The sequence below is a fragment of the Avibacterium gallinarum genome (assembly GCF_002921135.1).
Lineage (GTDB): Bacteria > Pseudomonadota > Gammaproteobacteria > Enterobacterales > Pasteurellaceae > Avibacterium > Avibacterium gallinarum.
Map to the genome: position 1 here is coordinate 1 of NZ_PQVJ01000002.1, position 57,671 is coordinate 57,671.

The 57,671-nt window shown below is 40.5% G+C and carries 46 protein-coding genes and 4 pseudogenes (1 of these 50 running past the window's edge); 29 read left to right on the plus strand and 21 right to left on the minus strand.

Annotation, left to right across the window (positions count from 1 at the left end):
* Window positions 1-32: 32 nt before the first annotated feature.
* The 6 genes from C3007_RS00790 to metF all read right to left on the minus strand — a co-directional run bounded on the left by C3007_RS00790 (window position 33) and on the right by metF (window position 6,153).
* Entirely contained in the window at window positions 33-1,217 is a 1,185-nt protein-coding gene (locus C3007_RS00790; RefSeq protein WP_103852625.1) for an NRAMP family divalent metal transporter, read from the minus strand.
* A 42-nt stretch (window positions 1,218-1,259) separates the two neighbouring features.
* Window positions 1,260-2,000, minus strand: coding sequence for a 5-oxoprolinase subunit PxpA (pxpA, locus tag C3007_RS00795; RefSeq protein WP_103852626.1), 741 nt, complete (start codon window positions 1,998-2,000; stop codon window positions 1,260-1,262).
* Window positions 1,987-2,919 (minus strand): 5-oxoprolinase subunit C family protein, encoded by a 933-nt coding sequence (locus C3007_RS00800; protein WP_103852627.1) that lies wholly within the window; start codon window positions 2,917-2,919, stop codon window positions 1,987-1,989. Before C3007_RS00800 ends, pxpA begins: the two co-directional genes overlap by 14 nt.
* Window positions 2,916-3,566, minus strand: a complete 651-nt coding sequence (gene pxpB / locus C3007_RS00805) for a 5-oxoprolinase subunit PxpB (RefSeq protein ID WP_103852628.1) — start codon at window positions 3,564-3,566, stop codon at window positions 2,916-2,918. The genes C3007_RS00800 and pxpB overlap by 4 nt, the downstream gene beginning before the upstream one ends.
* Before the next feature lie 179 nt (window positions 3,567-3,745).
* Entirely contained in the window at window positions 3,746-5,122 is a 1,377-nt protein-coding gene (locus C3007_RS00810) for a DUF945 family protein (RefSeq protein ID WP_165779934.1), read from the minus strand.
* A gap of 149 nt (window positions 5,123-5,271) precedes the next feature.
* Complete coding sequence (metF, locus tag C3007_RS00815) at window positions 5,272-6,153, minus strand: methylenetetrahydrofolate reductase (RefSeq protein ID WP_103852630.1); 882 nt, start codon at window positions 6,151-6,153, stop codon at window positions 5,272-5,274.
* A gap of 188 nt (window positions 6,154-6,341) precedes the next feature.
* Between metF and C3007_RS00820 the strand changes: the two genes are divergently transcribed.
* The 14 genes from C3007_RS00820 (at window position 6,342) to C3007_RS00885 (ending at window position 25,806) form a co-directional block, all read left to right on the plus strand.
* Window positions 6,342-8,372 (plus strand): hypothetical protein, encoded by a 2,031-nt coding sequence (locus tag C3007_RS00820; RefSeq protein ID WP_103852631.1) that lies wholly within the window; start codon window positions 6,342-6,344, stop codon window positions 8,370-8,372.
* 155 nt (window positions 8,373-8,527) lie between these two features.
* The gene (gene trhP, locus C3007_RS00825; RefSeq protein WP_103852632.1) at window positions 8,528-9,898 is read left to right on the plus strand and encodes a prephenate-dependent tRNA uridine(34) hydroxylase TrhP; all 1,371 of its coding nucleotides are present in this window, start codon (window positions 8,528-8,530) and stop codon (window positions 9,896-9,898) included.
* A gap of 383 nt (window positions 9,899-10,281) precedes the next feature.
* Window positions 10,282-13,722, plus strand: a complete 3,441-nt coding sequence (putA, locus tag C3007_RS00830; RefSeq protein ID WP_103852633.1) for a bifunctional proline dehydrogenase/L-glutamate gamma-semialdehyde dehydrogenase PutA — start codon at window positions 10,282-10,284, stop codon at window positions 13,720-13,722.
* Between the two features lie 17 nt (window positions 13,723-13,739).
* Window positions 13,740-15,239 (plus strand): sodium/proline symporter PutP, encoded by a 1,500-nt coding sequence (gene putP, locus C3007_RS00835; protein WP_103852634.1) that lies wholly within the window; start codon window positions 13,740-13,742, stop codon window positions 15,237-15,239.
* Window positions 15,240-15,380: 141 nt separating this feature from the next.
* Window positions 15,381-16,472 (plus strand): tRNA preQ1(34) S-adenosylmethionine ribosyltransferase-isomerase QueA, encoded by a 1,092-nt coding sequence (gene queA, locus C3007_RS00840; RefSeq protein ID WP_103852635.1) that lies wholly within the window; start codon window positions 15,381-15,383, stop codon window positions 16,470-16,472.
* Between the two features lie 59 nt (window positions 16,473-16,531).
* Entirely contained in the window at window positions 16,532-17,734 is a 1,203-nt protein-coding gene (gene tgt, locus C3007_RS00845; protein ID WP_103852690.1) for a tRNA guanosine(34) transglycosylase Tgt, read from the plus strand.
* On the plus strand, window positions 17,727-18,239 hold the full coding sequence (locus tag C3007_RS00850; RefSeq protein WP_103852636.1) for a hemerythrin domain-containing protein: 513 nt from the start codon (window positions 17,727-17,729) through the stop codon (window positions 18,237-18,239). Before tgt ends, C3007_RS00850 begins: the two co-directional genes overlap by 8 nt.
* Window positions 18,240-18,440: 201 nt before the next feature.
* Entirely contained in the window at window positions 18,441-18,740 is a 300-nt protein-coding gene (yajC, locus tag C3007_RS00855) for a preprotein translocase subunit YajC (protein WP_103852637.1), read from the plus strand.
* A gap of 34 nt (window positions 18,741-18,774) precedes the next feature.
* Window positions 18,775-20,625 (plus strand): protein translocase subunit SecD, encoded by a 1,851-nt coding sequence (gene secD, locus C3007_RS00860; protein ID WP_103852638.1) that lies wholly within the window; start codon window positions 18,775-18,777, stop codon window positions 20,623-20,625.
* A 10-nt stretch (window positions 20,626-20,635) separates the two neighbouring features.
* Window positions 20,636-21,604: a protein translocase subunit SecF gene (gene secF, locus C3007_RS00865; RefSeq protein ID WP_103852639.1), complete on the plus strand. Its 969-nt coding sequence runs from the start codon at window positions 20,636-20,638 to the stop codon at window positions 21,602-21,604.
* Between the two features lie 189 nt (window positions 21,605-21,793).
* A complete protein-coding gene (locus tag C3007_RS00870; protein ID WP_103852640.1) occupies window positions 21,794-23,986 on the plus strand; it encodes a transglycosylase SLT domain-containing protein in 2,193 nt (730 codons plus the stop codon).
* Window positions 23,987-24,035: 49 nt separating this feature from the next.
* Window positions 24,036-24,338, plus strand: coding sequence for a trp operon repressor (gene trpR / locus C3007_RS00875; RefSeq protein ID WP_103852641.1), 303 nt, complete (start codon window positions 24,036-24,038; stop codon window positions 24,336-24,338).
* Window positions 24,322-25,041, plus strand: a complete 720-nt coding sequence (gene mtgA / locus C3007_RS00880) for a monofunctional biosynthetic peptidoglycan transglycosylase (RefSeq protein ID WP_103852642.1) — start codon at window positions 24,322-24,324, stop codon at window positions 25,039-25,041. The genes trpR and mtgA overlap by 17 nt, the downstream gene beginning before the upstream one ends.
* Window positions 25,042-25,053: 12 nt before the next feature.
* The gene (locus tag C3007_RS00885) at window positions 25,054-25,806 is read left to right on the plus strand and encodes an SDR family oxidoreductase (protein WP_103852643.1); all 753 of its coding nucleotides are present in this window, start codon (window positions 25,054-25,056) and stop codon (window positions 25,804-25,806) included.
* A 54-nt stretch (window positions 25,807-25,860) separates the two neighbouring features.
* On the opposite strand, the pseudogene C3007_RS00890 reads toward C3007_RS00885, so the two are convergent.
* Both C3007_RS00890 and C3007_RS00895 read right to left on the minus strand, forming a co-directional pair.
* Window positions 25,861-27,023: pseudogene (locus C3007_RS00890) on the minus strand (3-phenylpropionate MFS transporter).
* A gap of 786 nt (window positions 27,024-27,809) precedes the next feature.
* Window positions 27,810-28,337 carry an Hcp family type VI secretion system effector gene (locus C3007_RS00895; protein ID WP_103852644.1) on the minus strand — a complete coding sequence of 176 codons (528 nt, stop codon included), beginning with the start codon at window positions 28,335-28,337 and terminating at the stop codon, window positions 27,810-27,812.
* A 44-nt stretch (window positions 28,338-28,381) separates the two neighbouring features.
* On the opposite strand from C3007_RS00895, the gene tssB reads away from it, so the two are divergent.
* From tssB to C3007_RS00965, 13 genes and pseudogenes are all read left to right on the plus strand, one after another.
* Window positions 28,382-28,882, plus strand: coding sequence for a type VI secretion system contractile sheath small subunit (gene tssB / locus C3007_RS00900; protein ID WP_103852645.1), 501 nt, complete (start codon window positions 28,382-28,384; stop codon window positions 28,880-28,882).
* Between the two features lie 25 nt (window positions 28,883-28,907).
* Window positions 28,908-30,389, plus strand: coding sequence for a type VI secretion system contractile sheath large subunit (tssC, locus tag C3007_RS00905; protein WP_103852646.1), 1,482 nt, complete (start codon window positions 28,908-28,910; stop codon window positions 30,387-30,389).
* 4 nt (window positions 30,390-30,393) lie between these two features.
* Window positions 30,394-30,843: a type VI secretion system baseplate subunit TssE gene (gene tssE, locus C3007_RS00910; protein ID WP_103852647.1), complete on the plus strand. Its 450-nt coding sequence runs from the start codon at window positions 30,394-30,396 to the stop codon at window positions 30,841-30,843.
* Window positions 30,844-30,852: 9 nt separating this feature from the next.
* Window positions 30,853-32,616, plus strand: coding sequence for a type VI secretion system baseplate subunit TssF (gene tssF, locus C3007_RS00915; RefSeq protein ID WP_103852648.1), 1,764 nt, complete (start codon window positions 30,853-30,855; stop codon window positions 32,614-32,616).
* Entirely contained in the window at window positions 32,580-33,617 is a 1,038-nt protein-coding gene (tssG, locus tag C3007_RS00920; protein WP_103852649.1) for a type VI secretion system baseplate subunit TssG, read from the plus strand. The genes tssF and tssG overlap by 37 nt, the downstream gene beginning before the upstream one ends.
* A 30-nt stretch (window positions 33,618-33,647) precedes the next feature.
* A pseudogene (locus tag C3007_RS11830) lies at window positions 33,648-35,325 on the plus strand (type VI secretion system Vgr family protein); the annotation flags it as partial.
* A gap of 426 nt (window positions 35,326-35,751) precedes the next feature.
* Window positions 35,752-37,167, plus strand: coding sequence for a hypothetical protein (locus C3007_RS00935; RefSeq protein WP_103852652.1), 1,416 nt, complete (start codon window positions 35,752-35,754; stop codon window positions 37,165-37,167).
* A gap of 826 nt (window positions 37,168-37,993) precedes the next feature.
* Complete coding sequence (locus C3007_RS00945; RefSeq protein WP_103852654.1) at window positions 37,994-38,578, plus strand: tyrosine-protein phosphatase; 585 nt, start codon at window positions 37,994-37,996, stop codon at window positions 38,576-38,578.
* Between the two features lie 171 nt (window positions 38,579-38,749).
* Entirely contained in the window at window positions 38,750-39,094 is a 345-nt protein-coding gene (locus C3007_RS11770) for an iron chelate uptake ABC transporter family permease subunit (protein ID WP_279325016.1), read from the plus strand.
* Window positions 39,063-39,299, plus strand: coding sequence for an iron chelate uptake ABC transporter family permease subunit (locus C3007_RS11775; RefSeq protein ID WP_279325017.1), 237 nt, complete (start codon window positions 39,063-39,065; stop codon window positions 39,297-39,299). Before C3007_RS11770 ends, C3007_RS11775 begins: the two co-directional genes overlap by 32 nt.
* Window positions 39,292-40,260 carry an iron chelate uptake ABC transporter family permease subunit gene (locus tag C3007_RS00955; RefSeq protein ID WP_103852655.1) on the plus strand — a complete coding sequence of 323 codons (969 nt, stop codon included), beginning with the start codon at window positions 39,292-39,294 and terminating at the stop codon, window positions 40,258-40,260. Before C3007_RS11775 ends, C3007_RS00955 begins: the two co-directional genes overlap by 8 nt.
* On the plus strand, window positions 40,251-41,024 hold the full coding sequence (locus tag C3007_RS00960; RefSeq protein WP_103852656.1) for an iron ABC transporter ATP-binding protein: 774 nt from the start codon (window positions 40,251-40,253) through the stop codon (window positions 41,022-41,024). Before C3007_RS00955 ends, C3007_RS00960 begins: the two co-directional genes overlap by 10 nt.
* Before the next feature lie 14 nt (window positions 41,025-41,038).
* A pseudogene (locus C3007_RS00965) lies at window positions 41,039-41,954 on the plus strand (siderophore ABC transporter substrate-binding protein).
* Between the two features lie 67 nt (window positions 41,955-42,021).
* Here the strand turns inward: C3007_RS00965 and C3007_RS00970 are convergent.
* The 5 genes from C3007_RS00970 to C3007_RS00990 form a co-directional block, all read right to left on the minus strand.
* Window positions 42,022-43,122 (minus strand): Gfo/Idh/MocA family protein, encoded by a 1,101-nt coding sequence (locus C3007_RS00970; protein WP_103852657.1) that lies wholly within the window; start codon window positions 43,120-43,122, stop codon window positions 42,022-42,024.
* A gap of 30 nt (window positions 43,123-43,152) precedes the next feature.
* Entirely contained in the window at window positions 43,153-43,986 is an 834-nt protein-coding gene (locus C3007_RS00975; protein WP_103852658.1) for a carbohydrate ABC transporter permease, read from the minus strand.
* Between the two features lies 1 nt (window position 43,987).
* On the minus strand, window positions 43,988-44,866 hold the full coding sequence (locus C3007_RS00980; protein ID WP_103852659.1) for a carbohydrate ABC transporter permease: 879 nt from the start codon (window positions 44,864-44,866) through the stop codon (window positions 43,988-43,990).
* 73 nt (window positions 44,867-44,939) lie between these two features.
* Entirely contained in the window at window positions 44,940-46,289 is a 1,350-nt protein-coding gene (locus C3007_RS00985) for an ABC transporter substrate-binding protein (RefSeq protein ID WP_103852660.1), read from the minus strand.
* Window positions 46,290-46,314: 25 nt separating this feature from the next.
* The gene (locus tag C3007_RS00990) at window positions 46,315-47,415 is read right to left on the minus strand and encodes an ABC transporter ATP-binding protein (protein WP_103852661.1); all 1,101 of its coding nucleotides are present in this window, start codon (window positions 47,413-47,415) and stop codon (window positions 46,315-46,317) included.
* A gap of 156 nt (window positions 47,416-47,571) precedes the next feature.
* On the opposite strand from C3007_RS00990, the gene C3007_RS00995 reads away from it, so the two are divergent.
* Together C3007_RS00995 and C3007_RS01000 are read left to right on the plus strand one after the other, a co-directional pair.
* Window positions 47,572-48,288 carry a FadR/GntR family transcriptional regulator gene (locus C3007_RS00995; RefSeq protein WP_103852662.1) on the plus strand — a complete coding sequence of 239 codons (717 nt, stop codon included), beginning with the start codon at window positions 47,572-47,574 and terminating at the stop codon, window positions 48,286-48,288.
* Window positions 48,275-49,342 carry a Gfo/Idh/MocA family protein gene (locus C3007_RS01000; protein ID WP_103852663.1) on the plus strand — a complete coding sequence of 356 codons (1,068 nt, stop codon included), beginning with the start codon at window positions 48,275-48,277 and terminating at the stop codon, window positions 49,340-49,342. Before C3007_RS00995 ends, C3007_RS01000 begins: the two co-directional genes overlap by 14 nt.
* Before the next feature lie 64 nt (window positions 49,343-49,406).
* Here the strand turns inward: C3007_RS01000 and C3007_RS01005 are convergent, their stop codons facing one another.
* The 8 genes and pseudogenes from C3007_RS01005 to mscK form a co-directional block, all read right to left on the minus strand.
* Entirely contained in the window at window positions 49,407-50,894 is a 1,488-nt protein-coding gene (locus C3007_RS01005) for a carbon starvation CstA family protein (RefSeq protein WP_103852664.1), read from the minus strand.
* Window positions 50,895-51,166: 272 nt separating this feature from the next.
* A pseudogene (gene dnaX / locus C3007_RS11815) lies at window positions 51,167-53,318 on the minus strand (DNA polymerase III subunit gamma/tau).
* A 21-nt stretch (window positions 53,319-53,339) separates the two neighbouring features.
* Window positions 53,340-53,882: an adenine phosphoribosyltransferase gene (apt, locus tag C3007_RS01020; protein ID WP_103852691.1), complete on the minus strand. Its 543-nt coding sequence runs from the start codon at window positions 53,880-53,882 to the stop codon at window positions 53,340-53,342.
* 81 nt (window positions 53,883-53,963) lie between these two features.
* On the minus strand, window positions 53,964-54,920 hold the full coding sequence (lpxM, locus tag C3007_RS01025) for a lauroyl-Kdo(2)-lipid IV(A) myristoyltransferase (protein ID WP_103852667.1): 957 nt from the start codon (window positions 54,918-54,920) through the stop codon (window positions 53,964-53,966).
* A gap of 10 nt (window positions 54,921-54,930) precedes the next feature.
* The gene (locus tag C3007_RS01030) at window positions 54,931-55,695 is read right to left on the minus strand and encodes a TSUP family transporter (RefSeq protein ID WP_103852668.1); all 765 of its coding nucleotides are present in this window, start codon (window positions 55,693-55,695) and stop codon (window positions 54,931-54,933) included.
* A 15-nt stretch (window positions 55,696-55,710) separates the two neighbouring features.
* On the minus strand, window positions 55,711-56,568 hold the full coding sequence (gene mepA, locus C3007_RS01035) for a penicillin-insensitive murein endopeptidase (RefSeq protein WP_103852669.1): 858 nt from the start codon (window positions 56,566-56,568) through the stop codon (window positions 55,711-55,713).
* Window positions 56,565-57,647 carry a chorismate synthase gene (aroC, locus tag C3007_RS01040; protein WP_103852670.1) on the minus strand — a complete coding sequence of 361 codons (1,083 nt, stop codon included), beginning with the start codon at window positions 57,645-57,647 and terminating at the stop codon, window positions 56,565-56,567. Before aroC ends, mepA begins: the two co-directional genes overlap by 4 nt.
* A 21-nt stretch (window positions 57,648-57,668) precedes the next feature.
* Window positions 57,669-57,671: the final stretch of a mechanosensitive channel MscK gene (gene mscK / locus C3007_RS01045; protein ID WP_103852671.1), read on the minus strand. The gene runs 3,309 nt beyond the window's last position; 3 of the gene's 3,312 nt are visible here — the last part of the coding sequence; its start codon lies off the right edge, out of view — the gene reads right to left on this strand; it ends in the stop codon at window positions 57,669-57,671.

The following is a 57,671-nucleotide window of genomic DNA, read 5'->3' on the forward strand; positions in this document are numbered from 1 at the left end:
AATCACCGCACTTTTTCTATGGATAAAAATAATTAAGCCATTAAATTACCAATATATTTTGATAAAGTCATAATGCTTAACACCGCCATTAAAATGACCACCAATGCCCCCGCCGCAGTCATCCAAACAGGGTGTTTGTAGTCCCCAACAATTTTACTACGATGCGCTGCAAGTAAAATTAATCCTAATGAAATTGGAAGAATTAATCCATTTAATGTTCCAACAAAAACAAGCACTTGTGCAGGTTTTCCAATGGTTGCAAGCACGGCGGTGGAAATCACAATAAAGACAATAATCCAGCAATTTCTATGCTTAGCAATAAATGGTGAGAAAGTGGTTAAGAAAGACACAGAGGTGTAAGCTGCGCCGATCACTGAAGTAATTGATGCTGCCCAAATCACAATTCCAAAAATAATCAACCCGATATTTCCTGCAACGTGAGAAAATGGCGTTGCTGCTGGGTTGGCAGGATCAAGTTTTACCCCTTGAGAAACCACGCCAAGCACCGCAAGGAACAGCACGACACGCATAATTGAGGCGATAAGAATGGCTGAAATAGAGCTTTTACTCACCTCTTTCAACGAATCTTTGCCCGTAATTCCTGCATCTAATAGACGATGTGCCCCTGCAAAGGTGATGTAACCCCCAACGGTTCCACCAACAAGGGTAACAATCGCAATCACATCTAATTTTTCTGGCACAAAAGTATGTACCACGGCATCAGCAACGGGCGGATTCGCATTCACGGCCACATAAATGGTCAGTGCGATCATCACAAAGCCCATCACTTGTGCAAAGCGATCCATTATTTTGCCTGCTTCTTTAAACAAGAAAATACCAACGGCAATCGCACCACTGATAATCGCCCCCGTTTCTGCTGGCAAGCCGGTTAGGATATTTAGCCCTAACCCCGCACCGCCAACATTACCGATATTAAAGGCGAGCCCGCCCATAACAATCAATACGGCAAGAAAATAGCCCGCTCCGGGTAAAACCGCATTCGCAATGTCTTGTGCCTTTTTCTCTGACACGGCGACAATTCGCCAAATATTTAGCTGTGCGCCAATATCCAACAAAATGGAAAGTAAAATCACAAAGCCAAAGCTGGCGAATAAGGTTTGGGTAAACGTGGCGGTTTGCGTTAAAAAGCCCGGGCCAATGGCTGAGGTTGCCATTAAGAACGCTGCCCCCAGTAATGCACTGCGGTTTTTAATCATAAAATACTCCTGTATATTTTTTGTTATTAATTGATGTTATGTTTAATTTGATTTCAGTTGAATGTTGTGTTCCGTCAAAGCCTGACGAATTTTTTCAGCAAAAGAAATCGCGTGTTCACCATCGCCGTGCAAACAAATGCTATCGGCTTTAATTGGCACTTCTACGCCATCAACGCTTGGCACAGTGCCTTGTAGCACCATTTGCAGCACTTGGCTGATGGCTTCGTCATCATTTTCTACCATTGCATCAGGGCGAGTACGCGGCACTAATGAGCCGTCCGCAAGATAATGGCGATCGGCGAAGACTTCTGAAATCACCCCTAAGCCTTGTTGTTCCGCCACTTGCAACATTAAACTGCCCGATAAGCCCATTAATTTCATTTTAGGATCAAAGGCTTTTAGGGTTTGTGCGATCAGGGTGGCAAGTGCTTCGTCTTTTGCCGCTTGGTTATATAACGCACCGTGCGGTTTCACATAAGCCAGTGGTACAGCTTCCGCTTCACAAAGGGCTTTGATTGCACCGAGCTGATAAAGCAGGCAGGCTTTCAATTCTTCATCAGGCAGTTGCATATTGGTGCGGCCAAAATTTTCGCGATCAGGAAAACTTGGGTGTGCGCCCACTTGCACTTGGTTTTCTTTTGCCCAACGAATGGCTTTTCGCATTTCGTTGAAATCTCCTGCGTGTAAACCGCAAGCGACATTTGCTGAAGTGACAAGTTGCAATAAGCGTTGATCATTACCGCAGCCCTCTGCTAAATCCACATTTAAATCAACGTGTTTCATTTACTTTTCTCCTTATGCGAGCTAAATAATCTTGGTTTTGTTGATAACGTTCACGTGCTTCCTGATGAGAAATCACGGAAAAATGTACCGCACTTTCTAACGCATTTTGTGCTAAACGCCCGAGATCCGCTTCGATCACACAAGCTATTTTGGGATAACCGCCCGTAGTTTGCGTGTCCGCCATTAAAATAATCGGCATTCCGTCTGGTGGCACTTGCACCGTTCCCATTGGTGCGGCGTAAGAAAGCATTTCCAATGGTTGAGTGAGATTAAGTTTTTGTTCTCCGCTAAAACGATAGCCCATTCGACTGCTATTTTTTTCTAATCGCCAAGGCTGGTTTTGGAAAACTTGCTGACTTTGTGCGGTGAAATGGTCAAATTCGGAGGACGGCACGAGATGAATTTTATTGGTAAAATCAATAGGTTCAATGCTGATCGTAGAAAGGAATGTGTCGCGTTTGCCTGTGGCTATATTATCTCCCGCACGCAATAATCGCCCTTGATAACCACCAAATCCAGCTTTGAGATCGGTGCTGCAAGAACCTAGCACTTTCGGCACACTGAAACCGCCCGCTACACAAAGATAAAGGTAATTTCCCATTGTGATCCGTTTAACCGTTAAACGTTGGCGTGCTTTTGCAGTGTATCGCCAATAAGCATAAATCGGCTGGTCATCAAGGTAGGCTTCACATAATGCACCGGTGAAACAAAAAGGTGTATCACAATCGAAAGTTAGGCTAAAACCGCCTAGTGTTGCTTCAATAGCAGGGGCATTAGGCTCGTTTTCCAGTAAAAGGTTACCTGCTTGTAATGCTAAGGCGTCCATTGCGCCTGCGTGTCCAATGCCAAAATTGCGAAAACCAAAACGCCCTAAATCTTGGATATGGACGAAGCCATACATATTTTCAATATAAATCATAGGGTTATACTCTCCGCCACAAATTTTACGTTATCGCCAGCCATTAACAACACCGGCGGCTCTCGGCGAATATCAAATAATGGCATTTCCGTTCTGCCAAGTAATTGCCAGCCACCTGGTGAAGTGAATGGATAAACGCCAGTTTGGCTGCCACCAATGCCCACTGAACCTGCGGGAACTTTGGTTCTTGGCTGTTCTCGTCTTGGTGTGTGTAAATTTTCAGGTAAACCGCCTAAATAAGGAAAGCCCGGCTGAAAGCCCATCATAAAAACGGTGTAAGTGGGCGCAGTGTGGCGGCGGATAATTTCTTCTGGCGTGGTGTGATGAAATTTCGCTACGTCAAATAAATCTTCGCCAAATTCACCGCCATAATGCACAGGGATTTCAATTAATCGGCTTTGGCGTGTTTCTGTTTGCTGTTCGCTTTGCTGCCAATAATGTAAGACTTGTTGCTCAAGTGCGGTGGGATTTGTGTCAAAATGATAAAACAGGGTGAAATTGTTCATTCCTACCACCACTTCTTGCACATTGGGCTGCTGACGCATTTGCTCAGCAACAAGCCAAATACGTTGTTGCTTTGATAGCTCTGCAGGCGGCGGTAAAGAACAAAGAAGAGAGCGTTCACTGGTTAAGGAAAAAGTTAGCATACATAACCCTCGTTTGTTAATGAGATGTTATTTTTCTAACGTTATTTCAACATACTGTCAAGGGAAAAATTAAGAATTTTTCTTAAAATAGAATTTATTCAAATTTGATAAGTTATTTTTGCTGAAAATAAAGCCACTTAATTATTCGTTAAGTGGCTTGAAAGTTAATTAAAATGATATTAGTAAGCCATCATCAGTAGCATAATTGCCATTTTCATATCATTTTCTGACATTTCTTGATTGTTAAAAATTAATTTTTGCTTATCTTTATCTAAAAACACTTTAAAGTTAGCTTTGTTATCTTTTAGCATAATGAAATTATTTTTTGCTATTTCTTCAAGATATTGCTGAACGGTATTTTCAACTTCTTGTTCTGAGATTTGTTGCGTTCTTGGATTCGTTGCAAAGAGATTTTTAACGAGTTGAACTAACGCTTTTTTCTCTGATTCGGCATTAATTTTAAAGGTATCAAAAGCATCAAAGATTTTCTCATTTTTTAATGAGGTTTGAAATACTTTACTTAAGGCTATTTTTGCTTCACCTTCTAGGGCTTTACCTTTATCATTGAAAAGTTCAAGTTTATCAATATCTAACACAGGTTGATTGGCCAAAATTTCTTGTTGGATTTGACTAAAAATCTTATCATTCTTGAAAGAATGCTCATCAAGTTCATTTAAAAGATTTACCGCATCGCCTAAAATATGATTTAATGAACCTTTGAATTTTAATCCTGTAATTGGTTTATTATCCAGCAAGATATTTTTAACATTATAATCAAAGTTCATATCAATAAAGCCATTTTTCTCATTGATTTTATTTTCAATCTCAAGCTTATCTAAAACAAGATCAAGATTATTTTCGGCTTTGTGAAGAGAAATTTTCTCAATTGAAATATCGGTATCGCCTTGATAAATATTTTTCCAAGGAGTTGGTGAAATATCACTTTTCCCTTTTAAATTTTCTACGTCTAAACGATCTTTATTATCGATAATTAAAGAAAATTTGCTCACATCAATTTCAGACTTACCATAGCCTTGCTGATCAAGGTCAAATTTTCCATCTACATTCCAAGCCATTTCAACTTGATCATCCGTTTTATGAGCCACATCGGAATAAACTTTCCCTTTAATCTCTTGACCATAGCTCATTGTTGTTACAGTTCTTAATGGATTTTTGCCATTGTCAGCGAAATAGGCTTGGGTATCTTGCGTTTTTTCTACTTCTGTATCGGCAGAAAATAGCGCAAAAGAAAAGTCATTTAAAGTGATAGGGCCGTGGTGAATTTTTCCCACGAAAGGAATCGTTCCATTTAAGTCCTCGCCTTTTATTTCAAGTTGATAACGTACATCAGAACTAAAAAAACCGCGATCTAAAACGGCATCTTTAATTTGTACAGAATACCCTGAATCGGCAAGGGATTGTTGCAACTGTTGGTTGCTTAATTGGATATAGTCGATATATTTTCGTTCGGCAATCTTTCCTGTGTACCACGCGCCACCGCACCAAGCGCCGCCAAGAATGGCGATTAATCCGATTGATAAAGCTGATTTTTTCATTACGTTTCCTTTTAAATAAAATTTGCAGAAAAATAGCATAATTAGCCATAAATCGCAAAAAATAGTAAGAAAATAAAGTGCGGTGCTTTTTTAGAAAATTTTTATATTGAAAGCAAAAATGGGGCTCTCCCCCATTTTTGTTTAATGAATTATTCTGGGCACACACCAAGCGTGTGGCAAATGGCGTAAGTGAGTTCGCTGCGGTTGAGCGTGTAGAAGTGGAAATCTTTCACCCCTTCACGAGAAAGCACGCGCACCATATCCATTGCGATGCTCGCCGCAACAAGGTTTCTAGTGGTTTGATCGTTCTCCAATCCTTCATACATTTTTGCCATCCACGCTGGAATTTTCACATTGGTAATCGCCGCCATTTTTTGCAACTGTTTGAAATTGGTAACAGGCAAGATCCCTGGCACAATCTCGGCATCAATGCCGATAGAAGCACAACGATCGCGGAAGCGTAAATAGCTGTCAATATCAAAGAAAAATTGAGTAATAACGTGATTTGCGCCCGCATCAATTTTGCGTTTTAAATTGATTAAATCCGCTTGGGCAGATTTTGCTTCGGGGTGTACTTCAGGGTATGCCGCCACGGAAATATCAAAATCAGCCACAGAACGCAATAACTCCACTAAATCTGACGCATAGAAAAGCTTTTTATCGTATCCAGCTGGCTCATCACCGCGCAATGCCACAATGCGGCGGATGCCACTATCCCAATAATCTTGGGCAATTTTTTTCAGTTCTTCTGGTGTGGCATCAATTCCTGTTAGATGCGGTGCTGCTTCCAAGCCTGTTTCTTGTTTAATATGTTTTACCACGCTGTGGGTGCGATCACGCTCCCCTGAATTTGCCCCATAGGTGACGGAAACGAATTTCGGTTTTAGCACTTTTAAACGATGAATGGAATCCCACAGAATTTTTTCCATATTTTCATTTTTTGGAGGGAAAAACTCAAAAGACACGTTGATGTTGCCGTTAATGCCTGATAAGTGGTTGTTTAATGTATCAATTTCTTTTGCATAGCTCATAGGCTTCTTCCTCTGTATTTTTATCCGTTTAGACTGCTGTACGGCTATAACATTAAAGATAAAAGGGAGCTGTGTCAATTTCAAAAAATTTCATTATTTTATGAAACAAATTCATAGCAAAGCTCTTATCGATCGCTTATAAATCCGCTATACTTCTGAAAAATCAATCCCTAAAGTTAGGAAAGTCTATGAATAAAAAAGTAAAAATTGTTGGTTCACTATCCTTGATTGCTGCCACATTAGCTTTAGGCGCGCAAATTTACACCAATCATAAAATGGATCAAATTCTGCAAAAATTCCCTTATTCACTGCAAGATAAATTTCAGTTGGACGTGGTTGAGCAAAAGAAAAATTTCTTCAGTCGTGAACTTGTTCTCAAACTCTCTAATGATGAATCCAACACGTCTAACGAAATTATTCAAACAAAACTCACCGCACTTCCTTTTGCGGTGCTTGCAGATTCTGCCCTTATCCCAAGTTTTGTAAAAGAATTAAATAAAAATTTTAAAGTTACTATTGATAAAAATAATATCACCAGTAAATTTTCTGTTATTGGGGATTATTTCCAATCAAATATTGACACCCAATTTCGCGATCTCGCTAACAAATCACAATCTTTAGTAATAGAGCTAAATTTTGAACCTAAAAGTCATCTAATGAAAATTCAAAGCTATTTATCTGGCTTTAATTATGATGCAAACTCAAAAATTAACGATTTAACTGCGAGTGCTACGCTTATCCCTATTGATGATAATCAATATGATATTGAAAATGTCTCCGTTCAACTTAAAGACGGTGATATTTATTTCTTAAATGGGGATAATACAAATATCAAACTACAAAAATTAGATTATAATTTGGATAAATCTTTATCTGGCAGCAATTACAACTTAAGCACTAAAATAAACACTGATGGGATAACTATTACAGATAAGAATCCTAAACACGCTACAATTCAGTTTAAAAATATAGCATTCCAACTTGCTCAAAAAGACATTCCAAATCAACTTAGCTATGCAAAATTATTTCACCTGCTCAACAATAAAAATGAGCTAAACACGGCGGAAATTATCAATCAGTCTTTGGACTTACTATTTAAAAATAAAGAAAGTGAAGTCAGCTTTAATTTTGAAAATTTAACCTTAGCACATAAAGAAAAAGATAAAGAGGTTTCTTTTGATAACTTCTCTTCTTCCTTCAAAGGAAATTTTTCTGACTTATCACAAGTACAAAGCAGCTATACTTTCACATTAAAATCTGGTCAAAGCAAAGGAGGAAACAAGCCTTTTCAAATCAAAGGGATACAATTTGAAGGTAATAATAAAAATGTTAATCTTGCCACGCAACTTGAATTGTTAAAATCAAATATTCAGATTTTTTCAAAAATCAAACCATCAGAAAAAGAACAAGAAAATACCTCATTAGAAAAAGAGAAAAATACTTTCATCACTCACTTAAAAACGCTTTCACAGGATTATAATCAATCCCAAGAGATGCTATTTAAAATAGATGAATTGACTTTAGGTGATAATATCGAACTTAAAGGAATAGAAATTGGAGCAAGTGGTGCTATTTCTGAAGATAAGCAAGATAATGAGAACATTGAACTTACCCTAGCAAGCTATGTGAATAAAAAAGATCAGTTCCAATTAAAAAATGGGAAAATTAGCCTTCCATTTACAGCAACAAATGTAGGCTCAATTATTCCTTTAAATATTTGTAATAACCTTATCTATCAAGCGGCTTGCACTAAATATCTTAGTGTCAATGATTATACTGACTTAATCATTTATCAACCAATCAAAAATATCGCTATTAATATTGAACAGGCAAAAATAAATGGTGAAATAGATACCTACCCTTCTACATCGCTAACCCCATTTGAAGGAAAACTCAGCTTAAAATCAGGGATATTAGAAGATCAAAAAGATAAAACATCTTTCGCTTTATTATTAGAAAAATGGAAAAATACAAACATTAATCTTTCTTTCGCCTTTGATAATAAATTATTTAAAGAGAATTTATTGAAAGGTAAAAACTCAACTTCGTGGTCATTAATTAATGATTGGGTCAATCCTGAAGGACAACTTAATCCTTATTTAAAAGAAAATGGCGATAATTACACCATTGAAATAAAAAAAGAAGGGGAACAAACTTGGGTTAATGGCGAAATATTACCCTCAACCAATGGAGAAAATTTAGCCCCAGAACAACAATAATTGCTCTTCTTAAGTGCGGTGAAAAAATTCACAAAATTTCCACCGCACTTTTTCTCTCTTTACTTTACAAATTGCAAAATCCCCCTACAATAACCGCCTTTACGCATTTACCTTGAGTGAATGCCTGACTTGTAATCAGACACTAAGAGAAATTTATGACAACCACTTTTAAACCCGAACTGCTTTCCCCTGCGGGATCGCTAAAAAATATGCGTTATGCCTTTGCTTATGGCGCTGATGCCGTTTATGCAGGGCAGCCTCGTTATAGCTTACGTGTGCGCAACAATGAATTTAACCACGCCAATTTGAAAATTGGGATCGACGAAGCCCACGCCCTCGGCAAAAAATTCTATGTGGTGGTGAATATTGCACCGCACAATTCCAAATTAAAAACCTTTATTAAAGATCTTCAGCCTGTGGTGGAAATGAAGCCCGATGCCTTAATTATGTCTGACCCTGGGTTGATTATGCTTGTGCGTGAACATTTCCCTGATATTGATATTCACCTTTCGGTGCAAGCCAATGCAGTAAACTGGGCAACAGTGAAGTTCTGGAAACAAATGGGACTAACTCGCGTGATTTTATCCCGTGAACTTTCGATTGATGAAATTGCTGAAATTCGCCAACAAGTGCCCGATATGGAAATTGAAATTTTCGTCCACGGTGCATTATGTATGGCCTATTCGGGGCGTTGCTTGCTTTCAGGTTACATCAACAAACGTGATCCAAACCAAGGCACTTGTACCAATGCGTGCCGTTGGGAATATTCGGTGGAAGAAGGCAAGGAAGACGAAGTGGGCAACATTGTTGGCAATGAAATCCCAGTGAAAAATGTCGCGCCAACCTTGGGCGAGGGGCAAACCACAGACAAAGTTTTCTTACTTGCAGAAAGCCAGCGTCCAGAAGAAAAAATGTCTGCCTTTGAGGACGAACACGGCACTTATATTATGAACTCAAAAGATCTGCGCGCCGTGCAACACGTTGAAAAACTCACGCAAATTGGGGTTCATTCACTAAAAATTGAAGGGCGCACTAAATCTTTCTACTATTGCGCAAGAACCGCACAGGTTTACCGCAAAGCCATTGATGATGCCGCCGCAGGCAAACCATTTGATGAAAGCTTAATGGATACCCTTGAAAGCCTTGCACACCGTGGCTATACCGAGGGGTTTTTACGCCGCCATACGCACGATGAATACCAAAACTACGACTATGGTTATAGCATTTCTGAGCGTCAGCAATTTGTCGGCGAATTTACCGGTGTGCGTAAAGAGGGCTTGGCCGAAGTGACGGTAAAAAATAAATTCTTACTTGGTGACGAAGTGGAATTAATGACGCCAAAAGGCAATATCGTGTTCAAAATTGAACGTATGCTTAATCGCAAAGGGGAAGAAGTGGAAGCGGCGCTAGGGGATGGACATTTTGTTTTCTTAGATGTGCCAGAAGATTTGGATTTAGACTATGCCTTGCTAATGCGAAACTTGGTGAACGCCAACACGCGTAATCCGCACGCAGAAAGCAAATAATCACATTATTTGGCGAACGAGTTAGCTCGCCTTTTTCTTGGCTTGATTTAAACTTTAATGAATTATTACAGATTTGTTAATAAAATGTTGCAAATTGCATTTTTCCTTGTATAATGTCGCCATACCCTAAAAAGTATGACTCCAAATATTTTCAGCCCTTCCTTGAAGGGCTTTTTTTTTCACCTAATTTCCATAAAAACTCGCCAAAAAAGCACCGCACTTGTGTTTTATGATGTTTCTAAGCAAATAATATTGCTACTTTAAAGGCTATTTTTTGAACTTCATCACATTTCTCAACATTTCATATTTTCTCTTTTCAAAATTTCATTACAATCCTTAACATTCCATTAACAAATAAAGCCAAATTTTATATGGAGCATCTTATGAACTATCAATACTCTCCCCTACCCAGCGTAGAACCTGAACTTCGTAAAATTATCAGCGCGCATTATGATTGCCCTGAACAGCCCGCAGTAAGTCAATTAGTCCAAACCTTAGATTTCACACCACAGCAAGAATCTTCCATTGAACAAGTCGCCCGAGAATTAATCGGCAAAATCCGTAGTAAAAAACAGAAACATTATGGCGTTGATGCCTTGATGCACGAGTTTTCTTTAGGTTGTGATGAAGGCATTGCCTTGATGTGCTTGGCGGAAGCCTTGTTGCGTATTCCCGACGCGCAAACCCGTTATGATTTAATCAACGATAAGCTTCAACAGGGTAACTGGCAATCCCATTTGAAAAAATCAGGCTCGCTATTTACCAACGCCGCAAGCCTAGGCTTAATGCTTGGCAATAAAATCAGCGCCAGTTTAGATGAAGAAGCCCTTTCTTCTGCGTTGATGAAAAGTTTCTCTCGCCTTTCTGCGCCTGTGATGAAAAAAGCCATTGAAAAAGCAATGGGAATTTTAGGTGAGCAATTTGTTACTGGCGAAACAATGGAAAAAGCCCTGAAAAATATTACGGCAAGAGAAAAAATGGGCTATTGTTTTTCCTTTGATATGCTCGGTGAAGCCGCAATGACAATGGAAGACGCGGACAGATATTTACAGGATTATGTGGACGCCATTCACGCTGTAGGCAAGCAATCGGCCGGGCGTAGCTTATATGATGCAAATGGTGTATCGGTCAAATTATCGGCTATCCACCCACGTTATGCTCGCGCACAACAAGATCGTTTAATGAGCGAAATCTATCCGCGTTTAAAACAGCTTTTTGTGCTAGCAAAACAGTACAATATCGGCTTAAACATTGATGCGGAAGAAATGGCGCGCCTTGAAATTTCTTTAGATCTGCTCGAAAAATTATTACAAGATCCTGATCTTGCCGACTTTAACGGCATCGGTTTTGTGGTGCAGGCTTATTCAAAACGCTGTCCTTATGTGTTGGATTACATTATTGCGTTAAATCGCCGTTATCAACGCAAAATGATGGTGCGTTTGGTGAAAGGGGCGTATTGGGATAGCGAAATTAAATGGGCGCAAACCGAAGGCGTGCAAGGCTTCCCTGTTTATACACGCAAAGTGCATACGGATATTTCTTATATTAGCTGTGCGAAGAAATTATTAGACGCACAAGATGCCATTTATCCACAATTTGCAACGCATAATGTGCAAACCCTAGCCACCATTGCGGAACTGGGTAAGGGCAAAGAGTTTGAGTTTCAATGTCTGCACGGAATGGGCGAAACCCTTTACGATAACGTGGTTGGTGAACATCAATTTAATCGCCGTGTGCGGGTATATGCGCCAGTGGGAACCTATGAAACCCTACTCGCCTACCTTGTACGCCGATTGCTAGAAAACGGCGCAAATTCCTCTTTCGTGCATCAATTAGTGGATAACAATATTTCTGTTAATGAACTGATTGAAGCGCCGTGGAAAAAATTTGCTCGCTTTAACGGTGCGCCAAATAAAGCCATAAAATTACCAGCGGATCTTTTCCCCCATCGCCGTAATTCCCAAGGCTTTAATTTAAGTGATGAAATCCAACTGGCGGAATTGCAACAGCAATTAAATCAAGCAGAATATTCGGACGTGCAATCCCTTTGTGCTGTGCCAGTGAAAGCAGCACAACGTTATCAAGGTCGCAAACCGGCAGATACGGCACAACCTCTGCCAACTTCCACTTTTATGTCGCCAGATGATGTGCCTGCAGTGTTTGATGTGCTGCAATCTGAAGTTTGGCAAGAAAAAACTGTGGAAGAACGTGCGACAATTTTAGAAAGAGCGGCGGATTTTTATCAAGAAAATACCGGCTTGTTGCTGCGTCTTGCCATTGAAGAAGCAGGCAAAACTTTGCCAAATGCTATTGGGGAACTGCGTGAAGCGGTGGATTTCTTGCGTTATTACGCTGAACAAATCCGCTTATTAGACAGCAAAAAAGCCCTCGCACCACCGCTAGGCAATGTGCTATGTATTTCTCCTTGGAATTTCCCTCTGGCAATTTTCACTGGACAAATCGCTGCAGCCTTGGCAGCGGGTAATAATGTGATTGCAAAACCTGCTGAGCAAACCTCGCTCATTGCCTATTATGCGGTGAAATTATTGCATCAAGCTGGCGTGCCGCAAGAAGCCTTGCAACTCACCTTAGGGGCTGGGGATTTAGGCGCGGCGTTGGTGGCGCAACCTTTTAATGCGGTGATGTTCACTGGCTCAACGGAAGTGGCACATTTGATCAATAAACAGCTGGTGCAACGCGATGATCAACCAGTGCTAATTGCTGAAACAGGTGGTTTAAACACTATGGTGGTGGATTCTTCCGCCTTGTTAGAACAAGTGATCGTCGATGTGTTAAGTTCCGCCTTTGATTCCGCAGGGCAACGCTGCTCTGCCTTGCGTATTTTATTAGTGCAAGAAGACATTGCGGATCGTTTATACCAAATGATCACCGAAGCAATGAAAGAATTAGTAATTGGCAACCCAGAGCTGCTCAATACTGATATTGGGCCGGTGATCGATGAAGAAGCAAAAGCTAATTTAATCAATTACCAAACACAAGTGCGGTCGTTTTCTCGCCGATATTTTGAATTGGATTCGCCGACTTCAGGGCATTTTGTCGCGCCAGCCATTTATGAAGTGGATTCTTTGGATCAAATTAATCGCGAAGTGTTCGGGCCTATTCTGCACTTTGTGCGCTATAAAAAAGCGGAATTGGGCGATTATCTGCAAAAAATTAATGCCAAAGGCTATGCCTTAACAGGGGGCTGCCACAGTCGCATCAGCAAAAATGTCGCCTTTGTGCAACAGCATTTAGAATGTGGCAATTTCTACATTAACCGTAATATTGTGGGGGCGGTAGTTGGCGTGCAACCGTTCGGCGGACACGGCTTATCAGGCACAGGGCCGAAAGCGGGCGGCGAGCTTTATGTTCAACGTTTAACCAAAACATCACAATATTATTCATCTATACTTGCAAAAAACAAAGTATTGCCTAGTATTACAGGAGAATTAAATAGCATTGATTATAAAACCACTTCTGTTTTATTACTCGGTCAAGACCACGCTCGTTTAACTGCGGCTTATCAGCGGTTACAACAAGCAGGATTTAATGTTGTTGTAGAAAAAGATAATCCGCTGTTGAGCTATCAATTACCGCATCTACAAATCCTAAAAGAAGGACAGCATTTGCAAAAAGCAGTGTTTGTATCGCCGATCGATACCCAAACACGTCAGCGCTTTGCGCAGAATAATCCTGCGATTTTCTGTTTATACGATTGGACAGTCAATCAGGATTTGACCTTGCTATATAACGAATTTTCACGCAGTGAGAATATTTCTGCCGCAGGGGGCAACGCCACCCTAATGGCCATTGAAGAACAATAATTTTATAGGGAGAAAGTATGCAGAATTATCAAATCTACACAGCTTTTGGACTGTATCTTGTTATTATTTTAGGGATTGGGATCTACGCCTATATTTCCACCAAAAATTTTAACGATTACATTTTAGGCGGCCGCAAAATGGGTAGCTTTGTTACCGCAATGTCGGCGGGCGCATCAGATATGTCTGGTTGGTTGCTACTTGGCTTGCCCGGTGCGATTTTCCTTACCGGCTTGTCAGAAGCCTGGATTGCCGTGGGGCTAACGGTTGGTGCATATCTAAATTACCGCATTGTGGCAGGGCGTTTACGGGTTTTCACCGAGCAATATGGCAATGCACTTACCTTACCTGAATATTTTGCAATGCGATTTCCAAAACGAGCAAAATCGCTGAAAATTCTTTCTTCTTCAGTGATCTTGTTTTTCTTCACTATTTATTGTGCATCTGGTGTGGTAGCTGGGGCAAAATTATTCCAAAGCTTATTAGGCATTGATTACACTACCGCCTTGATTTTTGGTGCGGTGGCAACCATTGCTTACACCTTTATTGGTGGCTATTTAGCGATTTCTTGGAGCGATACTATTCAAGCCTCCTTGATGATTTTCGCTTTATTGCTCGCCCCTGTTATTGTGCTGCTTAACATTAGCTGGGAAGAAATTACCCTTGCCCTAGAAGCTAAATCACAACAAACGGGAATTCCTTATTCTAACTGGCTTTACAACGTATCAGGTATTGGCGTGATTTCGGCGCTTTCTTGGGGATTAGGCTACTTCGGACAGCCGCATATCTTAGCCCGTTTTATGGCAGCCAGTTCAGTTCAAGCCCTAGATAAAGCCCGCACAATCGGGATCACTTGGATGATTCTCTGCTTAGGCGGCGCTTGTGCGGTGGGCTATTTCGGCTTGGCTTATTTTGAAGTAAAAGGTATCGCTTTGGATTCCGCCGAATCGGTGTTCATTGAAATTTCCAAAGCCATTTTTAATCCTTGGATCGTGGGTATTGTGCTATCCGCCATTTTAGCGGCGATTATGAGTACCTTATCGGCACAATTCTTAATGTGTTCTGCCGCCATTACCGAAGATTTCTACCACGGTTTCTTACGCAAAAATGCCTCAAGCACGGAATTAGTTTGGGTTGGCCGCGTGATGGTCTTGCTCATCGCCATTGTTGCCATCGCCATCGCCCAAGATCCGAATTCTAAAGTAATGGGCTTAGTATCTTACGCTTGGGCTGGCTTTGGCGCATCATTTGGGCCATTGGTGATCCTTTCCCTATTTAACCGCAACATCACCTCCAACGCCGCGTTATGGGGAATGTTATCCGGTGCTGTAACGGTTGTAGCCTGGAAACCGCTAATGACCGCGCTAAACTGGAAAGACATCGCCAACTTATACGAAATTATCCCTGGCTTCTTAGCTTGCTCTTTCGTTACCTTAACTTCATCAATTTTCTCACCAGTTGCTAAAGACGTAGCTGAAAAATTTGATGAGGCAGAGAAAAGCTACAATCAACAACGATAATAAATTTAAATCCAAGGGCTGAATAATCAAGCCCTTTGGTTTTCTAAAAATGCCCTACTCTCACATTTTCCTTGTACAATCCACAAAATCTCAATAGACTACGCCAACTAATCCCTGTTTACCCTTATTTTAAAAAGAATTATGCGTGTTTCAGATTTTTATTTTGATTTACCCGATGCGTTGATCGCGCGCTATCCCAAAGCGGATCGCAGCGCCAGCCGTTTATTACAGCTTAACGGTGAAAATGGTGAACTTTTTCACCGCACTTTTGCCGATGTGGTGGATTTGATCAACGAGGGGGATTTATTGATTTTTAATAATACCCGAGTGATCCCCGCGAGAATGTACGGACGCAAAGCCAGCGGCGGTAAGATTGAAGTGTTGGTGGAGCGAATTTTGTCGGAAGATCGTTTTCTCGCGCATATTCGTTCTTCCAAAGCGCCGAAAGAAGGGGCGGAGCTATTTCTCGGCGAAGATAAATTAGGCGAAGGCAAGGGCATTAAAATGATAATGAAAGCCCGCCACGATACCTTATTTGAGCTAGAAATAGCAGAAAAAAGTACCGCACTTTTAGACGTGCTGCAACAAATCGGCCATATGCCACTGCCACCTTATATTGATCGCCCCGATGAAGATGCCGATAAAGAACGCTATCAAACGGTCTATAACAAAGTGCCGGGAGCGGTGGCTGCACCTACCGCGGGCTTGCATTTTGATAATGAATTATTAGAAAAGCTGAAAGCAAAAGGTGTGAATTTTGCCTTTGTTACTTTGCACGTTGGCGCGGGTACATTCCAGCCTGTGCGGGTAGAAAATATTGAAGATCACAAAATGCACGCGGAATATGTGGAAGTGCCACAGGAAACGGTGGACGCCATTTTGCGCACCAAAGCCAACGGCAAGCGTGTGATTGCCGTGGGAACAACCTCCGTGCGTTCCATTGAAAGTGCGGCGTTATTTAGCCAAGAAAATCAGAGTGGGCAACTACTTGCGCCGTATTTTTCTGATACGTCCATCTTTCTTTACCCAGGTAAAAAATTCCTTGTGGTGGACGCCTTAATTACCAATTTCCATTTGCCAGAAAGCACGCTGATTATGCTGGTTTCTGCCTTTGCAGGATACAAGCACACGATGCAAGCCTATGAAAGTGCGGTGCAAAATGGCTACCGTTTTTTCAGTTATGGCGATGCAATGTTTATTACGAAAAATCCTAATGTAACGGGCTTAGATTAATCGCTAATGCCTATTAATTAACCCTCGAACTGTTTATTCGAAAAGGAAACATAATGACAATGAAATTTAAACTTCATAAAACCGATGGCACGGCACGCCGTGGCACAATGACTTTCCAACGTCCACAAGGGGAATTTGAAGTGCAAACCCCTGCCTTTATGCCAGTCGGCACTTACGGCACGGTAAAAGGAATGACACCAGAAGAAGTGCGCGCTACTGGGGCAGAAATTTTGCTTGGCAACACCTTTCACCTTTGGTTACGCCCAGGGCAAGAAATTATGCGTAAACACGGTGATTTGCACGATTTTATGAACTGGCATCGCCCCATTTTAACGGATAGTGGCGGCTTCCAAGTGTTCAGCCTAGGTAAATTACGCAAAATTACCGAAGAAGGGGTGAAATTCCAAAATCCAATTAATGGTGAACGGATTTTCCTTTCCCCTGAAAAATCAATGGAAATTCAATATGATCTGGGTTCTGACATCGTGATGATCTTTGATGAATGTACGCCTTATCCAGCCACCTTTGATTATGCGAAAAAATCAATGGAAATGTCGCTCCGTTGGGCAAAACGAAGCCGTGATCGTTTTGATGAGTTAGGCAATAAAAATGCCTTGTTTGGCATTGTGCAAGGGGGCGTTTATGAAGAATTACGCAAAGTTTCCCTTGAGGGCTTGGTGAATATCGGCTTTGACGGTTATGCCGTAGGAGGGCTAGCCGTGGGTGAGCCAAAAGAAGATATGCACCGCATTTTAGAATATGTTTGCCCACAACTGCCTGCGGATAAACCACGTTATTTAATGGGCGTAGGAAAGCCTGAAGATTTGGTGGAGGGCGTGCGCCGTGGGATTGATATGTTCGATTGCGTAATGCCAACGCGTAACGCGCGCAACGGACATTTATTCGTTACAGACGGCATTGTGAAAATTCGTAATGCAAAATACCGTGATGACACCAGCCCGCTTGATCCAGAATGTGATTGCTACACCTGTAAAAATTACACCAAAGCCTATCTTTACCATTTAGATAAGTGCGGTGAAATTTTAGGCGCAAGGTTAAACACCATTCACAATTTACGTTATTATCAACGCTTAATGGCACAAATTCGTGAAGCCATTGAGAACGATACCTTTGAACAGTTTGTGCAAGATTTCTATGCGCGCATTGGCAAGCCTGTTCCGCCATTGCAAAGTGAAGTGCAACAAAACGCACAAGCTGCTAATGCACAATCTTCTAATCCACAAGGTGAACAAAATGCTTAATCTTCAACCGCAACAATTTGCCAGCTGGAATGAGCCGATTGAAATGCTTTACGCCTGCCACGGCAAAGTGAAAATGTTCTGTCGTCAGCTGAATATTTTGCCTAGCTATTTAGAGAAAAATGGCAACATTCAAGCGGTGCAAAAAGATGTGCAGCAAATTTTGAATTATTTCAATATCGCTGCGCCATTGCACCACGATGATGAAGAAAAGGATTTTTTCCCTGCATTGCTAAAATACTGCCCACAAGCCAAAGCCGATGTGGAACGCTTAGAAAGCCAACACGAAACCTTGCATCAAAATTGGGCAGCTTTGTCGGTGCAGTTGGAAGCCTTGCTAAAAGGCGAAATTACACAAATTCCCGCACCGCTTATTGCACAATTTATTGCTGGTTATGACAGTCATATTGCCATTGAAGAACCTTTATTTGAACTTGGCAAAACCCATATCCCACAAGAAGAATTAAGTGCGATGGGAAAAGTGATGGCAGCGCGCCGAAAAAACTAAATTAACACATAAAGTAAAACCTGCATTTTGGCAGGTTTTATCTTTTCTAAGAAAGAGAAAGTACGGTGCTTTTTGCTCAAATTTTTGTTGCAAAAACCTTGACATAAATCACCGCACTTTTGCAAAAGCGCTTTGTCAATAAAGGGTTTTTGTGCTATTTTAACGTCCTACATTTTCATTAACTAACAAAAAGGATTAAAAATGGAAGCTCAACAAGGTAGCCCAATGTCAATGTTATTTATTTTCGTTCTGTTCGGATTGATTTTCTATTTTATGATTTATCGTCCACAAGCAAAACGCAATAAAGCGCATAAGCAATTAATGGCTGAGTTAGCGAAAGGCACGGAAGTTCTTACTTCAGGTGGTATTATTGGTAAAATTACCAAAATTGGGGCAGAAAGCGATTATGTTGTTCTTGCCTTAAATGACAGCACAGAAATTACCATTAAACGTGATTTCATTGTTTCTGTGTTACCAAAAGGTTCATTAAAAAGCCTTTAATTATTAACTATTTCCGCAAGGGAACTGGAAAGTTATGTTAAATCGTTACCCTTTATGGAAGAATATAATGGTGACCCTTGTGGTCGCCATTGGTGTTTTATATTCTCTCCCAAATCTTTACGGTGAAGATCCTGCCGTTCAAATTTCAGGAACTCGTGGTCAAGAAGCCAACACAACAACCCTTAGCAATGTGCAAACGCTTCTTAACGAAAATCATCTCACTACCAAATCCATTAAATTAGAAAACGGTTCAATTCTTGCTCGTTTTAATAACACTGATGATCAGCTGCTTGCCAAAGATAAAATCAGCGAAAAATTAGGCAATGGCTATTCGGTCGCGCTTAACCTTGCGCCAGCTACGCCAAAATGGCTTTCTGATATTGGTGGTTCACCAATGAAATGGGGCTTGGACTTGCGTGGTGGTGTACGCTTTTTAATGGAAGTGGATATGAATACTGCGCTGGCGAAACGTCAAGAGCAGTTGCAAGACAGTTTATTAGGCGAATTGCGTAAAGCGAAATATCAATATACCAATATTCGCGCAGGGGAAAATCATAGCACTGTGGTTACCCTAAAAAATCCTGATCAGCTTTCAGCCGTTCAGCGCTTATTGCGTCAAGCGCACCCCAATTTAGATATTCGTGAAATTTCTAATAACACGCTTTCTTTAACCTTATCTGATGCTGCGTTAAATGAAGCGCGCGATCACGCTATTGAGCAAAACTTGAGTATTTTACGCCGCCGTGTGGAAGAATTAGGCGTTTCTGAACCTGTGATTCAACGCCAAGGCGCAGAGCGTATTGTGGTGGAATTGCCGGGCGTTCAAGATACTGCGCGTGCAAAAGAAATTTTAGGTGCAACAGCCACTCTTGAGTTTCGTTTAGTGAATCAAAACGCCAATGTTGATGCGGCAATGCGTGGAATGGTGCCTTCAGATTCTGAAGTGAAATTTGATCGTAATGGTCGCCCTGTGGTGCTGTACAAACGTGCGGTATTAGGGGGGGAACATATTGTCAATGCGTCATCAGGGGTTGATCAAAATTCAGGTACGCCACAAGTAAGTGTAACCTTGGATAGCGAAGGCGGCGATATGATGTCGCAAACCACCAAAATGAATCTGAAAAAGCCGATGGCAACTTTATATGTTGAATATAAAGACAGTGGCAAAAAAGATGAAAATGGCAAAACCGTTCTCGCTAAACACGAAGAAGTGATCAATATTGCAACCATTCAAGGGCGTTTTGGCAGCCAATTCCAAATCACTGGTATTGATAGCCCAAATGAAGCGCTTAATCTCTCCGTATTATTGCGTTCTGGTGCATTAACCGCGCCAATCCAAATTGTGGAAGAACGTACGGTTGGACCATCACTCGGTGCGCAAAATGTGGAACAAGGCTTGCAAGCAGGGCTTTGGGGCTTAGCCATTACCGTGGTATTTATGCTGATTTACTATAAAGTGTTCGGCTTATTTGCAAGTATGGCGTTGCTTGCCAATATGGTTTTGCTCGTTGGTTTAATGTCGTTAATTCCGGGAGCAACACTCACAATGCCGGGGATTGCAGGGATTATTCTTTCGGTGGGAATGTCTGTGGACGCGAACGTGTTGATTTTTGAGCGGATTAAAGAAGAAATTCGTAACGGACGCACCATTCAACAAGCCATCAACGAAGGCTATAACGGGGCATTTAGCAGTATTTTTGATGCTAACTTAACCACAATTTTAACTTCTATCGTGCTTTATGCGGTGGGAACAGGGCCAATTAAAGGCTTTGCGATCACCCTTTCATTAGGGGTGGCGATCTCAATGTTTACAGCGATTACGGGAACTCGAATGCTGGTCAATTTCCTTTATGGTGGCAAACGCGTTGAGAAATTATCTATTTAAGGTGGTTACGATGAGCTTATTTACAAAAGATAAAAAAGTGAATGAATATAAAGGGGTAATCTTACCATTCAAGCTTATCCCATTTATGCGCTACCGCCTTGTGGGTTATATTTTCTCATTAATTGTTACCGCACTTTGTATTACAAGCATTGTAACCAAAGGCTTTAACTGGGGCTTGGATTTCACTGGCGGTACGGTGGTGGATACGCATTTTTCCCAACCCGCTGATTTAGAAAAAATCCGTGCAACTTTAAAAGAAAATGGTATCGAAAGCCCATTAGTGCAAACCACAGGTGGCGTGCGTGATGTAATGATCCGTCTTTCAGCTTCGGCTGGCGGCGCGGATATTGGCACGCAAATCAAAGGAATGCTCAGCAAATTGGATAATGATATCCAAATTCGCAGCGTGGAATTTGTTGGCCCAAATGTGGGTGAAGAGCTTACCCAAGGCGCGATTTATGCGACATTAATCACCTTATTAATGTTGCTTGCCTACATTGCATTCCGCTTTGAATGGCGTTTAGCGGCAGGGGGGATCGTTGCCCTTGCGCACGATGTGATTGTAACCCTTGGGATCTTTTCTTATTTCCAAATCGAAATGGATCTCACCTTTGTGGCAGCCATTTTATCGGTGGTGGGATACTCACTGAACGATAGTATCGTGGTATTTGACCGTGTGCGTGAAAACTTCCGCAAAATTCGCCGTATTGACACCGTGGATATTATTGATATTTCACTCACCCAAACCCTATCAAGAACCTTGATGACATCGATCACAACGCTTTTCGTGGTGATCGCGCTGTTTGTGTTTGGTGGGCCTACAATCCATAGTTTCTCATTGGCGCTTTTAATCGGTATCGGCTTTGGTACTTACTCAACCATTTATATTGCTATTAGTATCGCCTATGATCTCGGCTTAAGACGTGAACATATGGTGATTCAAAAAGTGAATAAAGACGATATTGACGAACTGCCGTAAAAATTTCTAAAAATTTCACCGCACTTTTTTAGCCAAGTGCGGTCTAATAATCAGTTAGATTTTAAGCCCGATTTATTCGGGCTTTTGTTTATAAATGTAGTTATGAAATAGCCATTACAACAGCACAAAAGTGCGGTGGTTTTTACCCAATTTTTATCCTATCTAAAAAGTGCCATAAAAAGGAATATTATGAAATTTACCCAAACCTTACTTGCCCTAAGTTTATCTTCGCTTTCCCTTTTCGTGTGGGGAAATTCAGCGCAGCCAGCTCGTGCAGCCGCACAAAATACAGAAATAAAAGCGGCAGAAAATGTAAAGCAAACGCAAAATATAACGGAAAAGCAAAATATCACAGAGGGGCAAAATGTAAATAAAGCTAATGCTAGCCCTGAAAATAATGATGCTGCAAAAGCATTGTTAGTAAGCCAACAAAAACTGGCATGCGAACGAGAAATTTATCGCAAACTGCAACAATATTTAGCCTTTTCCCAAAGTGAAACCACACTAGATATCGCCAAGGCATTATTGGCTCAGCTGCAAGATTATCCACTCTTACCTTATGCGGAACATCAATTTCTAAGCGCGAAAAAAGCCGCCTTGTCTTTTGATGAAGTTATTGATTTTGTAAAGAAATATCCTGATTTTCCAATCAAGAATTTGCCTAATTATTGGCTGCAACAACAATACGATACACAAAATTGGCAGGGGATTTTAGCCAATGTGAACGATTTACCCAAAGATAACAGCGCCTCTTGCATTATGATGACAGCACAACAGCAAGAAAAACAACCTTCATCGCAAACAGAACTTGAAGCGACAGCGGACAAAATTATAGAAAAAAACACCGCACTTGCGATAAAAATCAAAGAGTTATGGCTCACAGGAAACAGCTCACCCACGCAATGCCAAGCTATTTTCCAGCAAGCCTACGATCAGGGTGTGATTATGGAAGATTTAATTAAACAGCGTGCTTTGCTTGCCGTAGAAAAAAATAATCGTGCCTTAATTAGCGAATTAGCAACGCTTACGCGAGATGCCGAATTAAAAACTTGGCTGACCAATCTGGCTAACTTATTGAAATCACCGCGTTTATTGCTTTCTCCAAGCAACACTTTTTATATAGAAAATTTGTCTGCCGATGATGAAAATAAACAGATTTTGCTTGCCGTAATGCCGCGTTTTATCAAAACCATTACGGAAAATCAGCTCAATGTCAGCGCCCCTTTTGCCCAATTACAACAATGGGCGGCTCGCTTTAATTTATCGCCCGCGCAAACTCAAGGCTGGCAATCTGCCTTGCTGAGCCAGCTTTTTGATAGCGAAAATCCGTCTATTCAGCAATGGCGCGATGCAACCCTGCAAACCTTAAAAGAAGATAAACAAACTGAACGCCGCATTCGTGTGGCATTGCGTGAAAAAGCGGAGATTCAACCTTGGCTAAATTTGCTTTCGGAACAAGGTAAACAGAAAGATGAATGGCGATATTGGCAAGGTGAAGTGTTATTTCAGCAAGGCAAAACCGCGCAAGCTACACAGATTTGGCAGAAAATGCAGAAAAATGCACGGGGATTTTACCCAATGCTTGCAGCACAGCGTTTGGGCGTGGATTATCAGCCAACGATGAAAACTTTCTCGTCAAATGAACAACCTTTACTGCGTTATGCTAAGCAATTTGCACGCATTAATGAGTTACAGGCGCTCAATGATCGTACCAATATTCAGCGTGAATGGCGAGTATTGTTAGATAGCTCGGATTTTGCGGGCAAACTTGCCTTAGCTCAATATGCTGAGCAAAATCAGTGGGCTGATTTACAAGTGGAAGCCACGATTCAAGCGAAAGCGTGGGATTATATCGCCTTACGTTTACCTAACGCTTACCAAACGTGGTTTGATTTGTTCATCAATAACAAAAATAACGCAAAAATTCACCGCACTTTTGCTATGGCAATCGCTCGACAAGAAAGTGCGTGGCGCGCAAATGTAACTTCTTCTGCTAATGCACGTGGATTGATGCAACTGTTGCCAAGCACGGCGAAACTCACCGCAGAGCAAGATCAACTCCCTTATAAAAAAGAGAGCCAACTGTTTGATCCTATTGATAATATTATGCTTGGCACAACCCATCTTAATCAGCTTGCAGAAAAATATGGCAATAATCGCATTTTAATTGCTGCGGCTTACAACGCAGGCGCACGGCGTGTTGATAGCTGGCTGGCAAAATCCAATGGCAAGCTCACAATGGCAGAATTTATCGCCACCATTCCTTTTTATGAAACCCGTGGATATGTGCAAAATGTGCTAGCGTACGATTATTATTACCAACTGTTACAAGGAGAAAAGGCAGAAAAATTTACCCAAGCCGAGCAGAATAGATTATACTAGTGAAGTAGTTTAATAGCACAGTGAAACGTTTTAATCCTAGGAGAAAGCTATGTATGTGAGCAAAAATATGGATCAATGGCAGGCATTTATCGAGATTTTACGCACTGCATTTGCACAAAATAAAGAACAAGAATTACTCACCCTGCTACTCACCGCAGATGAACGAGATGCGGTGGGCTTGCGTTTACAAATTGTAGCACAGTTATTAGATAAGCGTTGCTCACAACGCGAAATTCAACAAAATTTGAACACCAGCGCGGCAACCATTACAAGGGGATCAAATATGATCAAAACAATGCCACCTGAGTTTATGCAATGGGTAAAAGAACAGCTTGATGGGCAGAAAGAATAAAAAGCCAAAATGGTTGCAGCGCATAAAACAAAGAATCTTGCGTTATTCTTTCTATGCGTTCGCAGCTTTTTTAGGCATAACGTTGCTATTTCGTGTTGTGCCTGTGCCATTTTCTTCCTATATGGCACAGCAGAAAGTGAGTCATCTTTTAAACGGTGAAAGTTATCCCATTAAATATCAATGGGTGAGTTTGGATAAAATTTCGTGGCAAATGCAATTAGCCGTTATCGCCGCCGAAGATCAAAAATTTGCTCAGCATCACGGGATTGATTGGGACGCTATCGATAAGGCATTGAAATACAATAAAAAATCAACAAAGGTGCGGGGCGGCTCGACTATCTCACAGCAAACCGTAAAAAATTTATACCTATGGCACGGACAAAGCTGGCTGCGCAAAGGCATTGAATTGCCGACCACCTTAATGGTAGAACTGCTCTGGTCAAAAAAACGGATTTTAGAAGTCTATTTAAACATTGCTGAATTTGGTAATGGTATTTTTGGGGTTGAAGCCGCCAGCCAAGCCTATTTCAAAAAATCAGCGAAACAGCTTAATCAGCAAGAAGCGGCGTTATTGGCTGCGGTGTTGCCTAATCCAATCATATTTAAAGCAAATAAACCCAGCGCGTTTGTGCAGAAAAAACAACGTTGGATTATGCGACAAATGAATGCCTTAGGTAAGGGATATTTAACTCAACTAAACTAGATAGGGGGAATTATGGCGATTTTAATTACAGGCGCATCGGCAGGCTTTGGTAAAGCAATGTGCGAAGTGTTTATTAAAGCAGGATACAAAGTGATTGGTGCGGCCCGCCGTTTAGAAAAACTGGAAAAGTTACAAGCAGAGTTAGGCGAAAATTTCTTTCCATTACAAATGGATATGAATAATTTAAGCGAAATTGATCGTGCCCTTTCCAAGCTTCCTGAAGCATTCCAACAAATTGATTTGCTCGTGAATAATGCAGGTTTAGCGCTAGGTTTAGAGCCTGCACATCAAGCCAATTTTGACGATTGGCTAACAATGATCAACACCAACATTGTGGGCTTAACCTATCTCACCCGCAAAGTGCTACCACAAATGGTAGAACGCCAACAAGGGCATATTATCAATTTAGGATCAATCGCAGGCACATATCCTTACCCAGGAGGTAACGTTTACGGCGCAACCAAGGCGTTTGTGGAACAATTTAGCTTGAACTTGCGTGCTGATTTAGCTGGCTCTAAGGTGCGTGTAACCAACGTAGAACCGGGACTGTGCGGCGGCACTGAATTTTCTAACGTACGTTTCAAAGGCGATGACAGCAAAGCTGCCAGCGTCTATGCCAACGTACAACCCATTGAGCCAATAGACATCGCTAACACCGTGCTATGGATCTACCAACAACCAGCCCACGTTAATATCAACCGCATTGAAATAATGCCCGTAGCACAAAGTTTCTCGGCGTTGAATGTGGTGAGAGATAAAAACTAAAGTGCGGTGAAAATTTTGGGAATTTTTAAAGGCGATGGAAAATCGCCTTATTTTTTATTCAATCACCTCTAGGTGGTTTGAAAATTTCTTCGGTACAAAGAAGATTGCAGGCAAAACAAAAATCGCCATTAGCACAAAACTCATTTGTGCGGAAGTTGGGTAAACCAATCCCGAAATAAAGGTGAAAAGCGCCATCATAATACAACTAGAGCTTGCAAAATATAGCCCTTGTAATTTTGGAATCGTTTCACTTGGCTGAGAAGTGATATAACGAATCATCGCAAAATGCCCCATTGCATAAGTGAATGCGTGTAGCATTTGGGCGAAGATCAGCAGCGTAAAATCTGTTGTGTAAGCAATGGTTGTCCAGCGAATGATTGCGGCTAATGCCGAAAACAAGGTCAAATAATGAATTTGCCAAGTTCTAAAAAAACGTTTAGAAAAGAAGAAAAATACCACTTCAGCTACCACACCCAAACTCCACAGCCAACTAATTTGTGAAGTGCTAAGACTGTTTGCAGACCAATAAATCGTGCCATACGCATAACAAGCCGCGTGTGAACCCTGAATAAGGGCGGTGGCAATAATCATTCTGATTGTCGTTGGATTTCGCAATAATTCACGATAACTCGCTGTTACCGCAGCTTCTTGCTTTTCCTGCTGATTAAATCTTTGTGTAGGATTTAAACTAATCCCCAGCCCCCAAAAAACTAAATAACCAATAATAATGCCGATAATTGCACTTTTTCCTAGCCAACCAAGCAAATAGCCTGCTGTAATCGAGCCAACAATAAAAGCTAGCGAACCAAATAAACGACTTTTGCCATAATCCATTCCTAACTGCTGATGCCAACTCGTAGCAATGGTATCGCAAACAGGCATAATTCCGCCATTCAACATATGAAACAGTGCTAAAATAGGAATAAGCCACCACAATGATTGTACCGCCCAACTCACCGCTATCAGCACCAATACGCTTAACCAAGTTAGAAGGCGACTTAATGGAATCAACTGATTAAGGTGCTTAACATTTTTAGTGAAAAAAATAGCACCGGCAAAACGACATAAATAACCAAGGGAAATCAATGTGCCAATTAATTCCACATCATAGCCATACTGTGCTAACCAAATCGGTAAAAACGGCACAATGACACCATAAGCACAGTAAAAACCGAAAAATTAAATGATGACCATTGAAAAGGGGTGAGTTTCAACATAGGGAAAGTCCCAACTTTGATTTTCAGATATAAAAAAGCCGCTCTTGGCGACTATCTTATTGATTTATTTCTATTTTTAGATGGTGCCGAGAACAGACTTGAACCGCCATGACTCGAAAGTCAAGAGATGTAAAATCCCTTATATAGCTCCGCTAACTTAAATAGCCCTTCACATAGAAAGATTCAACCAACATTACCACAAGCTCTATCGTTTAATAGATACGCTGATCCTACACAAATTCTAAAATTTGTAAAGGTCGGATATTAACTTTAACACTATATTAGACTAGCCGTTATATTTATAGCTATAAAAATGAAAACAACTCATTATAAAAGCAAAACATCTATACAGAAAACAACTATATTGTTTTGAGGTTTGAAGTAATAGTTTATTCTGCTGAATAATTTACTATAAATTATATTCGAATTCAGTTACCTAATTTTATCTTAGATTAGAAAGTCAATAACTATCATTTTAATGATACCAAACTAAAAGTTCTTTTTTAGATTCTGATAAGCTTTTCATAATTCTTAATTATGCGTCTTTGAAAATACTTATATAAAAATTTTTGTAATAACTCTTAAATATCCCAGTTAAAGCTTTCGAATCAAATCTCTCTAAATATTGATTTTTAAATAAAAAAGTTATTTCGTGTAGAATAAAATTCTACCATATTCTCTTTATTTGTAGTTACAGTCACTTTTCCCAAAGGTATATAACTAAGATCAAATTCCACTAAAAGTATGATGTGCTTGACACACCATACTCGTAACTAATCTAGTTAATTAAGCTTCAATTGGTGTACGCCAGTCATCTGAACCTGATGTACCTGCTACAGTATGCTCCCAAGTGATTTTTCGGTAAGCTAAAAAGACATCAAGTAATTGAGTAAACTCTTTTTGAGAAGGATCCTGTGCATGTGGCATTAAAAGATCCATATTAACAATAGTTGCATCTTCTAATGTAGTTGTGAAGTAATGCTCTTGTTTGCCTTCAACTGATGTGCGATACCATTTTAATTCTACTTTCGGTAGCATTTCTCCTGAAGCTAACGCATTATAAAGCAATGGAACTGCTTTATTTAGGGCTACCGTTAAAATTAATGGTTTATGTGCACGTTGACCTGATGGTTGACCTGATTGTGGATCCGTTGGCACGGTCACTTGGTGTTTAACCTGCTGAACCAACATTTGATCTTCATGACCTTCAACAAAAATATTTCCCACAGAATCAGCCGTAAACGCACCAGCTGTGATATTACCTTGGGTTTTTCCTGTAATTGAAACGTAACATGGAGTTGGTCTATATACCATGTATACCCCCTTTTCATTCTATACAATTAAAGAAGGATAATGCTATGAGTAAAAAAGAAGGTTCTGTTGCACCTAAAGAGCGAATCAATATTAAATACGTCCCAGCAACAGGCGGTGAAACTGCCGAAGTTGAATTACCATTAAATCTCTTAGTTGTTGGTGATATGAAGGGAAAAGCAGAAGACTCATCTATAGAAGAGCGATCAATGATTTCTATTGATAAAAACAATTTTTCTTCAGTTATGGAAGAAATGGAAATTGGTTTGAATATTAATGTTGCAAACAAATTATCCGATGACGCATCACCAGATGATGAAATTAATGTGCAATTAGACATCAAATCTCTTAATGACTTCTCTCCAGATAACATTGTTAAATCCGTTCCAGAATTACGTAAATTGCTTGAATTAAGAGAAGCATTAACTGCCGTCAAAGGACCACTTGGGAATGTTCCGGCTTTTCGAGCTAGAATCGCAGAACTACTCGAAGATGAGCAATCCCGAGCTCAATTACTTGCAGAATTAAATTTAGTTGATAAAAAATAGTTGATCATACCAGAGGACTTTAGATATGGCTGATAAAATCCAAACAGAACAAATCGAACAAAATACCACTACTTCGGGCTCATTACTTGATGAAATCATGGCTCAAACAAGGCTTTCTGAAGATAGTGAAGGCTATGATATTGCTAAACAAGGTGTCGCTGCTTTTATTAGTAACATTTTAGAAACAGGCTCTAAAGAAGAGCCAGTAAACAAGTTATTAATAGATAAAATGATCAATGAGATTGATCGGAAATTAAGCGCCCAAGTAGATGAGATTCTACATCACAATGAATTTCGTAATTTAGAATCATCTTGGCGCTCATTAAAATTATTAGTTGATAAAACAGACTTTAGAGAAAATATTAAGATTAACGTTTTTCATGCAACAAAAGAAGAATTACTCGATGACTTCGAATTTGCACCTGAAATTGTTCAATCTGGTTTTTATAAACATGTTTATTCTTCTGGCTATGGTCAATTTGGTGGAGAGCCCATTGGTGCCGTGATTGGGAACTATGAATTTACCCCGAAATCCCTAGATATGAAACTCTTGCAATATGTGAGCGCTGTAGGTTCTATGGCTCACGCCCCATTTATATCTTCCGTATCCCCCGCTTTCTTTGGTATTCAAAGTTATACTGAATTACCTGCAATTAAAGATCTAAAATCAGTGTTTGAAGGACCAATGTATGCTAAGTGGCGTTCATTACGAGAATCTGAAGACTCTCGTAGTTTAGGATTAACTGCCTCTCGTTTCTTAGTTCGTTTACCTTACTCTGTGTCAGACAATCCGGTAAAAACTTTTGGCTATGAAGAGGATGTAAGTAAAGACCACGAACACTATCTATGGGGTAATAGCGCATTTTTACTAGCTTCTTGCTTGACAGATAGTTTTGCTAAATATCGTTGGTGTGCAAATATTATTGGCCCACAAAGTGGCGGTGCGGTCTATGATTTACCAGTTCATATTTATGAAGCGATGGGACAAATTCAGTCAAAGATCCCAACAGAAGTGCTTATTACAGATAGAAGAGAATTTGAATTAGCGGAAGAAGGATTTATAGCATTAACTATGCGTAAAGGTAGTGATAATGCTGCATTCTTTTCTGCTAATTCTGTTCAAAAACCAAAAATTTTCCCAAATACAAAAGAGGGTAAAATAGCAGAAACCAACTATAAATTAGGTACTCAATTACCATATACATTTATGATCACTCGAGTAGCTCATTTCTTAAAAGTATTACAACGTGAGCAAATTGGTAGCTGGAAAGAAGCAACTGATTTACAAACCGAGTTAAATAAATGGCTCAAGCAATATGTTGCTGATCAAGAAAACCCACCTGCAGATGTTCGTAGTCGTCGCCCATTCAGAGCGGCATCTATTTCTGTATCAGATGTAGAGGGAGATCCAGGTTGGTTCTTATCTTCCATCAAATTAAGACCACACTTTAAATATATGGGATCTAACTTTGAACTATCGCTTGTTGGTCGTCTAGACAAGGAATAGAAAAATGGCATTATTAAGTTGGCAACGAGATAGTACAGCTAGCTTATTTGAGCGTATACAGGGGAAGGAGGTAAATCCTTCTCCTCTCTCCCATTCTGGTCTCAAAACTTTTATTGAGTCAATAAAACATAATCTTAACAATATCCTCAATACTCACCCAGGCACATCACAAAGTGCGGCCCAATTAGGTATTATGGACTTAAATGATGCCACGAGTAATACAGGGGATATCTATCAAAAAATATCCCAAATCATTCAAGAATGCATTTTGAATTTTGAGCCTCGAATCATCGCGGTAAATGTGACACCCTTTCCTAATGAAGAGCAACCTCTAACCCTATTTTTTTACATCACGGCAACAGTATCCTTTGAAGACTACACCAAAGACATTGCCTTTAATTTACACCTAGATAACGATCATCGTTATTATCTAGATATGAGCAACATTACTTAAGATGTGATTATGTCTCTTGAAAAATATTTTAGACAAGAATTAGATTATCTGCGTGAATTAGGTAAAGAAATTGCTAATGAAAAACCTCATTTGGCTAATTTTTTATCTGAAAAAAGTGCCGATCCCGATGTTGAACGATTACTAGAAGGCTTTGCCTTTTTATCTGGTAGTTTAAGAGCCAAAATTGAAGATCAATTTCCAGAGTTCACTCATAGTTTAATTAATATGCTCTGGCCAAATTATCTGCGCCCAACACCAAGTATGACTATCGTTGAATTTTTTCCCAACCCTAAAGTTGCAAAAGGTTTTGATGTCGTAAATAAAGGCACCACGTTATTAAGCCGTCCTATAGCATCTGGTAACTCCGACAAAAAACTACAATGTCAATTTCAGACTTGCCGTGATGTTTGGCTCAATCCCTTCTCTCTTTCGGATGCAAGTGTATTAAATAGTAACGAGCAAGCTATTATTAGCTTAGTATTTTCTAGTGAATCACCACTAAAATTCTCTGAACTAGATTTAAATAAGTTGCGTTTTTATCTAGGGGCAGATGATTACACTAATCAGCAACTATATCTATGGTTTAGCTATTACTTGACAGGTGCAGAGATTGTTGTCAACGACCAGAAAATAACATTAACTGAGTTTAATTTTTCACCTGCAGGATTTAATAAAGAAGACGCACTCTTACCTTACCCTAAAAATGCTTACAGTGGTTATCGGATCTTACAAGAATATTTCTGCTTTCCCGAAAGCTTCATGTTCTTTGACGTAAATGGTATCGCTCCACTACCAAATACTCTTGATGAATCAAATCAATTTATATTAAACCTCTATTTCTCTGAGCCATTGTCTTCAGATGTTCAAATCAGAAAATCAACTTTTAGACTACATTGCACACCTGCAATAAATTTATTTAAGCATAGTTGTGAACCGCTCAGATTCGATGGAGATAAAGATGAATATTTGCTAAAAGGAAGTTATTCTCATCCTGAATGGTATGAAATATTCTCAGTAGATCAAGTATCAAGCCATGTTGAAAATACGAACAATAAAGCTAGAGCGCCTCGTCATTCTTCTACACGTCATTACTTACCTTTTGAAAGCTTTGAGCATCAAATTGAATATGCTAAAGATGCCTTATTTGAAAAAGGATTTGATCATTATATTTCTTTTGTAAGAGGCGATGAGGTAATAAGTTTAGGAAAAACCGAATCCATCTCGATCAATGTGACTTGCACTAACCGTGAAATACCAACCAACTTAAAAGTTGGTGATATTTGCATTGGCACAGAAACAAACCCAGCAATTGTTGAATTTAAAAATATCACTCGCCCATCTATGCCACTGCATCCATTACTAGATGGAACACTCGCTTGGAAATTAATTTCCAATTCTTCACTAAACTACTTATCGTTACTCGAAATTGAGGCATTAAAAGAGATTATTAGAACCTATGATCTGCCCAGCTGGCATAGTAGGAGAAATGCCAAAATGTCCCAAAAGAAACTTGATGCGATTAAGTCAATAGAAACCAAGCCAATAGATCGATTATTTAAAAGTGTTTCTATTAGAGGACTACAATCTACCTTATATATCAAACAAAGCGAATTTAACTCTGAAGGTGAAATGTTTTTATTTTGCACTGTGCTATCCCAGTTCTTCTCTCTCTACGCAAGTGTAAATTCATTTCACAAACTGAAAGTAATAAATTTAGATAATCAAGCGAGCTATGAATGGCCTATTCAAATCGGACAGCATCAATTGATGTAAACACCGTCTCCCAAAAACTAGATATTAGCCGATACAATTTCTATCGGCTAATGGAGCTATTATGTAAAATCAAAGGGGTTGATCCAAGTGAAAGCTTAAGTTTATTACCTAAAGATGAAATTATTCGCCTAACATCACTAGCCGGATTAGGCTTCCCAATTAGAGACATCGCTAACTTAAAAGAATTACCGGAAGGAACATTTGAACTTCAAGTTTCTTTTTTAGGTTTGCATGGTAGCCAATCGCCCCTACCTGGCTATTACCTAGATAGTCTAGCCACTGAATATCTTCATAAAGAGACAAAATTAGTTGATTTTATGGACTTATTCAACCATAGACTATCGTTATTACTACATCAGATTTGGCGAAAATATCGCTACTACATAAATTACCAAACAAATGGAACTGACGAATATTCTAACAGAATGTTTGCCTTAGCTGGACTTGGCTATAAAAGTATCAGAAACAAACTCTCTGTCAATCATTCCAAAATGTTAGCTTATGCTGGTATTTTATCTAGTCCTGCTCGCTCCCCTGAAATCATTTGTAGCTTAGTTTCCCATTGTTTTGATTTAGAGTTCGTCTCACTAGAAAGTTGGTGTTTTCGTTATGTTGAAATCATCGAAGATGAACAAAACCGATTAGGATTAATGAAAAAAGAAGCGGGAAAACCACCAAAAGGCCGTTCTTGTTTAGGTGAAAATTTCACCTTAGGTAGCAGAAAGCCAAACAGAGGAAGCAAATTTGGATTACAGCTCAACAACCTTTCTCGGCAAGAATTTTTGTCATTTTTACCAAATGGAGAAAATTATCTCCCCCTAGTTACCTTTGTCTCTTTTATATTAAAAGATCAATTTGCCTGGGATTTGAGATTAGGATTAGCAAAAGAGCAAGTATCAGGTATGGTTTTAGGAACCGAGCAAGATAGTTTACTTGGCTGGACAAGTTTTATAGGTCATCCAGTGCAAGAACCCGATGTGTTATTGACAATTAGAGAGTAAAAATTAATACGAATTTAGCAAGGAGAAATTATGTTCGACTTATTCACCTCCAAAGGCCTCCATTTCACCCTTGAAGTAGCACAACTGCCGCCTGACACCTTCCGTGTTGTCAAATTCGATTTCGAAGAAGGCTATAATTCCCTCTTTAAACTCTCTATTGTCGCGGCAACACAACATAATCAGCTTCCATTTGGTTCACTGCTCGACTGCGCTGCAACCCTTTCCATCTGGCAAGATGGTGAGCGACAACGGAATATCTCCGGTATCGTCACACAAATCAAACTCGGTAAAACCGGTGAACGCTATACCTTTTATCACTTTACCCTCTCCCCTCATCTCTGGCGATTAACCCAAAAAAGACGCTCTCGCATTTTCCAGCATACCAGTATTGAAGCTATCTTAAAAACCCTGCTAAGCGATTCCGATGTGCTTTTTCACACCATTGATATCGCCTACCGTACAAGACGGGAATATTGCGTGCAATACCGCGAAACCGATTATGAATTTTTCCAACGGATTATCGGTGAAGAAGGCTTGTTTTTCTTTTGTACGGAAGATGAACATAATCGAATTGACCGGCTCTTTATTTACGATGATGCCCATCGTTTATCTAAAGAAGATACCCTCTCCCTTGACTATAATGCCAATCCTACCGTATTACGCCAAGCCCCTCATCTCCGTACCTTCCAATGGACCGAACAAATTCGTTCTTCTGAAGTGTTGTTAAAAGATTACACCTTCAAAAAACCAAACTGGAATGCGGAATATGGCTTACAAGGCACACAAGAAGAGATTCAATTCCAAGGAGACTACCCTTCCTGGCCGCTATAAAAATGACAGCGGCGAACGTTTTGCCCAATATCGTCTCGACAGTTTACGCCGTGATGCCCATACGGGCGAGGGAGAAAGTAATCACTTTGCCTTAAGGATAGGTCAACTCTTACACATTCATCGCCACCCTCGTGCTGACTTCAATCAGCCTTGGCAATTAACTTACATTCAACATCATGGCGAACAACCGCAAGCCTTGGAAGAGGAAAGCCATTTTAGCCAACGTGAAAACACCACCTTTATCACTAATCGTTTTGAATGTCTTTCTCCGGAGAAAACTTTCCGTAGTAATTTCCCTCAAAAACCACAAATCTGTGGCACACAAACTGCGGTAGTCACTGGCCCCAAAGGGGAAGAAATCTTCACGGATTACCAAGGCCGGGTTAAAGTGAAATTTCATTGGGATAAAGGGGAGTTCAACGACTCCAGAAGTTCTTGCTGGGTGCGCGTTGCTCAACCTTGGGCGGGGCAAAACTGGGGGATGCTCGCCATTCCGCGTGTTGGGCAAGAAGTGGTGGTGAGCTTTTTAGAAGGCGCCCCTGACCAACCGCTGATTATTGGACGCGTGTATAATGAGCTACAAATCCCTCCGGGTAATCTGCCTGCCACCTATACCCAAATGCACATTAAATCGAAAACTTACAAAGGGGAAGGTTACAACAGCATTCTCTTTGAGGATGCCGCGAACCGAGAATTATTTGAAATGCATGCCCAGCGGGATATGACCACCTTGGTTGAGCATGACCAAAAAAATCACATCAAAAACCACCGCACTTTAACAGTTAACGGTAGCCAACGTACTCAAATTGACCAAGGCAGAACCACCCAAATCACCACTGGTAATGACATCAAAACTGTCTTAGCGGGAAACAATCTTGAAACCATCAGCTTACTTAAAGCTATCCAAGCGAAAGAGATTTTCAACGCGGCACACGACCGCATTGAGCTTGAAGTGGGCAAACAAACCAGCCTGACGATGGACAATGAAAAGATTCTCCTTCGCTTTGGTAAAAACACGATTTTAATGAATGAAGAAGGGATTTGGTTGGATGGTGTGCATATCGGAATGCAGGAGACAGAAATCGAATTAGCCTCAAACCAATCGCAATATGAAGATAAAAAAATGACTTTACAATATGCAGATATCTATGGAAAATCCCCACAAGGAGAAGAAATCACCCTCACACCATCTAAATCGGGTCAGTCGCTTCAACTTACTGCAGATAGCCAAGGGAAAATAGAGATAGAAGACACGAGTCTCAACTTTTTTACTGCAACTCAGTCAACAAGGGAGAAAAAGTAGATGTCATCAGCAGCGCATCACAATGAAACTTCAACAAGAAGAAAAGAAGTTCGCTATATTTTCTTACCTGGAGAACCTGTTGAAAAGCTCGCTCGTTCTTGTGATTACACTATTTTATTAGGCACTGTACAAGAAGTTGTGTTCAACTTCCAAACGAAACTATTTACAGATTTAACCGTTGAAATTCTCCCAAGTGAAAAAGATAGCAACAATTTTAGACTCAATGCCGTTTATGATAAACAAACCAAGAAATTAATACATGGCAACTTCTCTATTTCAAATCAAGGCATTCCCTACCGTGTCCAAGTGAGCCGATTTTTTGATGGCACATTTATTGTTCGCTCAAAAGATAAAGAACTGGGACGATACAAAACCACCAGAATAGGCATTCAGACCGAAGAAATAGAAAAACCAGATTTATGGCTAGAGCCTATGTATATTGGATTTTCAGATGTGCCAGACATCAATCAACTACATGGCATTCATAAGGCTCATCAACAAAGTGCTTATAAATGGGTAAAAACGCTTGATCAATTTAATCATCAGGAAGTATTTAAACCCCTCTATCAACCTGAACGCGTTCTTCAGGCTTTTGATGAATTATGGAAAGATAATGGTTATGCTTGCATCAAAAATGAGCCTGAGGAGGTTGGTGTGGTTGCGTTATTTAAAGTCAAAAAAGAGTCTAATCTCTCAAAAATCCCCTTACAATACTATCCTTTTGGAACACCAGTCGAGCGCTATAAAACAGCACAAACAGTTGAAGTAAGGGAATTAGAACATATCCTTGAAGATAAAGAATATAAGGAGCTTATAGAGATTCTCCAATATTACTCTAACGATGACATGACTTTAGTTAAAGATACAATTGATTACACATTAGAAAATAAACATTGGATAAAAGCAATAAATCATAAAGTCGAAGTAAAATGGATAAACGGATATTTAGCCATTGTATTTAAAGGAAAAACTCCTGCTTTTGGATTTAGATATGCGGGATTAGCGCATGAAAAATTAAAAGGTATAACCGGAGGGCTTCATATTAGTAAAAATATTAAACGGGTTTGGCTATCCGCAAAAGAAGTACTATCCATCAAATCATTAGCTAAAACAAATTTCTCCGGCCCATTAGCCGTAACAGGATTCGTGATTGATGTCATTTTGGATTATGATACAGTGATGTTGGATGAATCAGGGAGTCGAGATATTGTAGAGTTATTAGGAAGAATTGGATTATCTTTTTTGGGCGGAATGGCTACTGTATCAATAAGATCTATACTAACACCTTTACTAATAGCGGTGATTAGAACTCCTCATGCTGCAATAGTTTTTCTTATTGGTGGAGCAGTAATAGTTATTACAGGCTATTTTATAAACAAATCAGTTAATCATATTAAGGAGAAAATATGGGAATAAAATATTTTAATAGAGAAAATAAATACATTTTCAATATACATGGAGAAATACCTTTCCCGTTAAAATTTACTTTCCTAGCCTTATTATTTATAATTTTTCTGCACGTTATAATGCTTCTTGCTATCGACTTAAATATTCCTAATACAGAGAAAACCTATTTAACTTTTTATCTGGTTATATTTTATTTTTTATGTATAGGAGGATATTATTTTATCACCAAATATTTAAAAAGAAAAAACATATCATTACTTTAATATATTTACATTCTACTTTTCTTGGCTTTGGCGTTAAATTTATCTTTATGTTCCTTCCTCTACATATTGCTGTTTTCTTTCTACACCCAGAATTATATTTTAATATATCATACATGTTACTTTTTTATTGCAACTGGTTATGTAATAATGATAGATGACGATAAATTTTTTAATGACAGCCTACTAATTTATAAAGAAAAAAGAAAGATGAAGGTTATAGACTTTCCCTAGAAAACTTATTTACAAACCCAATATTAAAATATATTACTTATGGATTACTCCTATTTTTTTATTTTTCTTATGTTTAAATCAACCCAAAAACGTCATTCCAATGAGGAACTTTATTATGTTCTATATACTGTCAGCATGGCCACTTGTTATATATTATATTCTGAAGTCTGCTATCTATTACTCATAATTAAAATAGAAACAAAAAGATTAATAAAAATATGCAAGAGAGATAATAAAGATTCAAAGATAAAATGAATACTGTAGAAGTTAAAACTTCTATATAAGCCACCTTTAACTAAGGTAAAAAACAAACCAACTAAATTAGGAACTAAAGCATATCTATGAAAAAAATTTATATAATCATTTTAATGTTACTTATTTCTTCCTGTACAACTACGCCTACGGAAACACCGCAGAATACACAGCATTGGGCTGTATTACAGAACCAAGAAACAAACCTTTATAACATAGATAATAAATTATTTCGTAGTGAGCAACTCACCTCAGAAAACTATAATTTAATTCAAAAATACAATATAAAAACCATTGTCAATTTACGTTTTTTTGATCGTAATGAAGACAAGAATGCTTTTCAGCATACCAATTTAAAACTTATCAATACACCATTACTTTCTTGGGCAATAACTCCTAAAGAAGTCGCCAATGTACTATGGGAAATTGAACAAGCACAAAATCAAGGCGCGGTATTAGTGCATTGTTATCATGGCGCAGATCGTACAGGTCTAATTTCTGCTATGTATCGAATCATATATCAAAATTGGGAGCTTAACGAAGCAAAACGAGAAATGATTGAAGGTCCGTATGGATTCCACTCAATTTGGAAAAACATCGAAAGATTTTTTACCCCAGATAATATTAATCAAATTAGAGAAAACCTAATTCAATTAAGAATGAATAAAAACTAGCACAAGCTTTTAACAAAAATCTGCACCTTAATAAGTTGGCCTCTTAGTTCAACTTTTGGGGTGCTGATCAATTTTTTACACCGCACTTTGATTTTCCTTTGCAGTACAGCCCTGACGTGATAATATTTGGCATAATTATGCTAATTATTCTCATTTGTAAATTCTATTAATATGGTTAAACGCCGTTATTTGTTTATCTTATTATTGTTGCTTTCGGGTATTTCGCTGTTTTTGGGTGTGAGTACGGTCAATCTGCAAGGTTTGCTGGCCTTTGATTCCGCCCAATGGCAGATCTTTTTAATCAGCCGTGTGCCGCGTTTGGTGAGTATTTTAATTGCAGGGGCATCATTGAGTATTTGCGGATTGGTGATGCAACAGCTGAGCCGAAATCGCTTTGTTTCCCCAACAACCGCAGGCACAATGGATAGCGCAAGGCTTGGCAATTGTGGCAACGGTGTCATCGATCATCATTGTTTCTGTGGGGGTGATTCCCTTTCTCGGGCTGATTATCCCTAATATTGTTACCCTTTATTTAGGCGATAATTTGAAAAAAGTGCTTTCTCACACCGCGCTACTCGGCGCAGTTTTTGTGCTTTTTTGTGATATTTTAGGGCGTTCGCTGATTTATCCTTACGAAATTTCTATTAACGCCATTGTGGGCGTATTCGGCAGTGCCATTTTTCTTTATATGCTGTTAAAACAAAGGATTCAAAATGGCTAAGCGTTTCTATAATCCTAAGAAATCATTGATTTTACTCAGTATTTTTGCCTTGCTGAGTGTGGTGCTGTATGTGTTCTATCATCTGCCTAGCCGTTGGGAATATGCCTTATACAACCGCGCCCTTGCCGTGCTTGCCATTGTAATGACAGGCGTGGCCATTGCACTGGCGACAATGATCTTTCAAACCATTGTGAATAATCGCATTTTAACGCCAAGTATTTTGGGCTTGGATAGCCTTTATTTGCTCATTCAAACCCTGATTATTTTTCTCTTTGGTTCTAGCACCTTAACCTCAATGAACCCCATTGTGTTATTTTTTGCTTGCACCAGTTTGATGATTTTATTCGCAATGGGGCTATATCATTTTCTGTTTAAAACGGAGCAGCAAAGTCTATTTTTCCTGCTTTTAGTGGGGATCATTTTCGGTACATTTTTCCAAAGCTTAACCTCCTTTATGGAGGTGCTGATCGATCCGAATGAATTTCAGATTGCGCAAGATATTGGCTTCGCCAGTTTTAACCGCATCAATATTGATATTTTATGGATCGCATTGGTTGGCTTGCTCGCTACCATTCTTTATACCCTGCGCTATGTGCGTTATTTTGATGTGCTTGCCCTTGGGCGTGAACAGGCAATTAATTTAGGCGTAGATTATCTGGCGATCACTAAACGGTTACTCATTGTCGTGGCAATTTTGACTTCAATTTCCACCGCACTTGTTGGGCCTTTAACCTTCTTAGGCTTGTTAGTAATGAACGTAACCTTTGAATTTATTCGCACTTATCGCCACGCGGTGTTAATCCCCGCGGCAATGTTGATTGCGGTGATCACCCTTGTTTTCGGGCAATTATTGGTTTCCCAAGTTTTCACTTTTAATACAACCCTAAGCATCATTGTGAATTTTGTCGGTGGAGTGTATTTCCTTTATCTGTTATTAAGAGCAAATAAAAAATGGCAATAGAAATTAAAAATATTAATAAAACCTATGGCACGAAAAAAGTGGTGGACAACCTTTCGGTAACCATTCCGCGCGGCAAAATCACCTCTTTTATTGGCCCAAATGGTGCAGGGAAAAGCACGGTGCTTGCCATTATCAGCCGTTTACTGCGTGCCGATAGCGGTACCGTGAGCCTAAATGGCGTGCCGTTAGATCAACAAAAAAGCAGCGACATTGCCAAGCAGCTTTCTATTTTAAAACAATCTAATCACATTAATTTGCGTTTAACGGTGGAAGAATTAGTTGCTTTTGGGCGTTTTCCCTATAGCCAAGGAAATTTAACCAAAAACGACCGCACTTTTATTGATAATGCCATTGAATATATGGATTTAGGCGAGTTTCGTCATCAATATATCAATCAGCTCAGCGGTGGGCAGCGTCAGCGCGCTTATATTGCAATGACCTTGGCACAAGATACCGATTATATTTTGCTTGATGAACCGCTGAATAATTTGGATATGAAACATTCCGTACAAATTATGCAGGTGCTACACAAGCTCACCAAAGAATTAAATAAAACCGTGGTGATTGTGATCCACGATATTAATTTTGCGTCTTGCTATTCCGATTACATTATCGCAATGAAAGACGGAAAATTGGTGCATCAAGGGGACGTTGCCACAATGATGCAAGAACCGATTTTAGCCAGCATTTATGATATGCCAATTCCAATTCAACAAATTAACCAGCATAAAATTGCTGTGTATTTTCGACATCAATCAGCTTAATACAGGAGTATGCTATGAAAAAAACCTTATCAACCCTTGCCCTTAGCCTTTGTGCGTTACTCGGTGTTGCCAGCGCCAATGCGGCAGACATCACGGTAGAAAACGCCGCAGGCAAACAGGTGGTGCCACAAAACCCTAAGCGTGTGGTGGTGCTTGATTTTTCTGCGGTGGATACCATTCGTGCGTTAGGGGCGAAAGACAGCATTGTCGGCATTAGCAACGCAGGAAAAGTGCCTGACTATTTGAGCGAGTTTAGCAAAGAACATTACCCAAGCGTTGGCGTGCCACCAGAACCCGACTTTGAGAAAATCAATGATCTTCACCCTGATCTGATCATCGCCACAGGTCGCCAAGAAAAAGTGTTGGATCGCTTAAAAGAAATTGCCCCCGTGTTTTTCGTGAAAGTGGATTACGCCAATTTCTATCCAAGTTTTCAACAAAATATCCACGCCTTTGGACAAATTTTTGATAAACAACAATTGTCCGATGAAAAACTGGCACAGCTAGACAAGCAAATGAAAGCCCTTGCCGAGAAAACCAAAGGCAAAACCGCCCTACTCGCTTTAGTCAATGAAAGCCGTATAAGTGCCTTTGGCGAAAACTCACGCTAATGGCATTGTGTACAGCGGATTTGGCTTCACCCCAATTGATAAAAACATCAAATCGTCCACGCACGGAATGAGCATTGGCTTTGAATATGTGCTAGAGAAAAATCCAGATTATTTGTTGGTTGTCGATCGCACCGCAGCCATTACCGATAAAGCCAACAACGCAAAAACCGTGTTAGACAACGCCATTATCCAGCAAACCCAAGCCTATAAAAATAACCACATTGTTTACTTAAACGCAGCAAATTGGTACTTAACTTTCGGAGGGCTGGAAAGTATGGGCATTATGATTGATGAAGTAAAAAGTGCGGTGGAAAAATAAGAGATTTTTCTTATAACAAACTGGACTATATAAATTTCCCCCTTAAAAGGGGGAAATATTTATCTCTCTACATCACTTCTCGCACTTCCACCTTACGATTTTCATAACGAGATTTTGTACAAGCATCCGCAGTGGCAATCGCCGCTCTTGCTGCCTCTCCTGTCAATAATTTCTCAAATTCTGGGCTTGGTTTCATACCGTGCATAATGTCATTTAAGTATTTCATTTCTTTACGCATTACGGAATTAAGCCATAGAGGGGGACGTTTTCCGGGGTGACCATATTGAATCGCGCCGTCCATTTCTGTTCCTGTATAAATTCTGGTACGGTCATCATCTTCTTCTTGGCTTTCGTGAATCAAAAAGTGGCTATCTTTGCCGTCCACGCGTAAGGTGCCGCCACAATGGAACATATCTAATTTAATTGCGCCTTTTTCCCCTTGAATCAGCACATAATGTTCCCCCCAGCGAAATGCTGATCCCCACTCCAACACGGCAAATCGCCCATCATCAAATTCAAGGTTAAGAAATAACATATCATCTTCATCCCCAAATTGTTCCCCTTGATGTGCAACATTGCCTGCTGTCATCGTAACGGTTTTAGGCATTCCGCCCATTAAAAATTGCACACAATCTAATTCGTGAATATGATGATATAAATGCCCACCTGATTTTTCTCTTATTTTTTTCCAAGAAACGGACGGTTGAACATCTTCCCAGCCATTACGCGCGGTATGGCAATAAAGCACTTTCCCGATAGCCCCTTGATTAATTAGCTCTTTAGCGTGATGCACGCCATTAAAGAAATTCATAATATGCCCAGCCATAAAGACTACACCGTTCTCCTCGCAGGATCTGACCATTTCATCACAATCTTGATAACTGAGTGCAATAGGTTTTTCACAAAAAACGTGTTTTTTATATTTTGCCGCCAGTAGTACTGGTTCTTTATGTAAATAATTTGGTGTTGCCACAATCACACAATCTACATCTGCGCGAGATACAGCGGCTTCCAACGAGTCGGCCGCATCACAACCTAATTCTTGAGCTATTGTTTGACCATTTTCTGGATCATAGACAACCACCACTTTTGCATCCTCATTTTCATTCATAATTCTGGCTAAATCAGCACCAAAATAGCCGACACCAATTACCGCATAATTTTTCATTTGATTTCTCCTAAAAGAATAAATATAAGTTTATTTCACCGAGCCTTCAGAAAGCCCACCTGCAATTTTGTTCTGGATAAAAGTAAAGAACAGCACGGACGGCAACACCACCAATACGGAAGCAGCCATCATATCGCCCCAATCTAAAATCTCTGCACCATTTAATGAACGTAGCGCCACAGCAACGGTCATTTTGCTTGTGTCATTCACTAAAATCAGCGCATATAAGAACTCATTCCACGCATTAATAAAGGTATAAATTGCCGTTGCCACAATACCAGGTGCCACTAACGGCAACACAATTTTGAAGAAGACGGTAAATTTATTTGCGCCATCAATCCGCGCGGCCTCTTCAATTTCGATAGGCACAGTGCGGAAAAATCCAACCAACAACCAAACAGCATAAGGTACACTAAATGAGAGATACACAACGATAAGCCCCGTCATTGTGTTGGTCAGCCCCACTTTCGCCATTGCGATGGAATAAGGAATAGCTAAGAGAATTGGTGGAAAAATATAGGTGGTAACCAATAATTTTGACATTATTGCCCCCAATTTCGGGAAAAATCGAACAATTCCATAAGCCGCCATTGCTGAGATAATGATCGCGATAACCGTGGTGATCAAAGCGATAAATAAGCTGTTTTTGATATTCACGATAAAATGGAGATCATTGATAACGTGTTCAAAATAGTCCAACGTAAAGATTTTTGGCAAGAACCTTGTTGGCTCGCTGGTAAGTTCTCCTTTGCCTTTAACCGATGAAATCATAATCCACACTAAGGGAAACACCGCAATAATCGTGGTGATAATGAGGAAAAGATGTGCGGCAATATCACCTAACATTGATTTTTTCGTTTTCATTTTATTCCCCCTCTTTTTCCCAACGGCTAATCACTTTGAAATAGATAAAACAAACTAACAGTAGGAACAGGAACAACAGCACGGTTACCGCCGAAGAGCGTCCGAGCATTTTAGTTCCCCAGCCCATATTGTAAGCATAGATTGGTAATGTCATTGTTGAGTTAGCTGGCCCACCACCCGTGATGAGATAGATAATGTCAAAGTTGTTAAACACCCAAACTGTGCGTAACACCACTAATAATCCAATCACCACTTTGATATGTGGAAGTGTAATATGGCGGAACACTTGCCACGCATTCGCACCGTCAATCTTCGCCGCTTCGTATTGTTCTTGTGGTACGGTTTGCAAGGCGGATAGAACATTGACCATAATTAATGGCGCACCAAACCAAACATTAATAAACACAAGGCTAATAAATGCCCAAGTACTATCAGAAAGGAAGTGTGGCACAATATCCATTAAACCGAGTTTCACAATCATATTCGGCAAATAGCCATATACGCCGTTCAAAATCCATTGCCACGAAAAAGCAATCACAATGGTTGGAAATGCCCACGGAATAATTAATAAGATTTTGTATAACCATTGCAAATGACGAATACGATGTAATGCCATTGCAAGGGCAAATCCCACTAATACTTGTCCAACCAAAGAACAGATTGTCCATAAGATCGAATGAGAAAATGCCAACCAAAAACTCGGATCATTAATGACCGCCACATAATTATCAAACCCGACAAATTTCCAGTTCGGCATAATCAAATTCTTATTGGTAAAGCTGTAAAAAATGCTTGATAAGAATGGATAGATGAATAATACCGATACCACTATCATCGCAGGCAGGACAAAAATCCACCTTGTATAGTTTTTTTGATACATAAAGCCCCCTTCCCAATTATTGAGAATCTACATCTACCTTGAAGATAATGGGCGGCGGCGACCGCCCTATAATTTATTGAGCAACTGTTTCAAATAAAGTATTTAGCTGATCTTCGGCTTTTTTAGCGGCAACCATCGGATCTGTACCGTTCACCACAATATCTTGGAACATTGCTTCGATAATATGCTGATTGGTTAATAACCCGCCTTGTACAGTTGGCCCATATTCATACCCTATAGCAGTGCCGGTTTGTACCACATCGGAAATAACTTTTTCTGCGTGGGCAAATTTCTTCACAATTGGGTTATCTCTATAAGCCGGCTCATTTGCAATATCTTTAAGCGCCGGTAACATTCCTACTGGCACTGAAGCAAGGAATTTAATATAACGATCTTTATCATAAAGTGTTTTAATAAAGGCTTTACTAATTTCAGGATGTTTGGAATGTTTCCAAACCACTAAAGGAATATTCGCTGTTTCCAAGCCATAATCAGGATCACTCAGCTTCATTTTTGGTACTGGGTAAGCATCAACAAAATCTAATAATTGTGGCGTATTCGCTTGAACACCACCAATCTGGAAACCAGAATTAAAGTCAAACGCAGTTTTTCCTTGGTAATATAGGGTGGCTTGTTGTAACACATTGTAATTAATCGCATCTTTCGGCGAAGTATCTTTATACATTTTCACCCAGTATTTAATACCCTCTTGCGGAATTTCACTGGTAAGATCCACTTTTAGATCTTTGGTAAGCAAACTGCTGCCACGGCTTTTTACATATAAATTCAAAAAACGCGTTGCGATAAAATCATTTGTACCCATTGGTACAGATAAACCATATACCCCCTCTTTTGTTAATGCCTTAGCTGCCTGATACAATTCATCCCACGTTTTTGGCACAGACAATCCGTTTTTCTCTAATAAATCTTTCCTAATCCACATCACTTGTGCGTGAGAATACAAAGGAAGCGAGTAATTATTTTCTCCAACCGTTCCTTCATTAATCGCTGCAGTTGAAAATCGCGCTCTGCCCAACTCATCAATCAAATCGTTAATTGGGGCTAATGCCTCGACATTGATCATCTCAACCACTTGATTCGGTAATGCGGTGCTCAAATCTGGCACATTGCCTGAAGCCAATCCAGTTGTCCACTTGGTATAAAAGTCGTTCCAAGAAAAGGTTTCAATTTTGATCCGCACTTTAGGATTTTTTTGCATAAAGTCATTCGCGGCCGCTTGAATTACTTCTAATCTTGGCCCTTGAGTAAAGGAATGCCACATCGTAATATTTCCCGACAATTCCGAAGACGCAGAGTCCTCCTTCATAGTCGCTGCTTGGGATTTTTCATCTTTACAGCCATTCAACACCAATGCCCCCAACACCACAGATGCCGCAATGGTTAATAATTGTTTCAGTTTCATAACTCACCTCATATTGTTTGAGCAGTTAAAACAACGCTTGCTCGCTGATTGGATCAAAAAAATGTGCCCGTTTCATATCAAAGGCTAAAGTAATTTGTTGTTCCATTTCAATTTTTTGTCGTGAATGAACAATCGCTTTAATGGGTTGCTCACCTAGTCTGGTATGCACGATATATTCCGCACCAAGCAATTCCGCCACATAAACGGGAGCAGTTACCCTTGCATTTTGATAAGAGCCAAGCAACAGCGGTTCGTTAGTAATATTTTCAGGGCGAATGCCTAAAATAACCTCTTGATGTTCCTTACCCAATGCCACTAAGTGCTGCCAAATCTCGTCAGGAATGGCTAATTGCTGCTGATCTGCGGTCAAAAACGCCCGATTTTCCAACCGCCCTTTTAAAAAATTCATCGTTGGTGCCCCAATAAAGCCTGCCACAAACAAATTGGCTGGACGATCATAAATTGCTTTTGGCGATCCGATTTGTTGCACTACGCCCGCATTCATCACCACAATGCGATCCGCCATTGTCATCGCTTCCGTTTGATCGTGCGTGACATAAATGGTGGTGGCATTGAGTTTTTTATGAATGCGAATGATCTCCGCCCGCATATTACTGCGTAGCTTGGCATCAAGATTGGACAAAGGCTCGTCCATCAAAAATACTTTTGGTGAACGAACAATGGTGCGTCCTAATGCCACTCGCTGCCGTTGCCCACCTGATAAGGCTTTCGGTTTACGATCTAGTAAACCATCTAGCCCAAGTATGGCTGCCGCTTCACGCACTTTGCGATCGATTTCCGCTTTGGCAACATTGCGTAACTTCAAGGCAAATGCCATATTTTCATAAACCGTCATATGTGGATAAAGGGCATAAGACTGAAACACCATCGCAATATCCCGATCCTTTGGCTCAACCTCATTGACACGGCGATCGTCAATATAAAAATCCCCTTCTGAAATGGCTTCCAGCCCTGCGATCATTCGCAATGTGGTTGATTTTCCACAACCCGAAGGTCCAACTAACGCGATAAATTCTTTATCTGCCACCTCAAGATTAAAATCTTTCACCGCCTCAAAACCATTGCGATAGCGTTTATAGATATGTGTTAGAGAAAGTGTTGCCATAATCTCTCCTTTTGGTTTAATTGTTCAATTATTCACTGACAATGCCATTAAAATAAGTTACTATTTAATCAATTAAGAGATAAGACATCAGATGTCTTAAATTTAGATATATGATGTCTTATTCTGTACAATATTTCTGCGATAGAGATCACAAAAATGACAAAATCTGAAAAAAAAGTGAAAAATCTCGCTTTACAAGAAGAAATTAAGCAACTGATTTTAGATCGTGGCTTAAAAGAAGGGGATTTAATGCCTACGGAAAATGAGCTAATGGAAACCTTAGCTGTTAGCCGTTCTAGCTTGCGTGAAGCGATTAAATCATTGGAAGCCTTGCATATTTTAGATATTCGACACGGTGTCGGCACATTCATTAGCCCCTCTTCGCTCACCCCGATGATCCACAGCCTCGCCTTTCATACTCAGCTACATTTGCAGAATAATATGAAATATCTGCTAGATATTTTAGATGTACGGGAAATTTTACAATACGGTTTTGCTCCCCTTGCCATTGCCCATATCAATGAACGCCACATTGAGGAATTGCAGTCAATGAACCTTGAGTTACAACGGCTTGCACGCAAAGAGCAATTTTCACTGGAACTGGAATATCAAATTCATCTGCAAACTTATCAAGCCATTAAAAACCCCTTATTGTTGCAATATTTAGATGCCTTTTGGCAAATCTTTCAACAGCAAGAAGCCAATTTACCGCCACCACAACTTTCACCAACGGACGTTGCTTTGCAATATCGAGAATGGGTTGATGCGGTTGAAGCCCGAGAAGTCGATCGCTTTCAGCACGCCCTGTTACGCTATTTCCGAGCCTTACGCCAACGCTTACAACAAAAGGAGAAAGAAAATGGATCAAATTAATGTTGCTTTAGTCGGCTGTGGCTTTTTCGGACAACAGCTCGCCGCAATTTTTAACCAATCCCCAGCCAAACTCGTGGGCGTAACCGATTTGCAAATTGACCTTGCACAAAACTTAGCAGAAAAGCACCGCACTTTTGCTTACGCCGATTTAGCCAGTTTATTGGCTCAACAAAAAGTCGATTTGGTCTTGATTGCCACCTATAATCAAAGCCATCGGCAGCTTGCCGAAATCGCCATTCAACAAGGCTGTGCGGTTTTTATTGAAACGCCTTTTACCATCAACGCACAAGACGCAACGGATTTACTCCAACAAGCCAAAGCCAAAAATGTCCCATTGTTTGTCGGGCATTGCTTACGAGTATTGCCCGGTTTACAACAAGCCAAACAATTTTTAACTCAGCAACGATTAGGTAAAATTACTGTTGTACGAGCCAATCGCCAACGTTGGATCAACCCAATTTATCAAAAAGATTGGTGGAAAAATGATATTCAACTCACTGGTGGTAAACTCTTTCACGAAATTCATGAACTGGATTTATTAGCGTGGCTGATTGGTGAGGTGGACGCTGTTTTTGCTCAATCCACCAATCGCGCCCACCTTGAAACACCCGATCATCACGACATTATTCAATTATTACTCCAATTTAAAAACGGCGTATTCGGCTCGCTGGAAATGGGTACAGCCTATCGCTTGCCTAAATGGGACATCGCTATTCACGGTGAACTAGGCTCAATGCTCATCAATTTCTTTACCTCAACCGTAACACTCACCTTTGCTAACGGCAACCGAGAGCATTTCAATATGTATAATGAATTTGAAGCCGATCTTTCATTGCGTGAAAGTAGCAAAGGCATTCAAAAATACGGGCAACCAAACGAACATTGCCCTTATTGGATGACCCGTGCGATTGAGCTGGAAGCTGAGAGCGTTCTTCAGCACTTATTAACTGATAAACCTAGCATACTGAGCGAATTGCCTGCAAACGCAGTTTATATTGCCAGTGCGGCAATGCGATCAATGCAAAATAAATCTTTGGTTTATATTGATAGATAAATTTCTCAGAAAAAAAACCGCACTTAAATAAATTAAGTGCGGTTAAATTTTTGCGTATTTTTAATTAGCTTTTAACACTTTCCGAATCAGGATCACCGTTAGCAATCGGTTTTAACAAAGTAAAGAAACAAATCACTGCTAATACTGTTAAACCTGTGCCAACCCAAACAGATACATCGTAGCTTAAGCCTAAACCGATTTTCGCGTAAGCAAGGAAAGTGGCTGATACCATTGTCATAAAGATCGCTGGAATAGTACAAATCCAGTGGAATTTATGATAGCGGTATAAATAAGCGGCAGCTGTCCATAACATTACCATTGCGGTAGTTTGGTTCGCCCAGCCGAAATAACGCCAGATCACTTGGAAATCAAGTTTAGAAATAATGAAACCTAACACGAATAATGGAATTGCGATCATTAAACGTTTTACTAAGCTACGTTGATCGATTTTGAAGAATTCAGCAATAATCAAACGTGCAGCACGGAATGACGTATCCCCAGAGGTAATTGGTAAAATCACCACACCAAGAACCGCTAAGATACCACCAAAATAGCCAAGCATATGGGTGGCAGAATCATACACCACTTTTGAAGGCGTACCAGCTGTGATCGCATCATTCATTAATGCTGGGCTATCGTAGAAAGTTAAGCCTACCATACACCAAATTAAAGCAATCACACCTTCACCAATCATCGCACCATAGAAAACAAAACGACCTTCTGTTTCATTTTCCATACAACGCGCCATTAATGGAGATTGTGTTGCGTGGAAACCTGAAACCGCACCACAGGCAATAGTCACGAAAATTAACGGCCAAATCGGTAAATCTTTTGGATGCATATTTTCAAAGAATTTCGAGAAGCTCATCTCACCAACTGTGTGGAATAAGGCTTTATCTTCAAACAATAAGGCAAATAACATTCCGAAAGACATAAATAGCAATAGCGCCCCGAACAGTGGGTAAATACGACCAATAATTTTATCCACAGGTACTAAGGTTGCAATGATGTAATAACCAAAGATGATTGCCGTCCAAACTAATAAGGTGCTTTTCATCTCTAAGTTAAACATTTCACCCACATTATCCACCGTTAGGTTGGTTAATAAGCTAGCTGGTGAAATAACGAATACGACCCCAACAAGAATTAATAATACGAGAGCGAGCGCATTCATAAAATGCTTAACAGGTGCCCCCAAATATTTTCCTGCAAGGTTAGGCACAGATTGACCGCCATTGCGAACACTCAACATTCCGCAGAAATAATCGTGTACCGCTCCAGCAAAAATGCAACCAAATACAATCCATAACATTGCAACAGGTCCGTACAACGCACCAAGGATTGGACCGAAAATCGGACCTGTTCCTGCAATATTTAATAATTGAATAAGCCAGATTTTCTTTTTAGACATCGGCACATAATCCACGCCGTCTGCCATTGTGTGAGCAGGTGTTGCACGGTTTGGATTAATCTTAAAAACGCGTTCAACTACAGAACCATACAAAAAGTAGCCCAACAAAAGTAAGGCTACGCAAGAGAGAAACCATAACATAAAGAACCTCATAAAAATTAAACATAAAATTTCGTGCGCAAGTTTAACAAGAGTAAATCTAGTGTAAATATATTGTTGCAGTTTATGTGATCTTCCGCACAGTTTTTATGCAGGGATTGAGAAAAAAGATCATCTAATTGGATCTATATACTTATTTATGAGTATTTAGGAGAGTAAATATAAAAAAATAAGGTGATGATTTATTAAACGATAAAAAATATCAGAATTTTTCACCGCACTTTATTTTTAGGCATAAAATGCGTTTCAAATGCTTAAACTGGTCGAACACTATCAAGCTCTAATACGCCACCAAATTCTTCACAAAGGCGTTGCAAACGTTCATCTGCTTGTAAATTTTCTCGCGCTTGATCGCTTAGCTCTTGGTAGATTTGTTTGCGATAATCCATTGGTGTGAGTTGCTGAAAATCGGTATTCACATCCACAGAAACAGCCATATCTTGCTGATAAAATTGGCTGAGGGCATTTTGTAATTGAATACGCAGTTTTTCATTGTTGAGGTGCAATTTATCTTGACGCAAGCCTAAGCGAATTTGCTTTTCATCTTGGCTTAAAATCACGCAATTCATTGCCATTTGCTTTGCCAAGCCTGAAATATCTAGTTGCTCAATAATTTCCGTCCATTTATCCTGTGCTTTTGCCATTGTGAGTACTTTTTCTTTTAATTCTGGTGTGGTGTTTTCCAAAATGGCTTTGCGGATTTCTGACGGGCTGGCGGTATCCTGCTCCTCCGCCATTGCAGGATTGCTCCAATTCCAGCGGTAGTTTTCTGGCAAATTGAGATCTTCTTCCTGATCAAGATCAGGCGAAAAATCTGGCGGATTTTGCACCGCACTTTCACCCACAGGCTCACTCACTAGCGAAATCATTGCCGCTGATTGAGATGGAGCTTGAGAAATAGCGGATTGAGAAACAGAAGGCTGAGAAACCTGATGAGTAGCTCGTGCCGTATTTTTTTGCTGAGTAAATTTGCGCTCTACCACAGGCAAGCTAATCTCTTGCGAATGAGAAACCGCTGGCTCTGAAACTAACTTTGCGTTATTGGCGTTAGTGTTTTTTTTCGCTCGCTGTCGGCTTAGAAAGCTGATCTAACGCATCAAGCACATCTAAAGTAGAGTTACTTACTGGCGAAGATGAATGGCTTGGTGTGGAACGAACTGCCTGTCTAGCAGAGGGCGTTGTTTGGGGCTGTGAAGGTGAATTTGCTTTGATCTGTTGTGATACAACAGGCATCTCCACTAATTTTGCCGGATTTTGCCCCGCACTTTGCGCAGAATTATTACGCTCATTCGCTTGTTCCACAGGCTGCATAGCAGGAGCTGCTTGGATTAATTTAGGGTGAAAAGCTAAGGCGCGCAATAAAATCATTTCCACACCCATTCGCTGATTTGGTGCGAAGGCAAGCTCTTTTTGTCCGTTTAAAATAATCTGATAGAAAAATTGCACATCTTCTGGTGGAAGATGTTTCGCCAAAAAGCCGATATGGCTTTCATCACTCATTTGCGCTTGTGGCAATAATTGGCACATTGCAATTTTATGCAGATTTTCAGCCACCGCTTTTAGCAGTTCATTCCAATCGCCGCCTTTTTCCGCCACCGCTTGAATAGCTTTCATTAAGGCCTCACCATTGCCCTGCTGTAAAGCGTACAAAATATCAATAGGCTGGCTGTCATCAAGCAAGCCGAGCATTGTATTTACCGCATCAAGGGTAATATTGCTGTTGCTCATTGCAATGGCTTGATCGGTTAAACTTAGGCTATCACGGATACTGCCTTGCGCCGCTTTAGCTAATTTTTCAATGGCTAGCGGTTCAAAGGGGATCTTTTCTTGCTGCAAAATAAAGGACAAATGATCGGCGATTTGTTGCTGATCGAGCGCTTTCAGATGAAATTGAATACAGCGAGATAAAATGGTAATCGGCAATTTCTGCGGATCAGTGGTTGCCAGCAGGAATTTGACATATTCAGGCGGTTCTTCAAGGGTTTTCAGCAAGGCATTGAAAGAATGACGAGAGAGCATATGCACTTCGTCAATCAAATAGACTTTATAACGCCCTTGTACAGGTTTGTATTGCACATTGTCGAGCAATTCACGGGTGTCTTCGACCTTAGTGCGTGAAGCAGCGTCAATTTCAATGAGATCGATAAAGCGCCCTTCTTCAATGGCTTTACAATGTTCGCAAACGCCACAAGGATTGGCCGTTACGCCTTCAACGCAGTTTAACCCTTTCGCAAATAAACGAGCAATGGAGGTTTTCCCCACGCCACGCGTACCAGAAAAAAGATAGGCGTGGTGCAGGCGATTTTCATTTAATCCGTTAGCAAGTGCTGTAAGAACAGGTTTCTGCCCTACCACATCGGAGAACTTTTGCGGTCGCCATTTTCTTGCTAAAACTTGATAACTCATTCCTTGCTCGCTTAGGATAAATTAGTGGCCTTCAAAATTCACTAATGAGAACGGGGTTACCCCTAAATTGCGTAAGCGTTGTTCGCCGCCAAGTTCTGGCAAATTAATCACGAACGCGGCATTTTTCACTTCACCACCAAGACGTTCAACCAACTTCACAGTGGCTTCAACTGTGCCACCTGTAGCCAATAAATCGTCAATAATCAATACGTTATCGCCTGATTGAATAGAATCTGTGTGAATTTCTAAGGTGTCTTGCCCATATTCTAGCTGATAGGATTGCGCAATGGTTTCACGCGGCAATTTCCCCGGTTTACGCACTAATACAAAAGGAATATCTAAGGCTAATGCCACTGGCGCACCAAAAATAAAGCCACGGCTTTCTGTGCCGATAACTTTGGTGATGCCTTTGTCTTTGTATTGTGCCACGATTAAATCAATGGTCGCCTTGAACGCCGCTGGGGTTTCCACAAGGCTTGTAATATCACGAAAGATAATGCCTTCTTTCGGGTAGTTTGGAATGGATTTGATCGATGATTTAATCAGTTCTAATTGTTTGTTCATTTTATTACCTAAAGTGCGGTCAAATTTTCGACCGTTTTGCATAAAAAAGAGCGGCACGCATATTACCACAGATTATTAAATTTAACGATAAATATCCGCACCATCTTTTCGGGTTTTTAATAAACGCAAAATCCACACATACTGCTCTGGCGTTGGGGTAACAAATTGCTCAATTTCTTTGTTCATCTCCCGTGCCATTTGTGCAGGCTCTTCGCTAATTGGCATTGGTGGGTGAATTTCCATTTCATATTTACCACGCTCTGCGTTATAGCGCGGAAACATTGGGATCACCACAGCTTTTGCCAATTTTGCCATTTTATTCAAGCCCGGCAAGGTGGCCTTATAAGTGGCAAAAAAATCTGCATATTCACTTAATTCTTCGCCATAATCTTCATCAGGCAAATAATACCCCATTTCGCCTTTTTTTACTGCATTAAGAAAGGGTTTTATGCCGTTTTGACGTGCGTGCATTTTGCCGCCAAAACGCTGACGTGTCATCGTCCACAGCCAATCGACCAATGGGTTACGGTGGGGATTATACATTGATGTCATTGGCATTCCATAAGTATGCAAAATGATCCCCGAGGCATCAATCGCCCAGCCGTGCGGCACCATTAAAATAATGTTATGCCCCGCGGCTTTGGCTTGCTGAATATAGTCCAAGCCGATAAATTCGCTACGTTGTTGCAGATGTTTTTTAGAACGCAATGCAATTTCACCAATGCCGAGCATCACTTGACTGACGCAAATAAACATTTCGTCAATCACCTTTTCCCGCTGAGCATCCGTCCAATCAGGGAAACAATATTGCAAATTGACCCTCGCCCGATGGCGTTGTTTTTTCGCTTTTTTGCCCACAAGCAAGCCAATTTTCGCGGCAATCTTATCCCTTAAGCGAAAAGGCACAAAGGCGAATAGCGCCAAGGCAAAAATACCAAACCAAACGCCCCAATATTTTGGCAATAAAAACGCCCATTGCCATTTGGGATCATAGCCCACGCGAGCGGTTAAGCGTACATCATCATTTTGTTGTGTCATAAAACCTCAACTAACCGAACCAGCCTTGATCATAAGCCATTTTGGCGGTCATAATAAAAGACATTATCACCACCATTGGGCGAATTAACTGCTTGCCTTTACTTAGCACCATTTTCGCCCCCAAATTCGCCCCAATCATTTGCCCGAACATCATCACTAAGCCTGCTTGCCACCAAATTTGCCCGCCGATTAAGAATAATAAAAGTGCGGCAATATTTGAGGTGAAATTTAGCACTTTGGCGTGAGCGGTGGCTTTGGCAAGATTGAAACCGAGCAAGGTAACGAATGCTAAACTTAACAGCGATCCCGTTCCGGGCCCAAAAAAGCCGTCATAAAAGCCAATTCCAAATCCTGCGCTAAAGGCAAAAGTGGCGTAAGAAATGCGTTTGTGCCGATCTTCATCGCCTAAATTTGGGGTGAATAAAAAATACAAACCAATGGCTAGCACTAAAAATGGAATGACTTTTTTAATCAACGCACTATCCACTAACTGAATAAGGATCGTGCCAAGCACTGCGCCGATAAAGGTCATTAGCACAAGCAGCCAAATTTCTTTTAAATCCACCGCTCTTTTGCGTAAAAAATAAAAGCTCGCGGAAAATGAGCCGCCACAGGCCTGCAGTTTGTTCGTGCCTAATGCCATTGCAGGGGGAACGCCTGTCATCAATAAGGCAGGAATAGTGATTAAACCGCCGCCGCCAGCAATGGCATCAATAAAGCCCGCAATAAATGCCACACAAAACAAGATAGCAATAAGGCTTAGGCTGATTTCCATTTGTCGCTCCCTTTTTTAATCCAACCATTCGCTTTGGTTCGGGGCATTAGTCACTTGCTGACATAAAAATGGCTCAGGTGGACGCGCTTTTGGTTTGTTTGTTCCTGTTGAAGGTTTAGCAGGCTTAAACCAAGAATATAGCTCATCACCACAGCCCTCGCCTGCTGGGACGGGCGCTTGATTTTCGCAGTAAGTCGTGCCTTTCGGACAAGTTAAACGCACGTGAAAATGTGAATCGTGTCCAAACCACGGGCGGATTTTTTGTAACCAGCGGCGATCACCTCGCACCGTTTGGCACAATTTCAATTTAATCGCTGGATTAACGAAAATACGCGCCACTTGCTTATCTTGCGCCGCTAAACGAATTAAATTGGCGTGATTTTCATTCCATACGGAATCATCAACACGTTGCGCTTTGCGATCCACCACTAACAAGCCCATTCCCGCTGGATTTTGTGCATCTTTATCGGATAAACGCCCTAAACGTAGCCAAATATCTGCGTCCAAGCCCATTTGGTGGCTGGCGTGTCCCGTTAAAAAGCGCCCGCCCCCCGGCATTGCAATATCGCCGATAAGCATTGTTGGAATGCCAGCGGATTTGGCTTTTTTGCCTAAGCGTTGCAAATAGGCAATCATATCTGGGTGTCCGTAATAGCGATTTTTGCTGGTACGGATCACTTGATAACCCTCGCCATTAAAAGGCAAAGGTTGCGCACCAATAATACAGCCATTGCTATAAGATCCCACTGGCGTTGGCTCGCCCGTAATAGGGCGTTTCACTTTTTGCCAATATTCAGGACTAGCCAATGCGGTAGTTGCAGAAAAAATGCCACAAAAAAGCACCGCACTTAATAATTTCATTGTTTGTTTCATTTACATTGAGCCTTAAAACGTAATAAATGATCTAACAGCACAATTGCCATCATTGCTTCCGCGATTGGCACGGCGCGAATGCCTACGCAAGGATCGTGGCGCCCTTTGGTGATCACTTCCACAGGCTCATTATTCAAATTCACTGAACGCCCTGCAATAGTAATGCTCGAAGTAGGCTTCAACGCAATGGTCGCAATAATCGGTTGGCCTGAGCTAATGCCGCCTAAAATTCCCCCTGCGTGGTTAGAACAAAAACCTTCCGGCGTCATTTCATCACGGTGCTGCGTGCCTTTTTGCTCCACCACCGCAAAGCCATCACCAATTTCCACCGCTTTCACCGCATTGATCCCCATTAAGGCGTGAGCGAGATCCGCATCAAGGCGATCGAAAACGGGTTCGCCTAACCCCACTGGCACATTTTCTGCCACCACGGTTAATTTAGCGCCGATGGAATTGCCTTCTTTTTTTAACTCGCGGATTAATTCATCAAATTTTTCCACCGCACTTGGATCGGGGCAGAAAAATGGGTTGCTGTTTACTTGTAGCCAGTCAATTTGAGCAATGTCTTCCACCGTTTTCGGATCAATTTTTACGGAGCCAATTTGTGAAAGATAGCCACGTACTTCAATGCCAAAATGTTCACGTAAATATTTTTTCGCAATTGCCCCAGCGGCCACGCGCATTGCCGTTTCGCGTGCGGAAGAACGCCCACCACCACGATAATCACGCAAGCCGTATTTTTGTTGGTAAGTATAATCGGCGTGACCAGGGCGGAAACGATCTTTGATTTCGCCATAATCTTGCGAGCGTTGATCAGCATTTTTGATAATCATTCCAATGCTTGTGCCTGTGGTTTTTCCTTCAAATACCCCTGAGAGAATTTGCACTTCGTCATCTTCCCGTCTTGGCGTGGTGTAACGTGAAGTGCCGGGTTTACGGCGATCCAAATCTGGCTGAATGTCCTGTTCTGAAAGTTCAAGCCCCGGTGGTACGCCGTCCACAATACAGCCCAAGGCAACGCCGTGGGATTCACCAAAGGTGGTTACGCGAAAAAGTTGTCCAATGCTGTTTCCTGCCATTATTTTTCCTTATTTTATTCCTTA

Excerpts from the sequence above, each read along its gene's own strand:
- C3007_RS00885 (WP_103852643.1), top strand. The coding sequence starts at position 25,054 with ATGGCGATTTTAATTACAGGCGCATCGGCAGGCTTTGGTAAAGCAATG.
- yajC (WP_103852637.1), top strand. The coding sequence starts at position 18,441 with ATGGAAGCTCAACAAGGTAGCCCAATGTCAATGTTATTTATTTTCGTT.
- C3007_RS00980 (WP_103852659.1), bottom strand. The coding sequence starts at position 44,866 with ATGTATCAAAAAAACTATACAAGGTGGATTTTTGTCCTGCCTGCGATG.
- aroC (WP_103852670.1), bottom strand. The coding sequence starts at position 57,647 with ATGGCAGGAAACAGCATTGGACAACTTTTTCGCGTAACCACCTTTGGT.
- tssF (WP_103852648.1), top strand. The coding sequence starts at position 30,853 with ATGTCTCTTGAAAAATATTTTAGACAAGAATTAGATTATCTGCGTGAA.
- C3007_RS00985 (WP_103852660.1), bottom strand. The coding sequence starts at position 46,289 with ATGAAACTGAAACAATTATTAACCATTGCGGCATCTGTGGTGTTGGGG.
- trhP (WP_103852632.1), top strand. The coding sequence starts at position 8,528 with ATGACAACCACTTTTAAACCCGAACTGCTTTCCCCTGCGGGATCGCTA.
- C3007_RS01030 (WP_103852668.1), bottom strand. The coding sequence starts at position 55,695 with ATGGAAATCAGCCTAAGCCTTATTGCTATCTTGTTTTGTGTGGCATTT.
- C3007_RS00895 (WP_103852644.1), bottom strand. The coding sequence starts at position 28,337 with ATGGTATATAGACCAACTCCATGTTACGTTTCAATTACAGGAAAAACC.
- trpR (WP_103852641.1), top strand. The coding sequence starts at position 24,036 with ATGTATGTGAGCAAAAATATGGATCAATGGCAGGCATTTATCGAGATT.
- C3007_RS00990 (WP_103852661.1), bottom strand. The coding sequence starts at position 47,415 with ATGGCAACACTTTCTCTAACACATATCTATAAACGCTATCGCAATGGT.
- tssC (WP_103852646.1), top strand. The coding sequence starts at position 28,908 with ATGGCTGATAAAATCCAAACAGAACAAATCGAACAAAATACCACTACT.
- putP (WP_103852634.1), top strand. The coding sequence starts at position 13,740 with ATGCAGAATTATCAAATCTACACAGCTTTTGGACTGTATCTTGTTATT.
- C3007_RS00955 (WP_103852655.1), top strand. The coding sequence starts at position 39,292 with ATGGCTAAGCGTTTCTATAATCCTAAGAAATCATTGATTTTACTCAGT.
- apt (WP_103852691.1), bottom strand. The coding sequence starts at position 53,882 with ATGAACAAACAATTAGAACTGATTAAATCATCGATCAAATCCATTCCA.
- C3007_RS00945 (WP_103852654.1), top strand. The coding sequence starts at position 37,994 with ATGAAAAAAATTTATATAATCATTTTAATGTTACTTATTTCTTCCTGT.
- C3007_RS00810 (WP_165779934.1), bottom strand. The coding sequence starts at position 5,122 with ATGAAAAAATCAGCTTTATCAATCGGATTAATCGCCATTCTTGGCGGC.
- lpxM (WP_103852667.1), bottom strand. The coding sequence starts at position 54,920 with ATGACACAACAAAATGATGATGTACGCTTAACCGCTCGCGTGGGCTAT.
- secD (WP_103852638.1), top strand. The coding sequence starts at position 18,775 with ATGTTAAATCGTTACCCTTTATGGAAGAATATAATGGTGACCCTTGTG.
- tssE (WP_103852647.1), top strand. The coding sequence starts at position 30,394 with ATGGCATTATTAAGTTGGCAACGAGATAGTACAGCTAGCTTATTTGAG.
- mtgA (WP_103852642.1), top strand. The coding sequence starts at position 24,322 with ATGGGCAGAAAGAATAAAAAGCCAAAATGGTTGCAGCGCATAAAACAA.
- pxpA (WP_103852626.1), bottom strand. The coding sequence starts at position 2,000 with ATGAAACACGTTGATTTAAATGTGGATTTAGCAGAGGGCTGCGGTAAT.
- C3007_RS00790 (WP_103852625.1), bottom strand. The coding sequence starts at position 1,217 with ATGATTAAAAACCGCAGTGCATTACTGGGGGCAGCGTTCTTAATGGCA.
- C3007_RS01005 (WP_103852664.1), bottom strand. The coding sequence starts at position 50,894 with ATGTTATGGTTTCTCTCTTGCGTAGCCTTACTTTTGTTGGGCTACTTT.
- pxpB (WP_103852628.1), bottom strand. The coding sequence starts at position 3,566 with ATGCTAACTTTTTCCTTAACCAGTGAACGCTCTCTTCTTTGTTCTTTA.
- tssB (WP_103852645.1), top strand. The coding sequence starts at position 28,382 with ATGAGTAAAAAAGAAGGTTCTGTTGCACCTAAAGAGCGAATCAATATT.
- C3007_RS00960 (WP_103852656.1), top strand. The coding sequence starts at position 40,251 with ATGGCAATAGAAATTAAAAATATTAATAAAACCTATGGCACGAAAAAA.
- mepA (WP_103852669.1), bottom strand. The coding sequence starts at position 56,568 with ATGAAACAAACAATGAAATTATTAAGTGCGGTGCTTTTTTGTGGCATT.
- C3007_RS00970 (WP_103852657.1), bottom strand. The coding sequence starts at position 43,122 with ATGAAAAATTATGCGGTAATTGGTGTCGGCTATTTTGGTGCTGATTTA.
- C3007_RS11770 (WP_279325016.1), top strand. The coding sequence starts at position 38,750 with ATGGTTAAACGCCGTTATTTGTTTATCTTATTATTGTTGCTTTCGGGT.
- secF (WP_103852639.1), top strand. The coding sequence starts at position 20,636 with ATGAGCTTATTTACAAAAGATAAAAAAGTGAATGAATATAAAGGGGTA.
- metF (WP_103852630.1), bottom strand. The coding sequence starts at position 6,153 with ATGAGCTATGCAAAAGAAATTGATACATTAAACAACCACTTATCAGGC.
- C3007_RS00850 (WP_103852636.1), top strand. The coding sequence starts at position 17,727 with ATGCTTAATCTTCAACCGCAACAATTTGCCAGCTGGAATGAGCCGATT.
- C3007_RS00820 (WP_103852631.1), top strand. The coding sequence starts at position 6,342 with ATGAATAAAAAAGTAAAAATTGTTGGTTCACTATCCTTGATTGCTGCC.
- C3007_RS00995 (WP_103852662.1), top strand. The coding sequence starts at position 47,572 with ATGACAAAATCTGAAAAAAAAGTGAAAAATCTCGCTTTACAAGAAGAA.
- tgt (WP_103852690.1), top strand. The coding sequence starts at position 16,532 with ATGAAATTTAAACTTCATAAAACCGATGGCACGGCACGCCGTGGCACA.
- queA (WP_103852635.1), top strand. The coding sequence starts at position 15,381 with ATGCGTGTTTCAGATTTTTATTTTGATTTACCCGATGCGTTGATCGCG.
- C3007_RS01000 (WP_103852663.1), top strand. The coding sequence starts at position 48,275 with ATGGATCAAATTAATGTTGCTTTAGTCGGCTGTGGCTTTTTCGGACAA.
- tssG (WP_103852649.1), top strand. The coding sequence starts at position 32,580 with ATGGCCTATTCAAATCGGACAGCATCAATTGATGTAAACACCGTCTCC.
- C3007_RS00935 (WP_103852652.1), top strand. The coding sequence starts at position 35,752 with ATGTCATCAGCAGCGCATCACAATGAAACTTCAACAAGAAGAAAAGAA.
- C3007_RS00800 (WP_103852627.1), bottom strand. The coding sequence starts at position 2,919 with ATGATTTATATTGAAAATATGTATGGCTTCGTCCATATCCAAGATTTA.
- C3007_RS00975 (WP_103852658.1), bottom strand. The coding sequence starts at position 43,986 with ATGAAAACGAAAAAATCAATGTTAGGTGATATTGCCGCACATCTTTTC.
- C3007_RS00870 (WP_103852640.1), top strand. The coding sequence starts at position 21,794 with ATGAAATTTACCCAAACCTTACTTGCCCTAAGTTTATCTTCGCTTTCC.
- putA (WP_103852633.1), top strand. The coding sequence starts at position 10,282 with ATGAACTATCAATACTCTCCCCTACCCAGCGTAGAACCTGAACTTCGT.